Raw genomic sequence first — 50,283 nt, forward strand, 5'->3', positions numbered from 1 at the left:
CCACACCCCACACCCCCTTCTCCCTTTTTCCTTGATAAAATGCCCTATTTTCACCCCGTAACCTCGGTTTATATTCATATTCCCTTTTGTCGTCGGCGCTGTTTTTACTGTGATTTCCCGATTTTTGTCGTCGGTAATCACACCAATCCGGCGACTTTTCCCCCTGTGGTGGAGTATGTGGAAATATTACAGGAAGAAATTAGCCTTAGTCAGGAGACGGGGAAACCCCTAGAAACAATTTTTTTTGGGGGGGGGACTCCTTCCCTGTTACCGGTGGAATTATTAGGGGCAATTCTGGATACTTTAGCCAAAAAGTTTGATTTTGCAGCCGATATAGAGATTTCTATGGAGATTGATCCGGCTACCTTTAGTTTAGAACAATTACAGGGTTATCTTAGTGCGGGAGTCAATCGGGTTAGTTTAGGAGTACAGGCTTTTCAAGAACCATTATTACAGGTTTCTGGTCGATCGCATACCGTTAAGGATATCTATCAGGCAGTGGAATTAATTCGGGGATTGGGAATAGTTAACTATAGTTTGGATTTGATTTCGGGATTGCCACAACAAACCCTGACAGATTGGGAAAATTCCCTAGAAAAAGCGATCAAACTGCAACCGGCCCATCTTTCCTGTTACGATTTGGTCTTAGAAGCGGTTACTCCTTTCGGTAAACAGTATCAACCGGGGAAAAAACCCTTACCCGATGATGAAACCACGGCAAAAATGTATGTTTTAGCCAGTGAAAAACTAGCTTTAGCCGGTTATCAACATTACGAGATTTCTAACTATGCTAAACCGGGTTATCAATGCCGACATAATCGAGTTTACTGGGAAAATCGTCCCTATTATGGCTTTGGTATGGGGGCTGCTAGTTATCTTCATCAACAACGTTTTACCCGTCCGCGCAAAAGTCGCGACTATTTCGCTTGGGTAAAAGAAGGCTGTCAGATTGACGTGGAGAAAAATAGCTTGATTGATGATCTTCTCGAAACCTTGATGCTAGGGTTAAGATTAGGGTCAGGGGTGAGTTTACCCGCCATTGAAGCTAATTTTGGTTCGGAAATCAAAAAAGCAATTTTAGAGGTCTTAGAGCCGCATAAACAGCGTAATCTAGTAATAATTGAGGGGGATACCAGGGTAAGATTAAGCGACCCCGAAGGTTTTTTGTTTTCTAATATCGTTTTAACCGATTTATTTGATCGCTGGCAATAGTTAAGTAGGGTCTGCTGAAAAAGTTTGGCTCTTCGTTACTTGTTATGGTTCGATAGGGGGGCATAAATCAACAAAATCTTTATCTGGTAAGGGATTTAATTGATTAGTTCGCTTTAGATAAAAAACAATTGACAAAAATCGCCCAATGTCTTTCTCTATAAGGGTTCCATCCCTTATAACTCCCGTCTATTGCATAAGACAAACCGAAGAACCAAAAGTTTTTCGTGGGGACAGGGTGTGGGGTATGGGGTGTAGGGTGTGGGGTTTTACCCATTTTCAGGGGGTCAATTACCTAGTTTTCAGGGAAAAAGTCCCAGAATTTTCCCCCCAATCACTCCAATCGCTGGCACTTTTTGATTTCAAAAAAGTCTAAAAGTGTCACCCAACAAGGTTTTCAGATTTATTCAGCAAACCCTAAGTAGAGAGGCACAATTATTTGTGGCGTTGGGTTGGGTTTCATGCTTCAACCCAACCTACGTTCATCTCAACGGATTTAGTATTACTAGCGATAATAGATAGCTAACCAAATACAAGGGGGATTATTGCTAGTAAATTCGACGCGGTGTTTTTGGTGAGGAGGAATCAAGAGATAATCCCCCGCTTGCAGATTAACTTGGCTGCCATCTTCATAACTAATCTCAGCGAATCCCTGTAATAAAATCACCCATTCAAACTCAGATTGATCGTACCATTGACCCCGGGGAGTGGTTTGACCGGTGGAAATAATTCTTTCTAGACGAATAGCTTGACTTTGAGCTAAAATTTCCAGAATTTCTCGGTCAGGAATTAGTTCAGGTAAATCAAAAATTGAAGCTGCTATCATTAGTTATTATTCCTTTCTGGATGAAAATCTTTAATCACCGTCGGTATTGCTGTTAAAATTTTCTCAACGATATCAGCAGGTGTATCTAGGTCAGAAACAAAAATCCGAAGATCTGCTTCTGCATAAAGTCCTCGTCTTTGTTCTAATAATAATTCTAGTTTACTTTCTAAATCAGTGGACTCAAGCAGGGGACGAGAGGTATCTTGTTTTAAACGTTTAACCAAAACTTCTAGGGGAACATCTAACCAAATCATTAAACCGTGACGAAGATAACTCCAATTTATCGGTTTTAAAACCATCCCTCCCCCGGTGGCAATCACAGTTTTAGTCAGAGAGGATAATTCGGCTAAAACTTGGGTTTCTAACTCCCGAAAAGTCGCTTCTCCCTCGTCGGCAAAAATTTCCCTAATTTTCTTTCCTGCGACCCTTTCTATTAATATATCTGTATCAAAAAAACGATATTGTAACCGTCGGGAAAGCAACTCTCCCAGGGTGGATTTGCCAGATCCCATCATTCCTAGCAAAAAAACACTTAATCCCCGTAAGGAGTTAAAATCCGTTGAATTGTCCATAGTTAAAATTTAGCCGAATGTAGTCCTCGCTACTCAGGGACGATGTTTTGATAAGCATTTAGGAGTGAAAACCCGCAGGTGAAATCAGAAAATCTTCTTAGAACCCCCATTGACACCGACATCGTGTCAGAATCTGGATAACCATGATACCATCTTGGTAATTCATCGACAAAATCAGCTTGATTAATTTAATCAAGTGGTGTGGGGAGTGTGAACACAGGAGTCTAAAATTCATGTCCAATCAACCAGCAAACTTTCCGGGTAATAGAAATCAACTCAAACCGATTAAAGTCGGGGTTATCGGGGTCGGTAACATGGGACAACACCATAGTCGCATCCTGAGTTTATTAAAAGACGTGGAATTCGTCGGGGTGGCCGATGTCAACGTCGAAAAGGGTCTGGAAACTGCCAGTAAATACCGAGTCCGTTTTTTTGAAAATTATTTAGACCTCTTACCTAGGGTAGATGCGGTTTGTATCGCTGTCCCCACAAGGTTACACCATCGAGTCGGGATGGACTGTCTGCAAGCGGGAGTACATACCTTGATCGAGAAACCGATCGCCGCTAGTATTAGTGAAGCGGAATCTTTAGTCAACGCAGCAGCCGATCACGATTGTATTCTGCAAGTGGGTCATATCGAGCGTTTTAATCCCGCTTTCCAGGAGTTATCGAAGGTCTTGAAAACCGAGGAGATTCTAGCGATTGAATCCCATCGCATGAGTCCCTATTCCCAGCGAGCTAATGATGTGTCGGTGGTGTTAGATTTAATGATCCACGATATAGATTTAATTTTAGAATTAGTCGCCGCTCCTGTGGTGAAATTAACCGCTAGTGGTAGTCGCGCTGCCACTGATTCCGGTTATCTCGATTATGTCACTGCAACCCTTGGTTTTAGTAATGGAGTGGTGGCTAATTTAACCGCTAGTAAGGTGACTCATCGCAAGATTCGCCGTTTAGCAGCCCACTGTAAAAATTCTCTCACGGAAGCGGATTTTCTCAATAATGAAATCCTCATTCACCGGCAAACCACCGCTAACTATAGCACCGATTACGGTCAAGTTCTCTACCGTCAAGATGGTTTAATTGAAAAGGTTTATACTAGCAATATTGAACCCCTACACGCGGAATTAGAACATTTTGTTCATTGTGTGCGCGGTGGAAACCAACCTTCTGTCGGTGGGGAACAAGCTTTAAAAGCTTTACGATTAGCTAGTTTAATCGAACAAATTGCCCTTGATGGTCGCGTTTGGCAACAATCGGACTGGAATTATCAATATCTTAATTCTCCCGTGATTACTGCTTCTTGATTGTTTTCACCCCGATTCTTTAAGTGAGAGAATTGGGGTGAGGAAACAAAATTAGTTATCTGGAAAACTTTCCCAACATTTTTCTGAGGATTTTTTTCCACACCATTGACTTTCACAGGGAACTCCATCACCGTCTCCATCCATTTTGACATTAGGGCAATTTCTCAAGAAAAAAGTCGCTTCTGCACAGGAGGTCATCTGCGAACAGTGAGTTCTACCATCGCACCGAAATTGTGGAGAAGGACTAGGTTTTTTCTGGGGAGTGGGACGATTATTGTTGTTAGCTACGGCTAAATTATTGAGGGTTTGATTGCCAGAAATTGGTGATTTTATTGATATTTGTTCGCTCAGAAAACCCAGAATTAAAATAACAAGTACTTTTTTCATAAAATGCTTGCCTGATTCTCTGCTCTTATCATAGTACCAGATAGGAGACAGGATAATAAATTAGAGTTGTTCCCTGTTTCCTGATTCCCCTATTTAGAGTAAAAATTCCCTTTGTTGAATTGCTAATTTATGAGCAGGAAAACCCTCGTAATCGGCTAAAGTTTTCGTGGTTTCTTTTAACTTTTCAAAGCCTTCAGGGGTGACATAAGCCAAAGTGGAGCGCTTGAGAAAATCATAAACTGAAACCGCCGAATAGGAACGGGCAAAACTTCCTGTCGGCAGCACAGCATTTACCCCGATGGCGTAGGTAGCCATAGAGGAAGGAGTATGATTGCCCAGGAGAATTTCGCCAGCATTTTTAATCTTGCCCAGAATGGCAAAAGGATTACTAACTAAAAGCTCTAGATGTTCTGGGGCGTACTCATTGACGAAATCGAGGGATTGCTGCAAACTATCGGTTAAAATTATGCCCCCATAGGCGGCTAAACCCGCCTCACAAAATTCCCGTCGCCAATCTGGGAGTTTTTGCAGGTATTCCTGAGCGTATTCCCTAGCAGCGATCGCAACCTGTTCACAATGAGTGACTAATAAAGCCGCCGAATCCGCTCCATGTTCCGCTTCAATTAATAAATCCAAGGCCGCTAAACGGGCATCGGTGGACTCATCGGCCAAAACTATCGACTCACTTGGACCTGCTGGTAAACCCACATCCACAGTGCCGAACAGTAACCGTTTGGCCGCCGCCCCATAGACGCTGCACGGACCGGTAATTTTGTCAACCCTTTTGATATTTTTTGTTCCCAAAGCTAAAGCAGCGATCGCTTGTACGCCCCCTAACTTATAAATTTCTGTGACTCCAGCCATGCGCGCCGCCACCAGAGAAACCGGTTCCACGTTGCCCTGTTTATCGGGGGGAGTGCAAACGACCACTCTTTCCACTCCTGCCACCATTGCCGGTATAGCTAACATTAACATCATCGAGGGGAAAGCACCGCGGCCCCGGGGAACGTATAAACCCACATTGGGGATAGGAGAGATTTTTTCGCCGGCAAAGACACCAGCTTCAATTTCTGCCAGTTGTATTTCTTCCGGCATTTGGCGACGATGTACCTCTTGAATATTCCGGAAAGCCTGTTCAATGGCGGTTTTTACTTCCGGTTCAATTAACTGAAAAGCCTGCTCAAATTCTGCCTCGTTGACTTTGATATTTTCTACCGTCGCACCCTCGTAGTCAAAACGCCGCACATAGTCCACAACGCCGGCATCCCCCCGTTCGCGGATGGTTTCTATCACCGTTTGAGCGACTTTTAGGGCGTTATCAATATCTAACTCGGCTCTTTTCTGAAGTTTTGCCCGTTCCGCATCACTTAATTGCGAAAGTTTTAATATTCTGACCACTATTGCTGCTCCTACTGCCCCCGTCCTCTCAAGAATAGCGGGGAATCTGAATCTTTTTTGATTATAATGCAGATCATGTTTAAGCTCTCTTGCTGTTCTGTAAATGCGATCGCTCTTGGTTTGTTATGGGGAGCGAGTGGTGCTGTGTGGGCAGAAACGGATTTAGACTTAGATCCGAAAATTCGGCAAGAAAGCCCGGTTTTAGAGCGTTGGTTAGAAAAAATACCCGATATCGCCGAAGATATTCGCCGCGATCCTAGTTTTCGCACTCGTATCCGTTTAGGATATGCAGAGTTTCCTTCTAGGGATAATTCCAGTGGCCTGATTTTGGGGGTAGAAGATGTGTTTTTTGGTCAAACCAGTTTAACCCTAAGCGGCGATTATCAGACGGCTTTTAACGGCAAAAGGACGGCAATAGGAGGAAATTTACAATACTATCTCCTCCCTTTGGGTGATTATGTCAATCTGGCTCCGATGGTGGGCTATCGTTACATTCAAACAGGAAATTACAGCACCGATGGGCTTAACTTAGGATTAAAGCTCAAATTAGCCCTTTCTCGCACGGGAGCCGCAGATATCACCGTCAGTCAGAGTTTTATCTCCCCCGGTGGTGATAACGAGGTGGGATTGACTACTCTTTCGGTTGGTTATGCGATTACCCCTAATTTACGTTTAGCTGCCGATATTCAAGCCCAAAATTCCCGCGCTCGTAAAGATAGCTCCCTGGGAATTTTACTGGAATGGCTGCCCTAATTAGGTTCGTGGGGGCAGCGTGTGGGGTGTAGGGTGTAGGGTTTTACCGATTTTGGGGACGTTTGGCAAAGCTCAGTAAAAAAAAGGAATTGGGAGAAAAAATTTTAATTCTGCGTCAAGGATGTTGCAAGGTGACTGGGCAACATTTGGGAATTCTGCTCAAATGCCCCTATCATGAGGTTGACTTTACTACCGATCGAGTTTAAAACTTATATAATCGTGGGTTTGAGGAGTGAAAAAAGTGAAAAAAGTTAATTTTAACGGCCAACCTTTCCATTTTATCGGTATTGGCGGCATTGGGATGTCGGCCCTCGCTTATATCTTAGCCAAGCGCAATTTACCCGTGTCTGGCTCCGATTTACGTCCTACTCATATCACCCAACGGTTACAGGGAGCGGGAGCGCACATTTTCCACCGTCAAGAGGCAAATAATTTAGCTTTATTTTATTCTCCTGGCCTTCAAAACAGTAGCCAAACGGTTCCGCAAGTAATCTGCTCCACGGCGATTAATGACCATAACAAGGAATATCAAGCGGCCAGAGACTTAGGATACCCAATTTTTCACCGTAGCGACGTTTTAGCGGCTTTAATCGCTGATTACGACAGTATCGCCGTTGCTGGAACCCACGGCAAAACCACCACTAGCAGCTTAATCGGTTACGTTTTGTTAGAAGCGGGATTAGACCCCACGATCATTGTCGGTGGTGAGGTGGACGCTTGGGAAGGTAACGCTCGTCTTGGTCAAGGTCGTTTTTTAGTGGCAGAGGCCGATGAGTCCGATGGTTCCCTAACCAAGCACGCCCCGAAAATCGGCGTAATCACTAATATTGAGCTAGATCACCCCGATCATTACCAGAATTTAAGCGAAGTTATCGATACTTTCCATGAATTTGCCCATCAGTGCCAGATTTTAGTCGCTTGTTTAGATTGTGACACGATCGCCGAGCATTTCCGTCCGACAATTAGTTATAGTCTCGATCCCGAAAAAGGTGCCGATTACACCGTCAGCGAGATTATCTATGAACAGGGAATGATGAAAGCTTCCGTCTGGGAAAAAGGCAGTTATCTGGGACAAATGGAAGTGAAAATCCCGGGGCAACATAATATTAGCAATGCTTTGGCAGTGGTGGCCATCGGACGTTATCTCGGTTTAGAATTTGCTGTTATTGCCGATGCGATCGCTACTTTTGCCGGAGCAAAACGCCGTTTTGAACACAAGGGAGAAGCAAACGGCATCACTTTTATCGATGATTATGCCCACCATCCTAGCGAATTGTTGGCCACGTTAGCGGCGGCAAAATTGAAGGTAGAAGGCAAACAGTACCAACGTTCGATCGCTATTTTCCAACCCCATCGTTACAGTCGCACCACTGCCTTTTTAGAGGAATTCGGCTCCGCTTTCAGTTCCGCCGATGTGGTAGTCTTAACGGATATTTATAGTGCCGGGGAAGTGAATATCAATCACGTCACTGGGCAGCAAGTGGCTGAACAGGTGAGAAAACACCATAAAAACGCCTACTATCACCCCGAATTGAGTTCTTTAGGTCAATTCCTGTTAGAAATTCTCCAACCAGGGGATCTGGCTCTGTTCCTCGGCGCTGGCAATCTCAATCAAGTTATCCCCGAAATGCTCTCTCATTACCGCGAACAATTGGCAGTTAGAGCATAGGATTCAGTTATCAGTTATCAGTTATCATTTATCAGTGATCAGATTTGAGTTTTTAAGTGAGCAGTATTAAATAAGTAGGGAGGCACAATTATTTGTAGGATGGGTTAGCGGCATCGTAAGATGATCGTTGGGTTTCATGCTTCAACCCAACCTACGTTCTGCTCCCCATTTCCCCAACCCCCAACTCATAATTCATAATTCATAATTTATAATTTCCACCCCCTAAAACCCTATGATTAAAACCTCTGTTTCTCTAGCTGATTTCACTTCCTACCGGGTGGGGGGAAGAGCGCAATGGTATGCCGAACCAGTTAATCTAGAGGAATTAAGAGAAGTGTTCGCTTGGTGGCGAGCGCAAGATTTACCCTTGACTGTTTTGGGGGCTGGTTCAAATTTACTAATCAGCGATCGAGGTTTACCCGGACTTGTCCTCAATACTCGCCATCTGCGATCGAGTTGTTTTGATGCCGAAACTGCTACGATTACAGCAGCGGCGGGGGAACCCCTGCCAAAAATAGCTTGGAGAGCGGCAAAAAGGGGCTGGAGGGGCCTAGAATGGGCGGTGGGTATCCCCGGGACGGTGGGGGGGGCTGTGGTCATGAATGCGGGCGCACATACCTCCTGTGTGGCGGATCGATTAGTGCGGGCGCTGGTATTAAATCCCGATGGTCAGTTAGAAACTTTAAGCAAAGAAGATTTAAATTATAGTTATCGCAGTTCTTCTCTGCAAGGGGATCAACGTTTAGTTATTGAAGCTACATTTCAGTTAGAAGCTACCGATAATAGCGAGGAAATAATGGCAATTACTAGCCATAATTTACGCCATCGCAAAAGTACCCAACCCTATGATCGTCCCAGTTGTGGTAGTGTTTTCCGCAATCCTAAACCACAATATGCTGGGGCTTTAATTGAGGAAATGGGATTAAAAGGTTATCAAATTGGTGGGGCGCAAGTATCAGAGTTACACGCTAATTTTATCCTGAATATTGGTTCAGCCAAAGCCTCGGATATTCTGCGTTTAATTCGCCATGTGCAGGAACAAGTGTTCGATCGCTGGTCCCTCTGGTTAGAACCAGAGGTGAAAGTTTTAGGGGAATTTGACGGGATTTAACTATTTTTCTCGATAACGGTTGAACTCAGCCGCGATGGGCTGGAGTGCGACGGCAAATATTTTTATAATCCTCTAGCATGGTGCGTTCCCCAAAAATCTATTGGTGGGGCAGTAGGAGCCACATTAGGGAACGCACCCTACGGCTAACGTTCCCAATCACCCGCCGCAGATAACCTTGAACTCTAACCGATAACCTTTCGTCGGTCGGTGTGCATTGGGGTTGTTATGCTGTGTCACCAACAGATATGATGCGCCAATCACCTTATGGAATAAACAACCGACCAGCCCCCATATAGTCTTGGATATCGATTACAATTTCTACAAGCCTTTCAACGCAGCGTTCTCGATAGTCAGATTCATTGACCCTATCCGGATCGCCAATCGTAATGATCGGAAATGAAGTCGGTTGATTTTCTTCACGCATTACTTGTTCCAACGAGTCTTCACCCTTCGCATTCCGGTTTGCCGTAAGTAAGAGCATCCCGTTGGTTTGGGCAAATCTCCAAACTACTCGATCATTGCTGTCTGCGGGTAAGCCAACGTCTTCAAATGTCCTCAACCGAATTAGAGCGAGATCTAATAACCCGCTAACAACAAGACTTCCAGAGATCAGAATTGCCTGCCGATTCAAGTTGTAATCAGCCAGAACAATCATTGCTTCTTCGCTTCCCGCTTTGCTCTGCGTTCCTGAAGTTTAGCTCTAACCACTTCATAGCCTGGACGAGGAGGAGTAGCAGCGATCCGAGCAAAACGTTCGCGATTCCTCTCTTCCCAAAATTGTTTAGTTTCTGCGGCAGTCTTTAAAACCTCCTGATACTCCGCTTCCACTTCTGTTCGATGTGTTTCAATGTAGGAAAGGGCCGCATGAATTTGAGCATCTGTAAGATTGAAGGCATCACGAATAAACTTGGGTGGATACTGAGCTTTGAGATAATCCATTACGTCATACAGAGTAATACGAGTATCCGCAATTGTAAGCCCTCGCTCTGTGCGGATTATAGCTGTTTGTCCATTCGATGCCAGTGCCATAGCAGTCTTAGCTTTTAATCATTTAATTTCATAGTAGCGCACAAAAAAAGCAAGGGGAACCAACGCCCCCTAACGACTGATTCACAAAATCCTTAATCCTCAACCCAGACCTTCAAAATGTATTTCAGCCTCGTTCCTGCATCTAGCCAGTAGTGAACTCCAACATCTGGCAGTTCAGTATTATTTGTGTGAGCGTCACCCCGTCCTATGCCATCATCAAAGGGAGTAATACGGTGTTTGGAAACCTCTTTGTGGAATTCCACCCGTGTTATTCTTGCTCCGGTGCAAGGAAATTTATCGTCTCCTCACTTACCAAGCATACCAGATTCGTAAGTTCTCGAAACATCAACTGCTAGTCATTCAGCCATAATAAACCTCCTTTTTTGCTGTAACTTTTCCGTATATCACGCCCAAAAGCGTGTTAGCCAGATTAGCCTACTGCTAGTGGAGCAGTGGGAGCCACATTAGGGAACGCACCCTACGGCTAACGTTCCCAATCACCCGCCGCAGATAACCTTGAACTCTAACCGATAACCTTTCGTCGGTCGGTGTGCATTGGGGTTGTTAGACCGCGCTGCTACGGCAATGCATTCTTATTAAGAGTTAGAATTGCTGTAAAAACTAACCCTTCTAATTCTAGAATCGTCTAATGGATATTCATTACATTAATCAAGGAAAGCGTGGAAAAGTAGGTCTTTGCAATATTTGTAAACAATCAGCTTCTCTAAGCTGGGATCACGTCCCACCAAAGAGAGGTACTGATTTGAAGTCTGTTGAGCAGATCACGATTGTACAACGTTTGACTGGCCACCCTGAAGAACAGAAACGTCCTATTTCACAGAATGGTGTGAAGTATCGAACCCTTTGCGAACAATGTAATACACGCTTGGGGCGTCGCTACGACCCAGTTCTTAATAGCTTTGCTCTTGGAGTAGGCAGGATTCTTAAATCAATTGTGGAAGTTCCACCAATGATTCATTACAAGACGCAACCAGCAAAATTGATTAGAGCTATTCTTGGTCATTTAGTTGCAGCGAAGGGAGTTATAGACCATAATGTTGTTGATCAGAAAATACGCGAATTTCTGTTTGATGATCAAGCTCAGATCCCTGAAGAAATTAAAATTTTTTACTGGATTTATCCATATGAAGAAATTGTGGTTGTTCGTGATGTCATTATGCCTGCGGTCAGAGGAAACTTAAGTGAATTTAGTGAACTTGGAACCTTTAGCGGCATCCTTAAATATTTTCCAGTAGCTTACGTGGTTTGCAATTTAGAACAATATGAAGGACTCGACGAATTAACAACCTATCGTGATCTCAAGCTAGAAGAGACTGCTGAGATTCCACTTCGCTTAACTGACATAAAACATTCTGAATGGCCAGAGATGATTGATGAGGGAAACTTTATGGCAGGCGGATTGAATCTAAACAGTTCTGTTCACGCTCGCCCAAAAAAACCAAAAGCATGACTTCCCCACAAACAACTTTTGCATACTGTCTCAACCGAGAATTGGCGGTCTAACTATTGATTATACGGAAAATTTCCGTATAACACTCCTAAAAGTAATGATATGGGTCAACTTTCGGCATCTCACCCCATTTAGGCGCGATCGCCAGAACTTTTCCCTATATCACGCCCAAAAGCGTGTTAGCCAGATTAGCCTACTGCTAGTGGAGCGGTAGGAGCCACATTAGGGAACGCACCCTACGGCGATGGCAATCACACTAACTATATACTAGACGGATTTTTTCCATACAACACCCCAAATACGGATTTTCTGGCTCTTCGTTACTTGTTATGGTTCGATAGGGTGGCATAAATCGACTAAATCCTTATCTGGCAAGAGATTTAATTGATTAGTTCGCTCTAGATCAAAAACAATTGACAAAAATCGCTAAACGTCTTTCTCTATAAGGGTTCCGTCCCTTATAACCCCCGTACATTGCATAACACAAACTGAAGAACCCATTTCGTCGCCGTGCCTAGAATTTTATTGTCTAGTACAGGCCAGCTATCGTAGCACGATCGATTTAACTTGACTAGGAATGGATAAAGGCAAATAATCAATTAATTGATCGAGATCAAGACTCAATGTCTGATAACTTGTTATTGGTGGGGTAGGGAATCACCTAAGTCACCCTGTTGAACTATTGATTGTCACTAAAAATGTTTAAGCGATCGCTTTTCTTGCCCCTGTTAATTTTATCCCTTAGTTGTACGCTGCTTTTTAGTGCTTGTCATCAACAAACAGCTAATAATCCCCGGGCAACGACCAATAGTAACACAGAAACTTTAAAACTTTTATATTGGCAAGCGCCGACGATTTTAAATCCCCATCTCTCCACGGGATTTAAAGACTCAGAAGCGAGTCGCATTACCTTAGAACCTTTGGCTAGTTTTAATGAAAAGGGGGAATTAGTTCCTTTTTTAGCGGCGGAAATTCCTACTATTGAAAATGGGGGAGTTGCCCGGGATGGTAAATCGGTGACATGGAAGCTAAAAAAAGATATTAAATGGTCAGATGGTACTCCTTTTACTGCCAAAGATGTCATCGCTACCTATAATTTTATTACCAATCCGAAAACTGGTTCTACTAGCGCTGGCAATTATGAAATAGTTAAAAGTGTGGAAGCGATCGATCCCCATACGGTTAAAATAACTTTTAAGCAAGTTAATCCCGCTTGGTCATTAGTTTTTGTGGGAACCGAAGGGATGATTTTACCTGCTCATCTCTATGAAAAGTATAGCAATGAAACGGCACGCCAGACCCCCGCTAATTTATTACCGGTGGGAACTGGTCCCTATAAAGTGGTAGAATTTAAACCGGGAGATACGGCAGTTTATGAACCAAATTCTTTCTTTCGAGAAGCGGATAAATTAGGTTTTCAAAGAATAGAATTAAAAGGAGGAGGTGATGCAACTTCTGCGGCACGAGCGGTTTTACAGACACAGGAGGCGGATTATGCTTATAATTTGCAAGTAGAGGCCAAGGTTTTAAGTGATTTAGAAAAAGCGGGTCAAGGTCAGTTAATATCTAATTTCGGTTCTTTGATTGAACGAGTGTTATTTAATTTGAGTGATCCTAATCAAGCTACTCCTGAAGGTGAGAGGTCTAGTATTAAGTTTCCCCATCCTTTTTTGAGTGATGTGAAAGTAAGAGAAGCTTTATCTTTAGCCGTTGATAGAGATACTATTGCCACGCAACTTTATGGTATTACTGGGAAAACAACTCCTAATTTTATTGTGATGCCATCGGAATATAATTCTCCCAATACTAGCTATGAATTTAATCTAGAAAAGGCTAAGAAATTACTAGATGATGCGGGATGGAAAGATAGTAATGGTGATGGTACTAGGGATAAAAATGGGGTAGAAATGAAATTAGTTTTTCAAACCACTGTCAATCCTCTTCGTCAGAAAACCCAAGAAATTATCAAACAAAGTTTACAAGCAATCGGGGTAGGAGTAGAATTAAAAACTATTGATGCCAGTATTTTCTTTTCTAGCGATCCTGCTAACGATGACACGGTAGAAAAGTTTTATGCTGACCTACAAATGTACACTACAGGTAATAATAGTCCCGATCCAAAAGCCTATTTTAAAACCTTTACTTGTAGCGAAATTCCCCAAAAAGCTGATGGTTGGTCTGGTGATAATTATGCTCGTTATTGTAATCCTGAATACGATAAATTATGGCAAGCTTTTAGTCAAGAATTAAACCCAGAAAAACGGCGAGAAATAGCGATTAAAATGAATGATATGCTAATTAATGATTTTGTGATTATTCCCCTAGTTCATCGTGCCGATGTGGTGGCAATTAGTAATAGTTTGTCGGGGTTTGAATTAACTCCCTGGGATAGAAATACTTGGAACATCAAAGACTGGAAGCGTAGTAAATAAATGCTCAAATATTTTCTGAGAAGATTATTATTTTCGATTCCCACTCTTTTAGCCATTAGTATGGTGGTTTTTGGCATTTTGGCCCTAGCACCGGGGGATCCGATGGGAGAATTTGCCGCTAATCCCGCTATTACGGAAGCGGTGCGAGAAAATATTCGCAAAAGTCTCGGATTAGATCAACCCATTCCTGTGCGTTATGTCAAGTGGTTGTTAGCATTTCTTCAAGGAGATATGGGCTATTCTTTCACCAGTCGCAGCCCAGTTTTTACCCTCATTTGGCAGCGTTTACCCACAACTCTCTGGATTGTCGGTATTGCCTATATTTTCGGGGTTTTAATCGCTTTTCCTTTGGGCGTAATTTCAGCAGTCAAGCGCTATTCTTGGTTAGACAAAATTATATCTACTTTTTCGATGCTTGGCTTTTCTTTACCCACCTTTGTGACGGGATTGTTATTAATTATTATCTTTAGTGTGCAGTTAAATTGGCTACCATCTTTTTATAACAGTACCCTAGAAATCAGCGATTTTAATAGTTTGATCGAGCAGGTGAAACAGTCAATTATGCCCGTAACCGTATTAAGCTTATATCAAGGGGCGATGTTGATGCGTTTCGTGCGTTCTTCCGTAACCGAAGAAATTCACCAAGAGTACGTTAAAACTGCCTTAGCGAAGGGACTAACTAATTTTTCTATCCTCACTAAGCATATAGTTCGCAACGCTTTAATCCCCGTTGTCACCCTGATTGCTCTCGATATTCCCTCAATTTTTACTGGAGCTTTAGTCACAGAACAAGTGTTTCGTGTGCCGGGTATCGGTGCTTTATTGATCGATTCTATTTCCCGCAGTGATACCCCCGTAGTGATGGCGATTACCTTTATCTATGGGATTTTAATTGTTATCTTTAACTTAATTGCCGATTTAACCTATAGTTGGCTCGATCCGCGAGTCAGATATTAACTATGAACATCACCAAATCCTTACACACGGGGATTTTAGTCACCGATCTAGAAAAAGCTGTTAACTTTTACGAAAATGTTCTAGGATTGAATAGAATCGATCGCCCTTTTGCCTACGATGGGGTTTGGTATCAAGTGGGAGATTATCAAATTCATTTAATTGTCGATAGCAATTACCAAAACTACCGTCCCAATCCCCAAAAATGGGGACGCAATCCTCATCTTGCCTTCGCTATTGATGACGTGACGGCCATGGGTAAGTATCTAGAAAGTCAAGGTTATACAATTCAAATGAGTGCCTCGGGTAGAAAGGCCTTATTTGTCAGTGATCCCGATGGTAATATCCTAGAAATGAGCCAAATTTAGCCTGAAAAATTCCCCAATATGTTAGACCAATTACAGACTAAACTCTATCACCTTGAACAATACGCCGATCGCTTAGTGACTTCCCAACTAACTCACCTTAGTTTTGTCAGTATTGCCGTGATTTTTCTAGCCGGTTTACTCACCAGTCTTACCCCCTGTATGCTGTCGATGTTGCCGATTACCGTCGCTTATATCGGGGGTTACGAAAATAAAGGTCGTTTAGCGGCTTTTTGGCAGTCCACATGGTTTTCCCTGGGATTAGCCACCACCTTAGCGGGATTGGGACTAATTGCCGCTACTTTAGGAAAAGTCTATGGACAGGTGGGGATCGGTTTACCAATTATCGTCAGTGCGATCGCTATTTTGATGGGGTTAAACCTCTTGGAATTATTACCCCTGCGCTTCCCTTCCCTTGGTGCTACGGATTGGATTACCGGCGATTTTCCCCCGATTTTGCGGTCCTATCTTCTCGGTTTAACATTTGGTTTAATCGCCTCTCCCTGTAGTACACCTGTTCTAGCAACGTTATTGGCATGGGTGGCAAATACGGGAGATTTAAGCTTAGGAGGGGGATTATTGTTATCCTACACTGCCGGCTATGTTTTACCCCTAATTATCGTCGGTTCTTTTACTGCTTCGCTGAAAAGCTTTCTTTCCCTACGTCAATGGTCCGGGTGGATTAATCCTGTCAGTGGGGTTTTATTAATCGGTTTTGGAGTTTTTTCTTTATTATCCCGTCTGCTGTGATGGTGGAGAGTTATCATAGATAATTGGCTAGAATTGCAAAACTTTTAACTATGACTATATCGGAAACTTCCTCAAATTTAAAGAATACACCGGCCCGATGGGGACGTAAATTTATCCAGACAATTGCCGATCTGCGATTGGCAATTATTCTTTTACTTTTAATCGCTATTTTTAGCATTTCTGGGACAGTAATCGAACAGGGACAATCCCTATCTTTTTACCAAGCTAATTATCCTGAGAAACCCGCTTTATTTGGCTTTCTGACTTGGAAAGTTTTATTACTATTGGGATTAAATCATGTTTATAGCACTTGGTGGTATCTATCCTTATTAATTCTCTTCGGTTCCAGTTTAACCGCTTGCACCTTCCGACGACAATTACCCGCTTTAAAGGCGGCCAGAAACTGGCAATTTTATCAACAATCTCGCCAATTTCAAAAACTAGCTTTAAGTGCTGAATTAGAAACTGGTTCTCTAGAATCTTTAACCCCCTTATTAGAAAAAAAAGGCTACAAAGTTTTTCTAGAAAATAACAGTCTTTATGCGCGTAAAGGTCTGATTGGTAAAATCGGTCCGATTATCGTTCATGCAGCCATGTTAATTATTTTAGCAGGAGCGATTTGGGGAGCTTTAACCGGGTTTTTCGCTCAAGAAATGGTAGCTAGTGGCGATAGTTTTCAGGTTAAAAATATTATTGAAGCTGGACCCTTATCTAAAAATTCTCTCCCTAAGGATTGGGGGATTAAAGTTAATCGTTTTTGGATTGATTATAGTCCTAAAGGTGACGTAGAACAATTTTATTCTGATTTGTCGGTGATTGATAATCAAGGAGAGGAGATCGATCGCAAAACTATTCAAGTTAATCAACCTTTGCACCATAAAGGTGTGACTTTTTATCAAACCAGTTGGGGAATTGCTGGGGTAAAAGTACAGGTGAATAATAGTCCGATCCTACAGCTACCGATGGCTAGTTTAGACACCAAAGGTAATGGACAAATCTGGGGAACTTGGATTCCGACTAAAACCGATCTTAGTGAGGGAGTTTCTCTTTTAACCAGAGATCTACAAGGTACGGTAATTGTCTATGATGCTAAGGGAGATTTAACCTCTGCTGTACGAGAAGGAATGACGATTCCTATCAATGGAGTTAATCTAAAAATAGTCGAATTAGTGGGCAGTACAGGGTTACAAATTAAGGCAGATCCGGGAGTGCCTATTGTCTATTTAGGTTTTGCTTTATTGATGATGGGAGTGGTAATGAGTTACTTTTCCCATTCCCAAATTTGGGCTTTACAATCGGGCGATCGCTTTTATATTGGTGGTAAAACTAATCGCGCTCAAGTCAGTTTTGAACGGGAAATAATTGATACCATCGAAATGTTAAAGTTAAAGTAGAATTGACGTTAATTTGGTGTCGTTTCCCGATCAGTAGGTAGGTGTTAAAAATTTTCTGATCCCCCCACCTATCGGCACCCCCCTTATCAAGGGGGGCAGGGGGGATCAGAGGCAAAATCTATCTTATATTTAATTAGAATCACTTACTTAAAAAGTTCTGTTTATCTATCTTTTTCCTTTTGCCTACCCTAACCAAGAACTTAATTTTGTTCAATCACTTATATGCCAGAATTGCCAGAAGTAGAAACGGTGCGTCGCGGGTTAAATCAAGTTACCCAGGGCAAAAAAATTATCGGTGGGGAAGTATTATTACAGCGTACCCTAGCCTACCCTAATTGCGAGGCAACTTTTCTGCAAGGAATTACTCAGACTACGATTACCAATTGGCAGCGCCGAGGCAAATATCTCCTCGCCAATTTAGATAATGGTAGCAGTATCGGGGTTCATCTGCGTATGACCGGACAATTGCTCTGGGTAAAAGATACCACTCCCCTGCCAATTCATACGCGCTTACGCTTCTTTTTTGCCAATCAGCAAGAATTGCGCTTCGTCGATACCCGCACTTTCGGGAAAATTTGGTGGATTGCCGCCGATAAAACCCCAGAAAGCGTGATTACCGGTCTCAAAAAACTGGGACTGGAACCCTTCGATCGCAATTTTACCCCCGATTACCTCTATAGTCACTGTCAAAAAAGTCGTCGTCCGATTAAAACTTTTCTCCTCGATCAAAATGTAGTCGCGGGAATTGGCAATATCTACGCGGATGAAGTTCTTTTTAAAAGTGGTATCCATCCCCAAACTGCCGCTAATCTCTTAAAAATTGAGCAAATAGACTTATTGACAAAAAACATTATTTCTGTATTGGAAACAGCGATCGCTGAAGGCGGCACCAGTTTTAGCGATTTTCTCCACGTTACGGGAGTTAATGGCAATTATGGCTCGATGGCCTGGGTTTATGGTCGTACTGGCGAAAATTGTCGCCTTTGCGGTGCAACTATTGCCAGAATTAAATTAAGTGGACGCTCCTCTCATTTTTGTCCCCAATGTCAAGTCTCAACAGTAATCAGTAAACAGTTGTAAGCTGATAGCTAGATGGTCAGGTCACGGAAATCGATGCAAAGTTCACTGAAAAGGATTATCATCGGTGCGAGTTTTTTTCTCGCTACGGTAGTCGGGGCAACTATCGGTTATATGGCCTACGGTTGGAGTTTTCTAGATGCCGTTTATATGGTGATTATCACCATATTTGGGGTAGGTTTCGGGGAAGTTAAACCGATTAACACTCCCAGTCTGAGAGCTTTTACCATGTTAGTTATCATCTGTGGGACTACCTCGGCCGTTTATGTGGTGGGAGGTTTTTTTCAGATGCTCACCGAGGGAGAAATTAACAAAGCTTTTAGCGATCGCCGGATGAATAAAGAGATGGAATGCTTAGAAAATCACGTCATAATCTGCGGTTTTGGGCGCATAGGACGCATTCTAACGACTAAATTGGCAAAAACAGCCCAATCCTTTATTATCGTCGATAATAACCCCGATCGCATTCGATTAGCTCAGGAAAAAGGTTACATAACTCTTAATGGTAACGCCACCGATGAAAGTATTCTCCAAAAAGCCGGTATCGACAAAGCGCGAGTTTTAGCGACGGTGTTGCCCGATGATGCCTTAAATGTCTTTATCACTTTAACCGCAAGAGAACTCAGTCCGCAACTATACATCATCGCCAGGGGAGAATATCCCAGCACCGAGAAAAAATTAAAACTAGCCGGAGCCGATCAAGTGGTTTTACCTGCTACCATTGGAGCAGAGAGAATGGCTCATTTAATCACCCATCCAGCCGCGATTGATTTTTTACAGGAAGATGAAGGTAGGCGCAATCTTAACGAATTATTAGCCGATATCGACCTACAATTTGAAGAATACTCAATTTTAAGCAATTCTCCTTTTTTGGGACAACCCATCAGTCAGATGGAAGTGCGGGGACAGGGTGCTTTTATTATCGTTGCTATCCGTCAATTTGATGGTGGTGTCATCGCCCATCCCGACAATTCCACTATTCTACAGCAAGGCGATACGGTCATTTTATTAGGTCATCGGGGCGATGTTCCTAATTTTGCCCGTCGTTATGCTCTGCGTCGAGAAATGCGCTATCGTGGGTCTTCTTGGTAGGATATTTACCTACAAAAAAGTTGAGCTTTTCTGGAATTAATTTCGCTGCCGATGGAGATAAGACTAACTCACTAATTATCTCTAGGGACAGCTATGAAATTAACCTATCGCGGCATTGTTTACGACAAAAACCCCACTGCCACCGTTGTTTCCAGTCCGATGATTTTAGGCTATCGTGGTGTTCCCTATTTAAAAAACCTTGGTGTCGTTCAAACTATTCAGAAACAGGTAGCCGTTACGTATCGCGGTCAAGCCTATCATATCATGCAATCTCTAGCTTCTTTGCCCACGGAAAGACCCTCTTTAAGTTTTTAACTTCTAGTTCTTTTTTCAATCAATCTCTTTTAAAGATTGTCAATTAATGATTTTATCAATTACCTTAAACGGGTTGTATCTCCCCTCTTGCTCCCTCGCTCCAAGGCGGATTTTTTACTTGTTTTGCCAACAAGAAATAAGTACCTAAGCAAAATTAATTACACATATTTTTCCCTTCCGCAGTTCCGCAGTTCCAGCGTTCCCCCGAAAGGGGGTGTGAATTTAATTTTGTCGAACTGCTGATAGTTATCAGTTTTTTGTAGAATAGGGAGATTGAGAAAACGAATACCTGCCCCTATGACAAGATTCCCTTTGACTGGTCGCTATTCTGGTTTATGCGTCTTGCTCACTTTATTCTGGTTAAGCGGTCAATCTTTACCGGTGCGAGCAGAAAAAATCTATAGTCCCGTCCCCCTCATCCTCAACAAAGAAATTAACGATACTCTCACCGACAAGGATATTCCCACGGGGGAGGGGGGGTTTGCTAGGGATTATACGGTAGATTTGGAAAAGGACGATCAGGTGGCCATCGATCTCAAATCGGAAAACTTTGATGGAGTTTTAATTCTCCTGGCCGACGATGGTTCCACTGTAGCGGAAAATGATGATGGTCCCGATGGTGGCACTAATGCTCTCCTCTTTGCACGGATTACCGAGTCGGGTAAATATATTATTCGGGTGAGAGCTTTCGGAGAAACCGGTGGGGGAAAATTTACCCTGAAATTAACCCGTTTACGGGCCGTGGAGGGCAAAAATTAGCTAATTATTGTCAAAAAAACCAAGAATAGAGCCTCTGTCCACTCCACCACCGCACCGTAGGTATCGCCAGTGTGACCGCGAAGACGACGATATAACCAGTAACCAGTAAGCAGAGCGAGGGCGATTCCAGCACTAATGGCGATTATTCCCCACCTTAGACCACCAAATAGGGCGATTAACCCCCAAATTACTCCCCCACAGTCCCAAGGCAGACAAAAAGCCACTTTATGAAAGGCTCCCTTACCGGTGGGTTTGAGGTAGGGATAAAGAGCGATCGCCATTACTTGCCCCCAACGTCCCCAAATTGGCGCTAAAATTAGAGCTAAGGCTCGATTATCGCTTAAATCCGTCAAAGCGGCGATTTTTAGCAGCAAAACCATGGTCACGGCCATGACTCCAAAGGCCCCGGTAACACTATCGGCCATGACCGCTAAACGACGCTGGGGGTCGGTGACAGCTAAACCATCGGCCGTGTCACTAACTCCATCAAGGTGTAGTCCTCCCGTTAGATAAACCCAAACCCCCACAAGGATAACCGCACGAGTTAGGAGTGGCATTCCCAGACCAGCTAGAGTTATATCGAGCAAAACTAAAATTAAACCCAAAAATAAGCCCACTAAGGGAATCCATCGGGCAATTCTACCAAAATTAGGCCAAGCAATCGGAATGGGAATAATCGTGTAAAAAGCGATCGCACCTAAAAATGAGCGAATTTCTTGACAAATGAAGTTAAATATGGTAGTCAATCCCCCCAAAATTAGATTCCGGTATGGCATCTTTTCTCATAAAGATGAAGTATAACTTAATTTTGTATCGGCCACCCTGTGGGATTTTCAAAACATCTGAGAACGCCTATAATGATTTAATTCGGCATAACACGGTTACTTGTAATTTTATAGGAAAAGTTTCTTGCGATCGCTCTATAGGAGAGTAATATGCGGAAAGATTTCTTAAAAAAATGTGTATTTAGCGTGATATGTCGAAAGTTTCCGTATAATCCATAGTTAGGCCAAACAGTGAAGTCCGTCAAGGTTGCCTGTTTCAATTAGAGATTAGGTGATCGCAAAATGGTTCGCTTCCTTGTTCAGTCCACAGGGGTTATTCGCGATCATGGAAATTAAGAATAGTTAAGTGATCGGGCATAACACACCATTGGAGCGGACAATAATGAACTACCCCGCCGCAAGCGGACGGGGTATCAGAATCAAAATAGACTCAATTGTAGATTTTGGTGTAGCTGCAGGTATTCTTTATCTTGTTCTTTTACATATCTCGCTATCATACCTTCATCCCCATGCTTTCCTACCGTACTTGCGTAATATCCATCACTCCAAAACTCTCCTCCCCACAACTGCTTTTTCACTTGAGGACACTTTTTGAAAATTTCTCTCGCCGTTATACTTTTAATCATTGTCACTATCCTTGTCACACTATAGGTCGGTACTGATTGCACCAGAAAATGCACATGATCTTTATCCACTCCAATTTCTACAAACTTTATCTCGTATCGTTTTTCCATCTCTAGACAGACTTCTTTCAACAAGCTATCTACCTGTTCGTCGAAAACGGCTTTACGATATTTGGCTGGGAACACTAAATGATATAGCAAAACACTTACATTATGGCTCTTATGGATGTATTCACTCATTTTTCTATTGTACGCCGCGAGCGGCGGGGAATTAGACCCGAAGAGATTAATGGGTTTTTGTTGGGGGGGAAATACGATCATTTACCGCTCAATTAAACCTTTGGGTAAACACGAGGTATTCGTTTTTTAGGTAAGTTTCAGCAATTTTAAAGATCACAGAAGGAGTTAAATATGTCAGCAGAGAATATTCCTATTCAAATACAAGATAGAGATAATGTACTTGTGGCTGATGAAGGCATAGAATGGCGTTATGGAAAACGCCCTGATTATTCAGGAACGAATAAAACATTAAGGGCGCAAAGCGAAAAACACCATCCAACTGGCTCATTAGAAGCTATTGCACAAAATTTAGTAAGAACATTTGAAATGGAAGCCACTTATAAGCTAAATCCAAATCAATGGACATCGGTGGATATACATCAATTTAGAATGCGTACTAACCACGGTCCGGAATATACGGTACAAGACATTATAGAACGCGGAACTTATAATTTATTTTTAGGCGAAACACCGGTTTATAGTTCAAAAGCAGAAGATTTTGAATCAGGTGCAGCAAGTTTTATGAATGCTTTTAAAACTGGCTTTGTTTGGGAAGTTATTGAAGCTTATAGCGGTCCGCCAAGAGTTATTTTTAAATGGAGGCATTGGGGAACACATCAAGGAGAATTTAAAGGTCACGCGCCTACCAACAAACTAATTGAGGTATATGGCATTACAATTGCTGATGTAAATGCAGATTTAAAACTGACTTATGTCGAACATTTTTTTGATAATAGCCAATTTTTAGAAAAATTGGTTTCTGGCGGAAAGTGTCCAATGCACGGTTAGGAGAGGATAACTAAGTGCGGTGGCGAAGGCACTACGTGGCAGTACGCTGATCCTGTCGGTTGGGTTGACAGACATTGACATCTGGTAAGTTTAGCGATGGAATTAGATATTTATAACCCTGAACGAGACAGTCACGTACATTACTGTTCATCAGAGCTTTTGTGCGGTGAAGACGCTCCTCCGTGAGATCAGGTCTATTCTTCAAAACATTCCGAATCCACTCATCATGAATTTCATCGAAAATTTGGGTCTGAAACCCCGTCGTTCTACGACGGCTTTACTGTTAAATATGAGCATCGTTTACGAAATATATGCTAAAATGTGAGGTATGGAAAAAGCCTACTCGTTTCGATTTTACCCCACACCAACACAAGAGTCGCTATTGCGGCGCACATTGGGCTGTGTAAGATTGGTTTACAATAAAGCTCTCCATGTCAGAACACAAGCATGGTACGAAAAGCAAGAAAGAGTAGGCTACGCTCAAACTTCTTCAATGTTGACCGACTGGAAAAAGCAAGAAGAATTACACTTTCTCAACGAGGTAAGCTGTGTACCCTTACAACAAGGGTTAAGACACCTACAAACAGCTTTTACTAACTTCTTTGCTGGTCGGACTAAGTATCCTAACTTTAAGAAAAAACATCAAGGAGGAAGTGCCGAATTTACTAAATCTGCTTTTAAGTTCAAAGACAAACAAATCTATTTAGCCAAATGCACAGAACCTTTACCTATTCGATGGTCAAGACAAATACCAGACGGATGCGAACCAAGTACAGTAACAGTCAGATTACATCCTTCTGGACGTTGGCATATCTCAATTAGATTTGATGACCCAACGATTAAGCCTTTACCAGTAACAGATAAAGCCATCGGAATTGACTTAGGAATTAGTAGCCTCGTGATTACCAGCGATGGCGATAAAGTATCTAATCCTAAGCATTTTAAGAAACATTATCGGAGACTGCGAAAGGCCCAAAAAAGCCTTTCTAGAAAACAGAAAGGGTCAAAAAATCGGGGAAAAGCAAGAATCAAAGTAGCCAGGATTCACGTTCAAATTACTGATAGCAGAAAAGACCATTTACATAAGCTAACCACTCAATTAGTTCGTGAAAACCAAACGATTGTGGTTGAGAATTTAGCCGTCAAGAATATGGTCAAAAACCCCAAGTTATCTCAGGCAATATCTGATGTAAGCTGGGGAGAAATCACTCGTCAATTAGCCTATAAATGCCGTTGGTATGGGAGAAACTACATCGAAATAGATAGATGGTTTTCTAGCTCTAAAAGGTGTAGTAATTGTGGGTATATTGCTGAGAAAATGCCGTTAAATATTCGAGAATGGGACTGTCCAGACTGTGGGACTCACCATGACCGAGATATTAACGCCAGTAAAAACATTTTGGCCGCAGGGCTTGCGGTGTCAGTCTGTAGAGCGACCATAAGACCAGAACAGAGTAAATCTGTTAAGGCAGGTGCGAAAAATCCTTCGGGAAAGAAGCAGAAACCTAAATCGTGAGGTTTGGGAATCGCCGTCCGTTTTACGGCGGTGAGGATGTCAAACTGTTGATTGAACTCTTGTCCAGAGTTACTACGGCCTAGTGTACCCCACATACGAAATAAATCCAACAAACGCAACAAACGAAAAATATGTTTTTGTCACAACTTGCTCACCAGTTCGGAATCAAGTGTGATGGCGAAGACACTGGGTACCAGTACGCTGATCTTGTCGGTTGGGTTGGCGGCTGTTACCCAACACCCTCAAAACCAAGATTAAATGCAGTAGGATAGACGTTGGATAGATTTTCTAGATGGCGTTGTCAAATTCAAAGATGATCCGAATCAGCACCGGAACTGAAATTACTTTGACTTGCCCTGGGCCAACTTGCCCTGAGCCGAGTCGAAGGGGTCGAAGGGGTCGAAGGGTAGCAAGGATTGCATTGCATCTTTCCCATTCTGATCTGACAACGCCCACTCTCTTATATTTTAAACACCATTTAGTATCGTATCTTGATTCAGCAAGGACGAAAGTCTTTTCAGGACTCGTAGCGTCGATAAAGCCGCTGCACCTTGTCAGAGAAACGCTTGCGGACTTTTTCCGGGGAGATCAGCAGGCAATCTTCCCCGTAGGGGAGAATCTCGCGGAAAAACCAGAAGCTACTCGTTACCTGTCGGGTAATCTGCCGGACAGGGGGATCGTTCGAGATCAATTCGTTGGCGATATCGATAGCGGTTTTAGTCCGGTAGGATCGAGCTAATCCATCGAACAGGTGAAACTCGGCCGACAGACTATCAAGCTGATTGCGCCATTTGCCCCTAGGGATCGGGGTAATTAAGGAATCGCTGGGGATTCGATCGATCCGTAAACTCCAATTATGGTTTAGTTCGGAAATATCTTGATTTCCCTCGGTTTCCTCGCACCAACAATCGAGATATAAGCGATCCTCGTGACGATTGATAGCGGCATGGTAAAGATGAAATTCCCAGATTCGATCGCCGGCATCCTGATAGGATAACTGAAAGGGTTGTTGTCGGAGAATGCAGCGATCAAGTTCCAGTCGCCATGGTGGGGGAGGATTATCGAGGTGGCGTTCTAGCTCTTTGCGTAAGGGGTCTGACAGTTCGCTCCGTTCTAATAGTAGTTTAGTTAGTTCTAGGGCGATGGGGATTTGTCCAGCATCGATGAGAAAATCGATCGCCTGTTGGAGCATCTGCAAGCGATCGGGCTTCCAGTCGTGATTAGGAGCGATTTTAAGCTTATTACGGGCAATTTCCTTGATTAACTTCGATATATTCGGTTTATCTCCCCATAATAGCCCGAATTCACTGGCAAGGATTTCTAGGGCCTGTTTTTCTTTTTCACTGACCGATAAAGTGATCGATTGTCCTATCCGGCTCATAGTTTATAAATATACGGACACTTTTTCTGTTAAGGTACTTTTTTATCCCTATTATCGTGGTTATTATGGAAGATAGCAAGGAGTTACGGACAGAAATTTATGGTAAATTATCAAGTAACGCTCAGGCCGGTCTATTCCTGTCCCGCAGACGAAATCCCAGACGGGATCAAGGTTCCCCAAGGATGGCGGTTATCGTGGCATCAGGTGGAGACGTGGAAAGCACTAAATGATCCCGAGATCGATGTGATTTTCAATACGGCCATGACGGGGGACGGGAAAAGTCTAGCGGCCTACCTGCGAACTTTACAAGGATATTTCCCGATTATGGGACTCTACCCAACCAACGAACTGGCGCGGGATCAGCGGGGTCAGATCGAGGCATATATTCAACGATTTCAACCAACGGATCAACCTCGGGTCAATCTTTTAACCGGGCCCGAGTTGGAATTGTACGCCGAACGGGATGGGAAAACGAAAGCGATCGCTCTAGAGACTCGATCAAAACAGTCGGAAATTCTCTTAACTAACCCCGATATTTTCCATTATTTGCATCGGGGGGCCTATTTAACCCCCTACGATAATCCCGATCAGCTATGGAACCGGATCGATAAACATTTCGATCTCTTCCTATTCGATGAATTTCACGTTTTCGGCACGCCACAGGTCGCCAGCATAATCAATACCATGCTTCTAATCCGACGGGCCAATCGTGGGAAACGATACCTGTTTCTGTCCGCGACTCCCGACGAGGGTTTACTAAAACGATTGGATAAAGCGGGGTTTCGCTATCGATCGATCGACCCGGTAAGAGAAGGAAAATACCAGTTTCCCGATACCCCAGAAGAGGCCAATTCCCTCGCTCAACGGGGATGGCGACAAGTAACCTCGGAAATCGAGCTATCTTTTATTCCCTTACCGTCGAGTTTTCAAACTTCGGAAAATTGGTTGAAGGAAAATAAAGAGCGAATTTTAGACTATTTTAAGCGATACCCCGGCAGCAAGGGCGCGATTATTCTCAATTCGATCGCTTCGGTTAAACGTCTGCTGCCGATTTTCCGAGAATTATTGGCAACTATCGGTTTAACAGTGGGGGAAAATACGGGTCTTTCGGGAACGCGGGAGAAGTTGGCATCGTTAAATCGTGATCTGGTGATCGGAACGAGTACCATCGATGTGGGGGTGGACTTCAAGATTAATTTCCTCATTTTCGAGTCGTCGGATGCGGGAAATTTTATTCAACGTTTCGGCCGTTTAGGCCGTCACAGCGGTTACGATCGAAAGGGAACGGCGGTAAAATTTGCTAACTTCACCGCGATCGCTCTGGTTCCGAAATTTTTCCTAGAACGGTTATTCGAGAAGAAAGACGCACCGTTACAAGTTGGGGAACGGTATGACCGAATTCAGCTACAGGAGGCGATCAAGAGTAACTACCGTCATATCAATAATTTCGAGGGTTATTACCAACGTTGGGGAGCGGTACAATCATTTCAACTCTGGTGGAATTTAGGGAGTCCGAAGATCAAATCCCAATACGGGGAAAGTCGCCAGAAGTTTCAACAGGAATGCGAGGAGGTTTTCGATACCAGTTTAAAACGGGTCGCCGGTCGGGTGAAAGGATGGGCCGACGAATGGAAGGAGTTATCGGGGAAAAGCGGTAATCCGATTTTCGAGGATGCGTCTAGTTTTCGCGGGTCGAGTCCGTTATTATGCGGGTTATACGATTCGACGGAACTGGAGGAAGGCGATCGCTTTAAAACCTACGATTTACCCAGTATTCTCGGTAATCTAGAGGTGGAGGTGTGGAGAAAAGGCGAGTTTAAGCGTCAGATCGAGGCCACGGAAACACCGATCGCACGCAGACGTTTCGATTATTGTCTCGCGTTTCTGAATTTAAAGGGGTATCGAGAGGAACGGTTAAACTGGCGCTTTACCTACGACGGCGATTTAGGCGAGATCGCCACCGCGTGGAAAGTGCAGGTTTTGACGGGAATCGGTGTTTGGCAACCGGATAATCCTTGGCTCGATCGAATTAGTCGGGAGTTACGGGATCTGGCTCTGGTTAGCTTCGTTCTTGCCTATCCCGTCGCTGCGGTTCGCCAACGCTTACAATTACCGATGCACTTCGGTATTTATCCGATTAGTGACGAGAGTAGTCTTCATTCTCCGGTGTCTCCCTATTCTATAGCGATCGGTCAATCGGCTTTGTTGTTGGATACTCTCGCTCATCGGTTCAAAGGTAAAGGGGGTGAGGTGTGGATCTGTTGAGTGTGCTTGAGGTCACTAAACAACACTTATCGGGAGATCGATAACCATGAATAATCCTAATGCTCGTTCCCAGAAGGAACCGCTAGACTTGATCGCGATCCCTAAAAAACGAACGTATATCAGCAATCTCGACCCAGAAGAGCGCGAATTGCTCGAACTGTACGAACAGGGGGGATAGGTATCCAAGTTGACCCCTGAACGAGTTAAGGAATTGCAGTCTTACGTTGAAGTAACTTGGGAAGAGCGCAAAAGAGACATTAGGCGTGAGGATGAGCTATGAATCCCTAAGTAGGGATTATCGGGACAAAAAAGAAAAGCGCACGCGAATACGACTATAGAACATAGTTTCAATCCCTGATAGGGGTTCGGAATCGACAGTGTGCCTTGTCCCATGATTACTATAACAGATAGTTTATTTACCGTCTATGTTCTATAATCGTAAGGCACTTGACTTTTGGTCGTTCTCAAAGTATCGTAAAGAAGGTGAAATTCTGATCACTATTTAGAAAAGCGTTCGGGAATACGAGTATAGGACTACTTCCTTGCCCTCCTTACATGATAGCTAAGGACTGGTGGGTATTGTTTATCTGTTCTCAAATCTTAAAAGCGTTTTAACTGCGATTTAGTGACAGAGTTTCACTTCCAAAATTCACCAAGGAGGATTAATGTCCCTGAATAAAACTCAACAGCCTCAAGGCAAACAACTTGAGCTACCTTTATTTCAGAATAAGCCTTGCGTTAAGGAGAAAAAGGAAACTCGGACTCCAAAGATAACCGTATCTTCCGATGCTCTCCAAACTAATATTTTACCTTTCATGGACATGAAGAAGAAGCTTCGTAGTCCGAAGGTAAAGGAGGCATTTGAAAAGCTAGAGTGTGATTTCCGAACTATTCAAGGCTTTGCCAAGGCTGAGGTTGTTCAATCATCCGAAGTGCGCTCATATATCAAGTGGCTTGGAAAGCTTCTCGTCATTGAATAAAACTTCAACCGTCTGAGATTGACACAGCGACTAGGGACTTTAACAACAAATCGAAAATAGTTGATGAAGTCCCTTTTTTTAATAAGAGTTAAAAAGAGATGAGGGAGTCAAAGTGTACGGACACTTTTTCTGGGATTTAGTTGCTCTTTGCTTCCTCCGCGTTTGATAATAGACATAGACAGACGCTACGGACATCGATCGATATATCCATCGGATTCTCGCCATTTTTTTGATAGAGGCTAAATATGAATAGGCTAGTAGAAAAAATTACGGCTATTGTCGAAAAACTACCGAATTTAAAACTATTAATTCTCTTCGGTTCTAGAGCGCGTGGAGAGCATAAACCTGATAGCGATTGGGATTTCGCTGTTTTATACGAGGAAAGAAGTGATCGCAAGGATATTTCGAGTCTGTTGAAAATTTATACACTACTCGAACAAGCTTTAGAGATTCCCGATGACAAAATTGATGTGGTTGATTTAAAAGAATGTTCGTCGATCCTCGCTCATTATGTCGCACGGGATGGTCAACTTCTATACGAACGGGAAACGGGACTATTCGAGGGATTTAAAGAAAAATTTCTCATGAATCCTGAAGAATCGAAAGCGTTATACCGTCAATTACGGAATAATCTAGAGATTTCTCTACGAGAAAAAGGAGTGTAAATGCTATTCAACCTCTGATCGCAATAGACGAATTAAACCTCATGAATCAATACCTCTCCGAACTTAGCGAGTACGGTTCGATCACTTTAGAGGATTATCGTACATTGAGAGAACGTCAATTAGCCATAGAAAGGTTAATTCAGCTTATCGTTCAAACTGGCATCGATATCAATTACCAGATTTTAAAATGTTTAGATATCGAATCTCCAAATAATGCTCGCGACGCATTATTTCAAATCGTAGAACTGGGAATCTTAGAAGAACACCTAGCCGTTCAACTGGCCGAGTCTATTAAATTAAGGAACTTACTCGTACACCTGTACAAGAAAATTGATCCTGATATCATTCATTCCTCGATCGCTAATATTTTAAGAGATTATCCCCGCTACCAACGCTCGATCGTTCAATATCTAGATTCTTGGGAGGCAGAAAATGGTTAAAAATACGAAAGAATTGAAAATTATCGATACAGTCAATAGAATAACCACGACTGTGGAAAAAATACCGAATTTAAAACTATTAATTCTCTTCGGTTCCAGAGCGCGTGGAGAGCATAGACTTGATAGCGATTGGGATTTGGCAATTTCATACGATGAAACAAACAGACAAACAGGTATTAAGGAAATCAGTAATGATTACTTAACTTCTCTCTCTATCTTGAGTGAATTGTTTGAGATAAACCGTGATTTGATCGATCTAATTGAACTCGATCGCTGTTCTCCATTAATGAAGTATCAAGTCGCACGAGATGGAAAACTTATTTATGAAAAAAATACGGGAGACTTTTTAAAATTTCGTGTACGCGCTTGGAAAGAGTACGCCGATACCGCTAAATTCCGAAAGATTCAAAAAGACAGTATCGATCTTTGGCTCAAACAATGGGGGGTTTAAACGATGGAAAGAGAGATAGTCACCGTTAGAATTCGTTTAATGATCAAATATCTTAATCGATTACGGGGGAGCGAAATCATCAGGAATGCGAAATCGTTTAGTGCATCAATAGGAGGCGATCGATAATGAACTTGTTTTTAAGGCGATTCCGATCGCTTTATCTCAATTTCCGCTTTATCTCAAACAAATTACCGACTATTTAGACTCTCTAGAGGTGAAAGATGCCTAAAAAACAAAAAAAATTAGAGGAAACGGGACAGTTAAATCTATTCGATAACACTACAGAAATTGACGATGAAGATCTGGATTTTGAGTTCGAGGATATTGATTTAGAATCTCTTGTTTCCGAAGATTTGGGGATTACTGAATCAGTAAGCGATCGCCGAGTCGAAACTGTTCGCCAACTGCTAACCCTAAAACTCCTACGGGAGGCGATTCGAGCGGAAAACCCCGACGATCGAGTTATGGCAGATTTTGCCGAAATGGTATTACCCAATTTACTCCGATTAGCGATCGGTGTCACGGCAAAAGGAGGAAATTTCTTCGAGGAAATCGATCGCCGTCGGGAATTAGAGGGAAAAAGCAGAGTTCGACGGGATAATGCAGGAGATCAATCTCTCAATACTCATTTACTTAATGGATTATTTCCCGCTAATCTCATCGAAAAACGACTAGAAAAACTCAATACTACCGTTCGACGGGTAGTAAAGGAATGCGAGCGCAGGTTGGCGATCGCTGGGTTTATTCTCCACGATTTCGAGAAATTCCGCTACTCGCTTTTTCCCGGGATGCCGGCGAAATATATCGAGATTAACGAGGACTTCGATCGAGATATCCGCAAACTATCACGAGAGGAACATCGAGAGATTTTTCAAGTATTGGTTCCCGAATTAGGATTAGATCGTTTCTTATTTTCCGATCAACCAGAAAAATGGACTGAATATCTTGATGATTTGATATATATCGCTAAAAATGCCCAGCGTCGGAACGATACCGATCGAAATACCTCGGAAGATGGGTTAAATACTCGCTTAAACAATAGCACTCTCGAAAGTTTAACCGATCTTGCCTGTCTAGCCGATCGCCTCGCATCCATTATTAAACACCCCCACGATGCGGAAAAAGCCTCGTTACAAGACCTTTTATACAGTCTCAGCGATGGGGAACTAAAATTCACTTACCACAGCATCGCCGAAAACCGCGGGGTACTGACGAACGTACTTAATAACGCGGTGATGGAAGCACATCAAGAACTAGACTATCAGCCTTTACTTTACTTGCCTACGGGAGTTGTCTATATCGCCCCCAAAAACGCGCCAGAAGTGTCCCTAGAAACCTTACCGAATCGAGTGGTGGACACCATTAAATCCCTCTGTAGCGGTGAATTACAGCGTAAACAAACGGGATTCGGCCGAGATGGCAAGGGGATGAAATACGCAGATTACTACAGCCAATTTTTCGACGATGCCGGGTTAATGCGCGCTGCCCTCAACGCCACCCTTCGCATCCTCGGTGATAATAAAGCGTCCGTGGCCGGAAGTCGCGGCGAAAACCTGATTAAATTTCAACAACAGGGCGTTTTACCGACGGATTACGATTTTCATTGTGAAGATGATATCCGGATTGATCGCCTAGCGGAATTCGGGGACGTGGTGACGCGGAAAATCTGGGGCGATCGCCTGGAAAAAATCGAACAGGCGCGAAAATTGCAGAAAAACTTACCCGCACCGCCGGATTTAGATTTAATTAGCGAGATCGCGCATTATTGGAATCTAGAAAATTATCTGCCACAAATCCGAGCGATCAAGTGTATTAATGAATCTTTAAAAAAACTCAAACTGAAAGGCAATACGGGAGGGGTTCCCTACGAATGGTATTATCTAGCGGCGCGATACCTGAAACAGCATCCCGGAATCGAGGATATTAGACCGGTTGCAGAAGATTTAATCGCTTTTCTCGCCCCAAAAATTGCCGCCATAGTTGCGGGATATAACTTATCCGATGGTTGGGAGGATTTGCGACAGTGGGTTAATCAAATGGTGCAGTTACCCGGTCGGGAATCGGCCAACTCGATCGAAACCTTCCAGAAAGAATTAAACCACTACAACGCCGCTAAAAAACAAGGTCGCGGCCGTCAACTTCTCTGTTCGATCTCCCATTCTCCCTATAGTGTCAGCGAACAGATGGAATCGGCGGTTCTTTTCACTCCCCAAGTCTATACTAATAAACAAATGCTGGCAGGCTCGAACGCCAAACGAAATATTTCCAGTATCGCGGGAACGGAAATGATGTTGCGTCAGATTCTTATGAATCAAACCCAAGCGGTAGGAAAACGTTTCGAGGAGGGCAAATATCGCTATCTGTACTTTTACCCCACCTATTATTTTACTCCCGAAACCAATAGTTTTTTACAAAAAGCCTACGCTAACATTGCTCAAACTCGTTTTGATAGCTCGATAAAGTTGCACTTTGTTGATAAGAATCTGGTCGCTAACTTCGATCAAACCCGTTATCAGAGTGTCGATAGTTTCCTGATCGATGAAAAATTAAGGCAGAAAAAGGAAAGAATTAACGAGGAGGAAGATGGCAAAAAAGACCGCACTTTTAAACTATCCTATCCCGAAGATAAACCCCTAACCTTTTATTTTATGGCCCTACCCCCTGGCCGCAATCCCACCGATACGGAATCCTGGGTTATGCCGGCATGGTTAGGATTAGCTTTCCCGATGATTCTAGATGTCAAAACGGTGGTTTCTGAGTCTCCTATTCCTCCCTATCGCGACGGTGCGGAATTTGAAGAGACGGTATTTCTCGACAGTGCGCCCCAAGCGATCCGGTCCTTAACCCGATGCGATCGATTCCGTCTCGATCGAGTCTTGAACCCATGGCAAGATAATGACGGAAAAAAATATTCCGCCCCCTTAAATACCCTAACCGCAGCCTATTCTATTCATTTAGACGTAAACTCGAAGCAGGGTAAGACGGGTTATGATCCCAATTGGGGCAAATTAACGGAACTCGCTATCAATTTAGAAACCAGTCCTCTCTATGTTTTTCATTACCTTAAACAGTGGAAACGGGGCAAAGATGCCGATATACCGAGCGCTAATCGAATCGCTCTGTATCTCTACGATTTTTATCCTTGTTTCGATCCTTACGTTACAGAAGTTCACCGTTCTAATTTCACAATTAATATGGAAGAGCAATCCCCGTTAAATCACCCGAAAAAGTTGACCGAATTGTATCGTCAATTCTATCGAGCTAATAAACGATATAATCCGAAAGCGAACGCAGTTTTAAAACCGATCGATGTGGCCGCCGATACGATTCTCAAAGGAGGAATGTATCAGGGAGAAGCCCTAGTTTCTGTAGTAGCGGCGGAAGTGGCCAGCTTAATGAATCGGGTTCATGCTTCTACAGCAGAAGGTCGCTGGATTCTATCCGATCGAGAACAGGAAAGACAGAAAATATTGTCTTTTGCTCGTTATTTTGTGATCGATGTGTTCGAGGGTTCTTTTAAGGGCGATCGAGCGCGTCTAGCTGGCAGACAATTAAACCTTATTCGCGATACCTGCGAATTTCTTTACCGTCTCGAACAGGACAGAGAAAATCAAGAGTTAAAAGCCCAGGGTCAAACTGTGGATGAAGATTCTGAAAACAATAATTAATTCAAGGAGTACCTACCATGTCTTTACTGAAAACCCTCGATTCTAAATTCTTTCATAGCGAGATTCCCTACAAACCGATGGGAAAATACGTTCACTTTTTGACGATTCGAGTCACAGAATCTTATCCTTTATTTCAAACAGATGGAGAGCTAAATAAAGCTCGTGTTCGTGCGGGAATTGATAGCAAAAAAACGATTAGTCGTTTATCGATGTTTAAACGAAAACAGTCAACTCCAGAACGTTTAGTCGGACGAGAATTACTCCGTAAATACAACATTGTAACTGCGGAAGAGTGCGAGTACAATGTTTCTTTTGGAATGAATAACCCCGACTGTATTATCTACGGGTTCGCCATCGGTGATTCGGGGTCAGAAAAATCGAAAGTAGTAGTAGATACGGCTTTTTCGATCACACCCTTTGATGAATCCCATGAAAGTTTTACTTTAAACGCTCCCTACGAGAATGGTACTATGGCATCGAAGGGAGAAAATAAAACCAAACCGGGAGAAGTGACTAGCCGAATTAACCAGCAGGATCACATCCGTCCGCAGGTGTTTTTCCCTAGTATTGTCACTTTAAAAGATCCGACAGAAGCGGGTTTTCTCTATGTTTTTAATAACATCCTGCGTACCCGTCACTACGGCGCACAAACTACCCGGACGGGACGGGTGAGAAACGAGCTTATCGGTGTTATTTTTGCCGATGGAGAAATTGTTAGTAATTTGCGCTGGACACAGGCAATATATGATCGCCTTCCCGATGAAGTATTACACTCGATCGATCCCTTAGACGAGGATTTAGTTATGGAAAAAGCCACCGAAGCAATACAAGCATTAATGGCGGAAGAATTTATCGTTCATACCGATTTTATCGGGGAAAATTTTCAACCTTTATTAACTGAGGTGAAAACTCTCACGGGTACGGAAGCAGGAATTTTATCGGTTCTAGATCAAGCAAATAAGGAGTCAAAAAAATACTTTAAACAATATATCGAGAAAAAGAAAGCCGAGAAAAAATAGCTAATTTCGTCGGGTGGGTGTCGCCCACCCTATCATTATGGTACATATTTATTCCTGTCAATTAGAACTGCACGATAGTCTTTATTACGCAACCCGTGAAATCGGCAGACTCTACGAAAGCGAACCCGTAATTCATAATTACGCACTCTGTTATGCTTTGGGATTGGTAAATAGCGATAGTTATCGTTACTTCTGTTCCGAACAGATTCCCCAGTACCAAGAACATTTAAATCCTCTTAACGAAGAGAAAATTTATGTCACTCCCGCACGGGCGATCGCTCATACGGCGGTTCTCAATACTTGGAAATATGCCAATAATAACTATCATGTGGAGATGGAAAAAACCCAGAAAAATATTCCCAGTTTTGGCAGGGCAAAAGAAATCGCTCCCGAAAGTGTTTTTGAATGTTTTATTATTTCCCATCACCCCCTACAACTTCCTAAATGGATTCGTTTGGGAAAATGGATGAGTAAAGCGGAAGTAAAACTGACAGAACTTTCCCTATCAAAACAAAAAGAGGATTTATTTATTTATCCCTATCCTTTAAATCCTCTCGATGTTATGTTTACCCATCAGGTGATTGGCTACGATGTGATTAATATGCCTCCCGTTAGTTTAATCCGTAATGTGAGAATGCGCGGGGAATATTACCAAATAAGCGATCGCCCCGATCTCAAAATTCCCGCTCGATTGTCCTATCGCTTCGGTTGAAAATTGACCATGACTCTTATATCTTCTAAATCCCTCACTTTACCGGAATTTCTCTCACTAACCGCTCCCGAGGGCGATATTACCTATGAATTAGTCGATGGAGAAGCTATCCAGAAAATGTCACCGAAATTCTTTCATTCTCGTTTAACTGGTGCTTTATTTCTCGTACTCGATCGCTGGAATCAAGGACGGGGAGAAGTGGGAATCGAATGGGCAATTATTCTAAGCAAAAACGATCGAGATTGGTGTCCCGTTCCCGATCTTCTCTACATTTCCCTAGAAAGGTTAGGAGATATTCCCCTCACCGATGAAGCTTGTCCCGTTCCCCCGGAATTAGTCATCGAAATTATTTCTCCGGAACAATCCTTCAGCAGCCTGAGCGAAAAAGCCGTGGACTACCTAAAAGCGGGAGTCAGTCGCGTCTGGATCGTCGATCCCCGGGCCAAGCAGATCACGATTTTCTATCCCGACGCACCCCCGGCGATTAAAAAAGGCGATGACGAAATTAGCGATATTCTCCTCCCCGATTTAACCCTAACCCCCAGACAAATTTTTGCCAAGGCCCGATTAAGTTAATGCCCTACAGTCTCGTTATAAGCGATCGCCCCGATCTGAAAATTCCCGCTCGATTGTCCTATCACTTCGGTTGAAAATTGACCATGACTCTTATATCTTCTAAATCCCTCACTTTACCGGAATTTTTCTCACTAACCGCTCCCGAGGGCGATATTACCTATGAATTAGTCGATGGAGAAGCTATCCAGAAAATGTCACCGAAATTCTTTCATTCTCGTTTAACTGGTGCTTTATTTCTCGTACTCGATCGCTGGAATCAAGGACGGGGAGAAGTGGGAATCGAATGGGCAATTATTCTAAGCAAAAACGATCGAGATTGGTGTCCCGTTCCCGATCTTCTCTACATTTCCCTAGAAAGGTTAGGAGATATTCCCCTCACCGATGAAGCTTGTCCCGTTCCCCCGGAATTAGTCATCGAAATTATTTCTCCGGAACAATCCTTCAGCAGCCTGAGCGAAAAAGCCGTGGACTACCTAAAAGCGGGAGTCAGTCGCGTCTGGATCGTCGATCCCCGGGCCAAGCAGATCACGATTTTCTATCCCGACGCACCCCCGGCGATTAAAAAAGGCGATGACGAAATTAGCGATATTCTCCTCCCCGATTTAACCCTAACCCCCAGACAAATTTTTGCCAAGGCCCGATTAAGTTAATGCCCTACAGTCTCGTTCTCAATCTCACACCCCGATCGCCGATCTATCCGAATTTTCTCACCGGACGACACCTTCACGCGCTATTCCTTACCCTTGTCAGTAGTGTTGATCAGGAATTAGGGAAAATTCTACACACAGCCGAGGCAGATAAAGCCTTCACCTTATCGCCACTACAGATTCAATCGCGGGGGAAAATAACAATAAATTCCCCGCAGTGGCGACACGAACGGCCAATCGCCCCCGAAACTCCCTGCTGGTGGCGGATTTCTCTGCTCGATGACCGATTATTCGGTAAATTAACCTCGCTCTGGTTGAATCTCAATCCAAAACACCCCTGGCATCTCGGTTCCGCCGATCTGGTTATCACTAGCGTCCTCGCCACCCCGCAATCGGTTCAACCCTGGGCGAACTCTTGTACTTATCAAGACCTGTATGAAAACGCCTCGGAAACGAATCGGGAATTTGATTTCCTTTTCGCCACCCCCGTCACCTTCCGGCAGGGAAAATTCGATAGTGCCTTACCGACGCGGGAACTGGTGTTTAATAGCCTTCTCAATCGTTGGAATCGCTATAGCGCTATCCCCTTCGATTCTATTGCCCTAGAGTCGATTTTCCCTAGTTTCTTCGATATTCAAACGAAATTAGCCGACGAAGCCTATAAAAACCAGTTGATCGGTTGTGTGGGCGAGATTCACTATCGTCTTTTGGGAGAGGTGGAACCCGCAAAGATTAAAGCGATTAATGTACTGGCGGATTTTGCCCTCTACGCGGGAGTGGGACGGAAAACCACCATGGGGATGGGGATGACTCGCAGAATTGCTAAGGAGAAAAGATAGCCATGGATGAATCTGATTACATACCGATCGCCGCTCTCAACCATTACGCCTACTGTCCCCACCGTTGTTGGAGAATGTTCGTCGCCGGGGAATTTCTCGATAATAGCTACACGATCGAGGGAACAAATTTACACGAGCGAGTTCACACCGTCGGGGCGGCAAACCGCGAGGAAATATGGCAAATTCGGGCGATCTGGCTTAAATCAGATAATTACCGTCTCATCGGTAAAGCCGATCTGATCGAGTCCCACGACGGCGAATTTATCCCCGTGGAATACAAACGGGGCAGTAAGGGCGAATGGGATAACGACGAGTTGCAGGTGTGCGCTCAAGCCCTATGTTTGGAAGAAATGACGGGAAAAAGGCTAGATACTGGCTATATCTACTATGCCAGTTCTCACCAGCGTCAACCGGTGGCGATCGATCTTGCTCTACGGCAACGGGCGATCGCTACGATCCGAGCAGTTGAAACCCTGATCCAGACGGGAAAAATGCCCCCGGCGGTCTATTCACCCCGCTGCAAGGGATGCAGTTTGTTCGATCGCTGTTTGCCCCGATTAACCGAAAAAGTCCAACGATATCGAGAGGAAGAATAAAAAATATGGGAACGGTATATGTGACAAGAGAAGACGCATTTCTCGGCAAAAATGACGAGCGTTTAACGGTCAAAGCATCCAAGGAAACGATACTCGATGTACCTCTATTGAACGTGGAAGGAGTGGTGATTTTCGGACGGGGTTCAGTTTCTCCCGCATTGGTGATCGAATTGTTGGAACGTCATATTCCCCTGAGTTTCGTCACATCCACCGGACGCTATCTCGGTAGATTGGAACCGGAGATGACCAAAAATATTTTCGTTCGTCGAGCGCAATGGCAGGCCACCGGCGATTCCCCGAAAGCCATTCATTTAGTGCGGGGATTCGTCCGCGGCAAGCTGAAGAATTACCGCAACATTCTACTCCGTCGTCAACGCGATCGAAAGGAGTTGGATTTACAAACGGCGATCGCTTGTTTGGAAGCAGCGATCGGCTCGATCGAAACAACCTCGGCGATCGATTCTCTCCGGGGGTTAGAAGGAGCCGGAAGCGCAGCCTATTTCAGTTGTTTTGATTCCTTAATTCTCGGCGATACTTTTACCTTTGCCTCCCGTAACCGTCGCCCCCCGCGAGATCCGGTCAATTCTCTTTTGAGTCTGGGTTATGCGTTATTGCGCCATGACGTGCAGAGTGCGATCAATTTGGTCGGTTTTGACCCCTATCTCGGTTATCTTCACTATCAACGCTACGGTCGCCCCTCGCTGGCACTGGATCTGATGGAAGAATTTAGAGCGATCGTCGTTGATGCCGTGGTTCTCAATGGGGTCAATCATCCTTATCTTACCCCCGAACATTTCACCACCGAACCCTTAAGCGGTGCGGTTTCCTTGACGAGAGAAGGTTTACAGATTTTCCTGCGCTTGTACGAACAGAAGAAACAATCGAAGTTTAAACATCCAGTAATGGGTAAACAGTGTACTTATCAAGAAGCTTTCGAGATTCAGGCCCGACTAATGGCGAAATATCTCATGGACGAGACGGATAAGTATCCACCCTTGATTTTAAAGTAGGTAGAGGCGGTCATGTATTTTGTTGTCAGTTACGATATTTCCGACGATAAGCGACGAACCAAAATTCACAATACGTTAAAGTCCTACGGCCAACGGGTGCAGTATAGTGTTTTTGAGTGCGATCTAACCGATACCCAGTACGCTAAGCTGCGCGGGCGCTTGAGTAAGTTGATCAAACCCGATACCGATAGCATCCGCTTTTATTTTCTCTGCGCCTGTTGTCGGGGTAAAGTGGAACGTATCGGTGGTGAGTTACCCCGGGATAATACAATTTTTTTTGTTTAGCTCGGTTGCGCTTCCGGGTAGCTGTAAAAATCCTTAACTATTTTCTGGTGGCTGGAAAGCTTATGCAATATAGATTCGAGATGATTTTCCTTTCCAACGTGAGGCGCACCTTATCCCGTAAGGTTTTGCGGGGTCTTGAAGAACTGGGTCACTTGCTGTACAATAGGTTTATTGCGGGTGCGGCGCAAATGAACCTTGAAAACCCCATAGCGTATGGCTTTTACCACTGGGCATTCCAATTAATCTTAAGCCCTATTAGGGATTGAAACCATTGAATTAACGACATGGGAGATGAGAGTATAAAATTCCAATTAATCTTAAGCCCTATTAGGGATTGAAACAACAGCCCCGTCAACAATCCCTAACTGCTTTCTTATTCCAATTAATCTTAAGCCCTATTAGGGATTGAAACTCGGCGCTGAAATCTGATTATATAGCCTTAAAAATATTCCAATTAATCTTAAGCCCTATTAGGGATTGAAACAACAGCTTCCTTATAAGCATATCTTTTCATTATCTCATTCCAATTAATCTTAAGCCCTATTAGGGATTGAAACACCTCGCAATTTGAGATACCATTTACCGATACCGAATTCCAATTAATCTTAAGCCCTATTAGGGATTGAAACACCGAGATTCAGCCTGAGAGAATGGAAAAATCTATTCCAATTAATCTTAAGCCCTATTAGGGATTGAAACTTAGCTTGGGAATTCGAGGATGGGAAAGGCATTGATTCCAATTAATCTTAAGCCCTATTAGGGATTGAAACCTGGAATTTTTGCCTTGAAAGTAGAGGGGAAAGCATTCCAATTAATCTTAAGCCCTATTAGGGATTGAAACGGGTAATTTCCTCCTGAAATAGGTAATAAATCAATATTCCAATTAATCTTAAGCCCTATTAGGGATTGAAACGGCTATCAGATCACAACAACTTTATACACTAACGAATTCCAATTAATCTTAAGCCCTATTAGGGATTGAAACGTGTAAACAATACCATCATCAGGAGTGTCAACATTATTCCAATTAATCTTAAGCCCTATTAGGGATTGAAACCCGATCGCTTTATGGTGAGCATTGCAGTAGTATTTCTGAAATTCCCATTCCAATTAATCTTAAGCCCTATTAGGGATTGAAACACACTGCGATCTACTTGATTTCTTGCTACGAAAATATTCCAATTAATCTTAAGCCCTATTAGGGATTGAAACCGTGCATTCTTTATAAATTTGTATGGGTAAAGGAATAATCGCGAATTCCAATTAATCTTAAGCCCTATTAGGGATTGAAACCAATCGATATGGAGCGGATCATCATATCTGGGTAAATTCCAATTAATCTTAAGCCCTATTAGGGATTGAAACCAGGATATGGCTAAGTTATACGGCTTCTGCTTACAATTCCAATTAATCTTAAGCCCTATTAGGGATTGAAACTCTCCCGGCACCCAAAGAGAAGCTATCTTTGCCTCATTCCAATTAATCTTAAGCCCTATTAGGGATTGAAACCGCTATCTCCTGTTTAAGTGCGTCGCCCTTGAGGGGCTTTCCTATTCCAATTAATCTTAAGCCCTATTAGGGATTGAAACAGTGGGGAATTCCCCACCAAGATTATCTGGGTAAATTCCAATTAATCTTAAGCCCTATTAGGGATTGAAACAGAATTTCGAGCATTTCTCCTGACTTAGGCACAATTCCCATTCCAATTAATCTTAAGCCCTATTAGGGATTGAAACGCACGCCTACTACTGAATAATCAACCTGATTTATGATTCCAATTAATCTTAAGCCCTATTAGGGATTGAAACCAAAATCGAGCTAGGCCGCCTCAGTGAGGCACAAATTCCAATTAATCTTAAGCCCTATTAGGGATTGAAACAAAATCGGTAATATATGAAGTTTTGTGGGAATTAAATTCCAATTAATCTTAAGCCCTATTAGGGATTGAAACCGGGAACATTCCCGATAAACCGTGCCTTGTCGGTAGATTCCAATTAATCTTAAGCCCTATTAGGGATTGAAACGATTTCCTACGGTGCAAATCACCTATTACAGATATTCCAATTAATCTTAAGCCCTATTAGGGATTGAAACTTGAAAATCGACAATCTCAGCGCCAATAAGCGATCTTCCAATTAATCTTAAGCCCTATTAGGGATTGAAACTTCTGCGGGTTTAATCCAGTTAATTGATTTAGCCTATTCCAATTAATCTTAAGCCCTATTAGGGATTGAAACGAAAATTTATTCAATCGTATCGATAAAAGCGTTGACATTCCAATTAATCTTAAGCCCTATTAGGGATTGAAACTTTACGTTTTCTTGGTCGTCTGAGTATCCCGTAGAATTCCAATTAATCTTAAGCCCTATTAGGGATTGAAACGGAACTCCCCGCAATCTTGGCATTTTCCGCCTCATATTCCAATTAATCTTAAGCCCTATTAGGGATTGAAACAACAAGTAAATTTACCGCAAGCAAAAAAGAGATCATTATTCCAATTAATCTTAAGCCCTATTAGGGATTGAAACTAATTCAAGTTGTATCATCAATCGGAGTAAATCCGCATTCCAATTAATCTTAAGCCCTATTAGGGATTGAAACGTTTTTTTTTGCGTGTGAAAAAAAAGTTTTTCATTCCAATTAATCTTAAGCCCTATTAGGGATTGAAACGCCTAAGCCTCTACGATCAAGAGCTTAGGGAAATGATTCCAATTAATCTTAAGCCCTATTAGGGATTGAAACAGTTATTTTTACTTCTTGCTTCCCCGATTCTACAGATTCCAATTAATCTTAAGCCCTATTAGGGATTGAAACTTTCTGCGTGCCAATTCTCCGAAACCTGCCCGGGTCAACAAATTCCAATTAATCTTAAGCCCTATTAGGGATTGAAACAAAGCAGAAGGAAAACAAGCTTCTTAAAAAAGGATTCCAATTAATCTTAAGCCCTATTAGGGATTGAAACATAATAAATATATGAAGCGTAAGAACTAATACAATGATTCCAATTAATCTTAAGCCCTATTAGGGATTGAAACGGCCGGTGGGGGGGCGAGCGAGCCGCAGACTGCCCGCGTTCCAATTAATCTTAAACCCTATTAGGGATTGAAACAACTATTTCTAATTCTTTCCCCAATGTTAAACTGGGTTCCAATTAATCTTAAACCCTATTAGGGATTGAAACAAGTATGTGGGAGAATCATCTTTGAACGTTTGTAGTTCCAATTAATCTTAAACCCTATTAGGGATTGAAACATGTAGGCATCTATTTGGGAGACGGTGAGTATATTCGTTCCAATTAATCTTAAACCCTATTAGGGATTGAAACAGTTGCTCAAAGTATTCTTCTTCAACATTCTGGGGAGTTCCAATTAATCTTAAACCCTATTAGGGATTGAAACGAATCAAAATCAAAGATGCCAAAACTTTCCCAAAAGTTCCAATTAATCTTAAACCCTATTAGGGATTGAAACGTGATTGAGGTGTAGGCAGTTCCCGCCCATCTAACGTTCCAATTAATCTTAAACCCTATTAGGGATTGAAACAATCTTTGCCGCTCAACCCCCTAATAAGCTCCCTGTTCCAATTAATCTTAAACCCTATTAGGGATTGAAACATGGCTTCGGCTCAAACCGGAAAGACAGAAGCGGCGCTGAATACGGTTCCAATTAATCTTAAACCCTATTAGGGATTGAAACAGGAGCAATATAGGCAATATTACCCCTGATATCATGTTCCAATTAATCTTAAACCCTATTAGGGATTGAAACAGAGCATATTCGCTATTTTCGCTAGGGAATGTTAGGGTTCCAATTAATCTTAAACCCTATTAGGGATTGAAACTTGATTTGATAAATGGCGATTTCAATTTTCTCGAGTTCCAATTAATCTTAAACCCTATTAGGGATTGAAACTCGCCGGTAAAGCCTTCCTCTACTTTTTCAATAAAGTTCCAATTAATCTTAAACCCTATTAGGGATTGAAACGCGTCCCGGTTTCCCTTCTTTCCCGTCGCGTCCCGTTCCAATTAATCTTAAACCCTATTAGGGATTGAAACTCTCCTTGTTCCGCCAATTCCTGGCAGATTTCTTGTTCCAATTAATCTTAAACCCTATTAGGGATTGAAACATGTAAACTCCGAGCAACTGATTAACAAATCAAGCACGTTCCAATTAATCTTAAACCCTATTAGGGATTGAAACTAGTTAAGTGGATTGTTACGGGAGGTAACATAATTGTTCCAATTAATCTTAAACCCTATTAGGGATTGAAACCCTTCCGGCCCGGAGACAAATCTGGAACCTATTTCGGAAGTTCCAATTAATCTTAAACCCTATTAGGGATTGAAACTAGCGGGGAAACTGGGATTACAATAAATTAAAGACATAGTTCCAATTAATCTTAAACCCTATTAGGGATTGAAACAACGGCTTTGTAGCTGGCTAGACAAGATTGATTGTTCCAATTAATCTTAAACCCTATTAGGGATTGAAACCACTTAATAGCCAATCAACAAGTTCAATCTGTCTTGTTCCAATTAATCTTAAACCCTATTAGGGATTGAAACAACGCTTGATTAGGGTTCCAGCCAGCGAAATTATTCACCGTTCCAATTAATCTTAAACCCTATTAGGGATTGAAACATAGCTAACCTGTTCTACTGGATTTTGAGGTTTATTTATGGTTCCAATTAATCTTAAACCCTATTAGGGATTGAAACGTCTGTTTACCATTCTTAAGATTTGGGAAGTTATCGTTCCAATTAATCTTAAACCCTATTAGGGATTGAAACTGGAACTTGAAACCTTCTAGTCTATTAATTTCAAAATGAGAATTGCTGTCAGTGAGTTTATCGAACTGCTTGCGTCCAAAATATCCTATAAATTAGAGGAAGTATAAGCTAATTTGTATTGATAGTAAATCTGTTTTTAATAGTATGAGCAACTCTCAATCGCACGCTAAAAACCTTCTCCCTTGTTCCTTCTCCCCACTTCTCCATACCTATTACCTAGAATTATTAGTATTCTATAATACCAATGCTTAGGAAACTATAAAGAAAATCCCAAGATTAGGCGATTCCCTTGGCGAAAAAGGCTATAGTAGCATAAAATCCGTAATTTTATCCACAAAATTGTTATGACAGTTACCAATAGACAAGAGCTAGAAGAACTGATTCAACAGGTGAAAAAAGCTCAACAACAATTTGCCAACTATAGCCAAGAACAAGTAGATCTTATCTTCAAAAAAGCGGCATTAGCAGCCAACAACGCTCGCATTCCCCTGGCTAAAATGGCCGTACAAGAGACAGAGATGGGAGTAATAGAGGATAAAGTGATTAAAAACCATTTTGCCTCAGAAATCATCTACAACAAATATAAACACAGCAAAACCTGCGGCATTATCGAAGAAGATAAATCCTTTGGATTGCAAAAAATCGCCGAACCCGTGGGCATTTTAGCGGGGATCGTACCCACCACAAATCCCACCTCCACAGCCATTTTTAAAGCCCTAATTGCCCTGAAAACCCGCAACGGCATCATTTTTTCCCCCCATCCGCGAGCCAAAGACTGCACGATCGCGGCGGCCAAAATAGTCTTAGAAGCAGCCGTGAAAGCGGGCGCACCGGCCGGTATTATTGGTTGGATCGATCAGCCATCGGTGGAACTTTCCCAAGCATTAATGCAACATCCCAGCATTAATTTAATCCTTGCCACCGGCGGTCCCGGTATGGTAAAAGCGGCCTATTCTTCGGGAAGACCTTCCCTAGGAGTTGGTGCCGGCAATACCCCCGCTTTAATTGACGAAACCGCGCACATAAAAATGGCTGTTTCCTCGATTATTCTCAGTAAAACCTTCGATAACGGCATGATTTGCGCCTCCGAACAATCGGTAATCGTTGTCGATAGCATCTATGAAGAAGTTCGACAGGAATTTATTGATCGCGGGGCCTATCTTCTTTCCCCCGCAGAAAAGGAAAAAGTCGTCGGGATTCTCCTAAAAGATGGTCATATCAACCCCGATATCGTCGGGCAACCGGTGGAAAAATTAGCCAACATGGCCGGAATTTCTGTTCCTGAAGATACCAGGTTAATAATCGCAGAAGTGGAAAATATTGGCTTAGAGGAACCATTTTCCTACGAAAAACTCTCGCCAATTTTAGCCATGTACCGAGCGAAAGACTTTGAAAATGGGGTAAAAAAAGCCGAAAAACTGGTCTTATTTGCCGGTCGAGGTCATACGGCCGTGCTTTATACCGCACCCTCTAATCGGGAACATATTAAGCGCTTTGAAGACAACGTACAAACGGCCCGGGTATTAATTAATACCCCTTCCTCCCAGGGTGCGATCGGTGATATCTATAACTTCCGTCTCGATCCTAGTTTAACCCTCGGTTGTGGCACTTGGGGCGGTAATTCCATCAGCGAAAACGTCGAACCTACCCACCTATTAAATATTAAAACCGTAGCCGAGCGCCGGGAAAATATGCTTTGGTTCCGAGTACCACCAAAAGTATATTTTAAATACGGGTCATTACCGATCGCTATTCGGGAATTAGCCGGCAAAAAACGGGCCTTTATTGTCACCGATAAACCTCTTTTCGACCTAGGAGTTACCGCACCTTTACAGGAAATTTTAGAAGAAATCGGCATCACGGTTAATATCTTTTATGATGTGGAACCCGATCCTTCCCTGGAAACCGTCGAACGGGGTTTAAATGTCATTAATACCTTCAATCCCGATGTAATTATCGCTATCGGTGGTGGTTCCCCCATGGATGCCGCTAAAATCATGTGGCTACTCTACGAGCATCCAGAGATAGAATTCGAGAGCTTGGCCATGCGTTTTATGGATATCCGCAAACGAGTCTATGAATTGCCCCCTTTAGGCGAAAAAGCTCTGATGGTGTGTATTCCCACCACTTCGGGAACAGGATCGGAAGTGACTCCCTTCGCCGTCGTCACTGATCGCCGTAATAATATTAAGTATCCTCTGGCAGATTATGCCCTAACTCCCAGCATGGCCATCGTTGATCCGGAATTAGTGCTGAATATGCCGAAAAAATTAACAGCCTACGGCGGAATTGACGCTTTAACTCACGCTCTTGAGGCCTACGTCTCGGTTTTAGCCTCAGAATATACTAACGCTCTTGCTCAAGATGCCATCCGACTGCTGTTTAAATACTTGCCCAGTTCCTATCATAACGGAGCTAAAGACCCGAAAGCGCGGGAAAAAGTCCATTATGCGGCGACAATGGCAGGAATGGCCTTCGCTAATGGCTTTTTAGGCATCTGTCACTCCATGGCTCACCAATTGGGGGCAATTTTCCACATTCCCCACGGTCTGGCCAATGCCTTGATGATTTCCCACGTCATCCTCTATAATGCCACCGATGCCCCCTTTAAACAGGCAACCTTCTCTCAGTACAAATATCCTAACGTGAAGTGGCGCTATGCCAGGATCGCTCATTCCCTGGGATTAGGAGGAGAAAGCGAGACCGAAAGTGTGGAAAGATTGGTATTAGCGATCGAATGTTTAAAACGGGAAATCGGTATTCCGGCCAGTATTAAAGAGGTAATTCCCGAAAGTGAAGCCGAATTTATGGCCAAATTAGACCATTTAGCTGAACAAGCTTTCGATGATCAGTGTACCGGAGCCAATCCCCGTTATCCCCTGATTGAGGACTTAAAAACCCTGTTAATCCAAGCTTATCACGGCAATTTGCCCCTAGAGGTGGCGGTAAATGGTCACGGTGAGGTCAGTCTTGCCGATTTGAAGTTAGATCCGCAACCCTTGAGCTTGTAGAGATAGATTTTGCCTTTGATCCCCCCTACCCCCTAGTAGGGTTGATTCATGAATCAACCCTACCATGAATCAACCCTACCCCTTGCCTCTTGCCTGTCTTCATCAGTAGCCTATACTCAACGGATTTAGTATGACAGGTCTTTTGCCGCGGGTCTAATATTGATTTTTATCAACGATTAATCTAAGTTGCTCGACAAGAAGCTATATTAAGTAATAATACCTACAGCCTCATCCTGAGGAGGGAACATGGTAGTTAATCCGCTTCCCGATTTCTCGTTACCGTCAGAATTAACAGATATTCTGCAATCATGCCCGAATTTCACCGTGGCTGCGGATGTCGAACAACTAATTGAATTAGCCGTTAAAGATGCCAAAAACAGCTATCATGAGGTTGCCTATGACATCCCCAACCGAGGTAAAGTGGTAGAAGCCTTAGTGTGTCGGGTTCGCAATGGCATTAGTGCTAATTATACGGAACCGTATATGCGGCGGCGCGATCCCGATTGTATGGTCATTGGCGACGAGTTGCCAACTAATAAACCGACTTTTAAGTCTCGTTTTGGTTTTGAGTTTGAAGAACTAAGACAACAGACCTTCGCGTGGTTAAAAACTCAAGAATTAGCACTTTTTACCTTTGTAGCTGGAGTCAAGGGAAAAGGCCCCGATGTTGTGGTTGTCGCCCCCGCTAACGCCGGTTTCTTCGCTTTAGGGCTTTCTCTGCTCCAAGGCATCGACGATCCTAGTGAAATCGGTTCTGACTTTTTACCCGGGGCGGTTCTCTATGTGGCGCCGCCGTTTCGCCATCAGGTGTTTCAAGGCAAGCAAGTGGTTGTCCATAACCGCCGTCCGGGGTTGCATGAGCTATTCAGCTACAATCTTTATCCGGGTCCTTCGGCTAAAAAAGGAATCTATGGCGTATTGTTAGCCATGGGAGAGCAGGAAAACTGGGTGACAGCCCATGCTTCTACCGTTCAAGTGATTACCCCCTACGATCACAAAGTCACCTTTATGCACGAAGGGGCAAGTGGTGGGGGAAAAAGTGAAATGCTAGAACCGGCTCATCGCCGCCCCGATGGGAGTCTCCTATTGGGAAAAAATCTGGTCACGGGGGATGAACGCCACCTAATCTTACCCAAAGCTTGCGATTTGCGTCCTGTAACCGATGATATGGCCCTCTGCCACCCCAGTCTGCGCCAGCCCAAAAATCAAGACAAACTGGCTTTAATGGATGCAGAAAACGCTTGGTTTGTGCGTCTCAATCACATCACCCATTACGGCACCGATCCCTATTTAGAAGAACTGACCATTCATCCACCCCATCCGCTTTTATTTCTCAATATCGAGGCACGGCCGGAAAGTACCGCTCTGATTTGGCAACATATCGAGGATGAGCCAGGAAAGCCCTGCCCCAATCCTCGCGTGGTCATTCCCAGAGATATCATCCCTAACGTAGTTAACGGGGCAGTTAGCGTCGATATTCGCAGTTTTGGGGTGCGGACTCCTCCCTGCACCAAGGAAAGACCGAGTTACGGCATCATCGGGCTGCTGCATCTTCTCCCCCCCGCCTTGGCTTAGGGCTGTTTCATTTAAATTAAGTATAGCTGATTTTGAGTCAATAAATTTGATCGAAGATTCTCAAGTTTATCTTTTTCTAATCAAAAGAGTTAGTCATAATAACTAATCTTTAATCTTCTGCCAATATTTATTATGAATAGATTGATAAAGCTTGTTCCTAAGCCACGAAAAGCCTATCTCTCTTGAAATTGTCTGAGAGTACATCCTGTTAATTTACCTAATTTTTCTGCTTCTTACGTCGATAAAACTATCAGTTTTTCCCAACGTTCAGCTAACCACATCTGTCCCTCTGTTATTGAGAGAAAACCCAAACCTCTGAAAAGATTCAATCCTATGGTTGTGAGAATTGACCAATTGCTTGCCGCTTGAAAATCACTTATCTCGCTTTTATCTTCCTCAAAAATTACATCTTTTACCCAATGTAACTGATTTTCTATTTTCCAGTGTCCTCGAATAATTTTAGCAAATACTTGGGCGGATTCAGTTAGGCTACTAATATAGTAAGCTGTTTC

The 50,283-nt window shown here is 43.1% G+C and carries 43 protein-coding genes and 1 CRISPR repeat array; of the genes, 33 read left to right on the forward strand and 10 right to left on the reverse strand.

Features of this window, described 5'->3' with window-relative positions:
• Positions 1-39 precede the first annotated feature (39 nt).
• Positions 40-1,212: a radical SAM family heme chaperone HemW gene (hemW, locus tag IQ224_RS02905; protein ID WP_194032513.1), complete on the forward strand. Its 1,173-nt coding sequence runs from the start codon at positions 40-42 to the stop codon at positions 1,210-1,212.
• Between the two features lie 502 nt (positions 1,213-1,714).
• Here hemW and IQ224_RS02910 read toward each other — a convergent pair.
• Positions 1,715-2,035 (reverse strand): cupin domain-containing protein, encoded by a 321-nt coding sequence (locus IQ224_RS02910; RefSeq protein WP_002803274.1) that lies wholly within the window; start codon positions 2,033-2,035, stop codon positions 1,715-1,717.
• Positions 2,035-2,607, reverse strand: coding sequence for a shikimate kinase (locus IQ224_RS02915; RefSeq protein WP_002742931.1), 573 nt, complete (start codon positions 2,605-2,607; stop codon positions 2,035-2,037). Before IQ224_RS02915 ends, IQ224_RS02910 begins: the two co-directional genes overlap by 1 nt.
• A 233-nt stretch (positions 2,608-2,840) precedes the next feature.
• Between IQ224_RS02915 and IQ224_RS02920 the strand changes: the two genes are divergently transcribed.
• Positions 2,841-3,914: a Gfo/Idh/MocA family protein gene (locus IQ224_RS02920; RefSeq protein ID WP_002742929.1), complete on the forward strand. Its 1,074-nt coding sequence runs from the start codon at positions 2,841-2,843 to the stop codon at positions 3,912-3,914.
• Between the two features lie 51 nt (positions 3,915-3,965).
• Here the strand turns inward: IQ224_RS02920 and IQ224_RS02925 are convergent, their stop codons facing one another.
• A complete protein-coding gene (locus IQ224_RS02925) occupies positions 3,966-4,301 on the reverse strand; it encodes an excalibur calcium-binding domain-containing protein (protein WP_002742928.1) in 336 nt (111 codons plus the stop codon).
• 93 nt (positions 4,302-4,394) lie between these two features.
• Positions 4,395-5,699 (reverse strand): histidinol dehydrogenase, encoded by a 1,305-nt coding sequence (gene hisD, locus IQ224_RS02930; RefSeq protein WP_002742927.1) that lies wholly within the window; start codon positions 5,697-5,699, stop codon positions 4,395-4,397.
• Positions 5,700-5,765: 66 nt separating this feature from the next.
• On the opposite strand from hisD, the gene IQ224_RS02935 reads away from it, so the two are divergent.
• From IQ224_RS02935 to murB, 3 genes are all read left to right on the forward strand, one after another.
• On the forward strand, positions 5,766-6,452 hold the full coding sequence (locus IQ224_RS02935) for a hypothetical protein (RefSeq protein ID WP_036400393.1): 687 nt from the start codon (positions 5,766-5,768) through the stop codon (positions 6,450-6,452).
• A 241-nt stretch (positions 6,453-6,693) separates the two neighbouring features.
• Positions 6,694-8,121 (forward strand): UDP-N-acetylmuramate--L-alanine ligase, encoded by a 1,428-nt coding sequence (gene murC, locus IQ224_RS02940; RefSeq protein ID WP_002742925.1) that lies wholly within the window; start codon positions 6,694-6,696, stop codon positions 8,119-8,121.
• A 232-nt stretch (positions 8,122-8,353) separates the two neighbouring features.
• Positions 8,354-9,232 carry a UDP-N-acetylmuramate dehydrogenase gene (gene murB, locus IQ224_RS02945; RefSeq protein WP_002742924.1) on the forward strand — a complete coding sequence of 293 codons (879 nt, stop codon included), beginning with the start codon at positions 8,354-8,356 and terminating at the stop codon, positions 9,230-9,232.
• 262 nt (positions 9,233-9,494) lie between these two features.
• On the opposite strand, the gene IQ224_RS02950 is transcribed toward murB, so the two are convergent.
• Positions 9,495-9,887 carry a hypothetical protein gene (locus IQ224_RS02950; protein ID WP_002791850.1) on the reverse strand — a complete coding sequence of 131 codons (393 nt, stop codon included), beginning with the start codon at positions 9,885-9,887 and terminating at the stop codon, positions 9,495-9,497.
• Positions 9,884-10,261, reverse strand: a complete 378-nt coding sequence (locus tag IQ224_RS02955) for a DUF433 domain-containing protein (RefSeq protein ID WP_036400389.1) — start codon at positions 10,259-10,261, stop codon at positions 9,884-9,886. Before IQ224_RS02955 ends, IQ224_RS02950 begins: the two co-directional genes overlap by 4 nt.
• A 649-nt stretch (positions 10,262-10,910) precedes the next feature.
• Here IQ224_RS02955 and IQ224_RS02960 point away from each other — a divergent pair.
• From IQ224_RS02960 to IQ224_RS03005, 10 genes are all read left to right on the forward strand, one after another.
• Positions 10,911-11,732 (forward strand): hypothetical protein, encoded by an 822-nt coding sequence (locus IQ224_RS02960; RefSeq protein ID WP_002742920.1) that lies wholly within the window; start codon positions 10,911-10,913, stop codon positions 11,730-11,732.
• Between the two features lie 698 nt (positions 11,733-12,430).
• The gene (locus IQ224_RS02965; protein WP_194032514.1) at positions 12,431-14,164 is read left to right on the forward strand and encodes a peptide ABC transporter substrate-binding protein; all 1,734 of its coding nucleotides are present in this window, start codon (positions 12,431-12,433) and stop codon (positions 14,162-14,164) included.
• Positions 14,165-15,121 carry an ABC transporter permease gene (locus IQ224_RS02970; RefSeq protein WP_194032515.1) on the forward strand — a complete coding sequence of 319 codons (957 nt, stop codon included), beginning with the start codon at positions 14,165-14,167 and terminating at the stop codon, positions 15,119-15,121.
• A 2-nt stretch (positions 15,122-15,123) separates the two neighbouring features.
• Entirely contained in the window at positions 15,124-15,486 is a 363-nt protein-coding gene (locus tag IQ224_RS02975; protein ID WP_002742914.1) for a VOC family protein, read from the forward strand.
• 18 nt (positions 15,487-15,504) lie between these two features.
• A complete protein-coding gene (locus tag IQ224_RS02980; protein WP_002742912.1) occupies positions 15,505-16,233 on the forward strand; it encodes a cytochrome c biogenesis protein CcdA in 729 nt (242 codons plus the stop codon).
• Between the two features lie 50 nt (positions 16,234-16,283).
• A complete protein-coding gene (locus IQ224_RS02985) occupies positions 16,284-17,627 on the forward strand; it encodes a cytochrome c biogenesis protein (RefSeq protein ID WP_194032516.1) in 1,344 nt (447 codons plus the stop codon).
• Between the two features lie 222 nt (positions 17,628-17,849).
• Complete coding sequence (locus IQ224_RS02990; RefSeq protein ID WP_002742910.1) at positions 17,850-18,707, forward strand: DNA-formamidopyrimidine glycosylase; 858 nt, start codon at positions 17,850-17,852, stop codon at positions 18,705-18,707.
• A gap of 33 nt (positions 18,708-18,740) precedes the next feature.
• Positions 18,741-19,796: a TrkA family potassium uptake protein gene (locus IQ224_RS02995; RefSeq protein WP_036400386.1), complete on the forward strand. Its 1,056-nt coding sequence runs from the start codon at positions 18,741-18,743 to the stop codon at positions 19,794-19,796.
• A 93-nt stretch (positions 19,797-19,889) separates the two neighbouring features.
• A complete protein-coding gene (locus IQ224_RS03000; protein WP_002742908.1) occupies positions 19,890-20,111 on the forward strand; it encodes a DUF4278 domain-containing protein in 222 nt (73 codons plus the stop codon).
• A 297-nt stretch (positions 20,112-20,408) separates the two neighbouring features.
• A complete protein-coding gene (locus IQ224_RS03005) occupies positions 20,409-20,870 on the forward strand; it encodes a PPC domain-containing protein (RefSeq protein ID WP_002742906.1) in 462 nt (153 codons plus the stop codon).
• On the opposite strand, the gene cobS is transcribed toward IQ224_RS03005, so the two are convergent.
• Positions 20,867-21,625 (reverse strand): adenosylcobinamide-GDP ribazoletransferase, encoded by a 759-nt coding sequence (gene cobS, locus IQ224_RS03010; protein WP_002742905.1) that lies wholly within the window; start codon positions 21,623-21,625, stop codon positions 20,867-20,869. The two genes, IQ224_RS03005 and cobS, sit on opposite strands and share 4 nt — an antisense overlap.
• A 449-nt stretch (positions 21,626-22,074) precedes the next feature.
• A complete protein-coding gene (gene tnpA / locus IQ224_RS03015) occupies positions 22,075-22,518 on the reverse strand; it encodes an IS200/IS605 family transposase (protein WP_002740761.1) in 444 nt (147 codons plus the stop codon).
• A 171-nt stretch (positions 22,519-22,689) separates the two neighbouring features.
• Between tnpA and IQ224_RS03020 the strand changes: the two genes are divergently transcribed.
• Both IQ224_RS03020 and IQ224_RS03030 read left to right on the forward strand, forming a co-directional pair.
• Positions 22,690-23,346 (forward strand): hypothetical protein, encoded by a 657-nt coding sequence (locus IQ224_RS03020; protein WP_002742903.1) that lies wholly within the window; start codon positions 22,690-22,692, stop codon positions 23,344-23,346.
• Positions 23,347-23,674: 328 nt separating this feature from the next.
• Positions 23,675-24,862, forward strand: a complete 1,188-nt coding sequence (locus IQ224_RS03030; protein ID WP_194032517.1) for an RNA-guided endonuclease TnpB family protein — start codon at positions 23,675-23,677, stop codon at positions 24,860-24,862.
• Positions 24,863-25,379: 517 nt separating this feature from the next.
• Here the strand turns inward: IQ224_RS03030 and IQ224_RS03035 are convergent.
• A complete protein-coding gene (locus IQ224_RS03035) occupies positions 25,380-26,243 on the reverse strand; it encodes a YafY family protein (RefSeq protein ID WP_194032518.1) in 864 nt (287 codons plus the stop codon).
• 99 nt (positions 26,244-26,342) lie between these two features.
• Here IQ224_RS03035 and cas3 point away from each other — a divergent pair, with 99 nt between their 5' ends.
• The 16 genes from cas3 (at position 26,343) to IQ224_RS03115 (ending at position 49,771) form a co-directional block, all read left to right on the forward strand.
• Positions 26,343-28,508, forward strand: coding sequence for a type I-D CRISPR-associated helicase Cas3' (gene cas3 / locus IQ224_RS03040; protein ID WP_194032519.1), 2,166 nt, complete (start codon positions 26,343-26,345; stop codon positions 28,506-28,508).
• 665 nt (positions 28,509-29,173) lie between these two features.
• Positions 29,174-29,488, forward strand: coding sequence for a hypothetical protein (locus tag IQ224_RS03045; RefSeq protein WP_194032520.1), 315 nt, complete (start codon positions 29,174-29,176; stop codon positions 29,486-29,488).
• Positions 29,489-29,733: 245 nt separating this feature from the next.
• Positions 29,734-30,153 (forward strand): nucleotidyltransferase domain-containing protein, encoded by a 420-nt coding sequence (locus IQ224_RS03050; protein WP_194032521.1) that lies wholly within the window; start codon positions 29,734-29,736, stop codon positions 30,151-30,153.
• Positions 30,154-30,194: 41 nt separating this feature from the next.
• Entirely contained in the window at positions 30,195-30,593 is a 399-nt protein-coding gene (locus tag IQ224_RS03055; RefSeq protein WP_194032522.1) for a DUF86 domain-containing protein, read from the forward strand.
• Positions 30,586-31,044 (forward strand): nucleotidyltransferase domain-containing protein, encoded by a 459-nt coding sequence (locus IQ224_RS03060; RefSeq protein ID WP_194032523.1) that lies wholly within the window; start codon positions 30,586-30,588, stop codon positions 31,042-31,044. Before IQ224_RS03055 ends, IQ224_RS03060 begins: the two co-directional genes overlap by 8 nt.
• 221 nt (positions 31,045-31,265) lie before the next feature.
• Positions 31,266-34,712, forward strand: a complete 3,447-nt coding sequence (cas10d, locus tag IQ224_RS03065) for a type I-D CRISPR-associated protein Cas10d/Csc3 (protein WP_194032524.1) — start codon at positions 31,266-31,268, stop codon at positions 34,710-34,712.
• A 17-nt stretch (positions 34,713-34,729) separates the two neighbouring features.
• The gene (gene cas7d / locus IQ224_RS03070; RefSeq protein ID WP_194032525.1) at positions 34,730-35,731 is read left to right on the forward strand and encodes a type I-D CRISPR-associated protein Cas7/Csc2; all 1,002 of its coding nucleotides are present in this window, start codon (positions 34,730-34,732) and stop codon (positions 35,729-35,731) included.
• Positions 35,732-35,768: 37 nt separating this feature from the next.
• The gene (gene cas5d, locus IQ224_RS03075; RefSeq protein WP_052277822.1) at positions 35,769-36,443 is read left to right on the forward strand and encodes a type I-D CRISPR-associated protein Cas5/Csc1; all 675 of its coding nucleotides are present in this window, start codon (positions 35,769-35,771) and stop codon (positions 36,441-36,443) included.
• A 9-nt stretch (positions 36,444-36,452) separates the two neighbouring features.
• Complete coding sequence (locus IQ224_RS03080; RefSeq protein WP_194032526.1) at positions 36,453-37,019, forward strand: Uma2 family endonuclease; 567 nt, start codon at positions 36,453-36,455, stop codon at positions 37,017-37,019.
• A gap of 83 nt (positions 37,020-37,102) precedes the next feature.
• Complete coding sequence (locus IQ224_RS03085) at positions 37,103-37,669, forward strand: Uma2 family endonuclease (protein ID WP_194032527.1); 567 nt, start codon at positions 37,103-37,105, stop codon at positions 37,667-37,669.
• Positions 37,669-38,505 (forward strand): CRISPR-associated endoribonuclease Cas6, encoded by an 837-nt coding sequence (cas6, locus tag IQ224_RS03090; RefSeq protein WP_194032528.1) that lies wholly within the window; start codon positions 37,669-37,671, stop codon positions 38,503-38,505. The genes IQ224_RS03085 and cas6 overlap by 1 nt, the downstream gene beginning before the upstream one ends.
• A gap of 2 nt (positions 38,506-38,507) precedes the next feature.
• Entirely contained in the window at positions 38,508-39,101 is a 594-nt protein-coding gene (cas4, locus tag IQ224_RS03095) for a CRISPR-associated protein Cas4 (protein ID WP_194032529.1), read from the forward strand.
• A 5-nt stretch (positions 39,102-39,106) separates the two neighbouring features.
• Positions 39,107-40,111, forward strand: coding sequence for a type I-D CRISPR-associated endonuclease Cas1d (gene cas1d, locus IQ224_RS03100; protein ID WP_194032530.1), 1,005 nt, complete (start codon positions 39,107-39,109; stop codon positions 40,109-40,111).
• A 12-nt stretch (positions 40,112-40,123) separates the two neighbouring features.
• Positions 40,124-40,396, forward strand: coding sequence for a CRISPR-associated endonuclease Cas2 (gene cas2, locus IQ224_RS03105; RefSeq protein WP_002742874.1), 273 nt, complete (start codon positions 40,124-40,126; stop codon positions 40,394-40,396).
• 233 nt (positions 40,397-40,629) lie between these two features.
• Positions 40,630-45,185: a CRISPR direct-repeat array (repeat unit 36 nt; unit sequence TTCCAATTAATCTTAAGCCCTATTAGGGATTGAAAC).
• A 344-nt stretch (positions 45,186-45,529) separates the two neighbouring features.
• A complete protein-coding gene (adhE, locus tag IQ224_RS03110) occupies positions 45,530-48,196 on the forward strand; it encodes a bifunctional acetaldehyde-CoA/alcohol dehydrogenase (protein ID WP_194032531.1) in 2,667 nt (888 codons plus the stop codon).
• Positions 48,197-48,442: 246 nt separating this feature from the next.
• A complete protein-coding gene (locus IQ224_RS03115; protein ID WP_002742855.1) occupies positions 48,443-49,771 on the forward strand; it encodes a DUF4914 family protein in 1,329 nt (442 codons plus the stop codon).
• A 233-nt stretch (positions 49,772-50,004) separates the two neighbouring features.
• Here IQ224_RS03115 and IQ224_RS03120 read toward each other — a convergent pair.
• On the reverse strand, positions 50,005-50,283 hold a 279-nt coding region (locus tag IQ224_RS03120; RefSeq protein WP_194032532.1), incomplete at its 5' end, for an ISAs1 family transposase.

Origin of the sequence: Microcystis sp. LEGE 00066, from assembly GCF_015207925.1 — a bacterium.
In the GTDB taxonomy this organism is placed as follows: Bacteria; Cyanobacteriota; Cyanobacteriia; order Cyanobacteriales; family Microcystaceae; genus Microcystis; species Microcystis ichthyoblabe_A.

Bases quoted from the DNA above. Each gene is read 5' to 3' on its own strand.
- murB (WP_002742924.1), top strand. From the start codon at position 8,354: ATGATTAAAACCTCTGTTTCTCTAGCTGATTTCACTTCCTACCGGGTG.
- cas7d (WP_194032525.1), top strand. From the start codon at position 34,730: ATGTCTTTACTGAAAACCCTCGATTCTAAATTCTTTCATAGCGAGATT.
- IQ224_RS03020 (WP_002742903.1), top strand. From the start codon at position 22,690: ATGTCAGCAGAGAATATTCCTATTCAAATACAAGATAGAGATAATGTA.
- cas4 (WP_194032529.1), top strand. From the start codon at position 38,508: ATGGATGAATCTGATTACATACCGATCGCCGCTCTCAACCATTACGCC.
- IQ224_RS02995 (WP_036400386.1), top strand. From the start codon at position 18,741: ATGCAAAGTTCACTGAAAAGGATTATCATCGGTGCGAGTTTTTTTCTC.
- IQ224_RS03080 (WP_194032526.1), top strand. From the start codon at position 36,453: ATGACTCTTATATCTTCTAAATCCCTCACTTTACCGGAATTTCTCTCA.
- IQ224_RS02915 (WP_002742931.1), bottom strand. From the start codon at position 2,607: ATGGACAATTCAACGGATTTTAACTCCTTACGGGGATTAAGTGTTTTT.
- IQ224_RS03035 (WP_194032518.1), bottom strand. From the start codon at position 26,243: ATGAGCCGGATAGGACAATCGATCACTTTATCGGTCAGTGAAAAAGAA.
- IQ224_RS02990 (WP_002742910.1), top strand. From the start codon at position 17,850: ATGCCAGAATTGCCAGAAGTAGAAACGGTGCGTCGCGGGTTAAATCAA.
- cas3 (WP_194032519.1), top strand. From the start codon at position 26,343: ATGGTAAATTATCAAGTAACGCTCAGGCCGGTCTATTCCTGTCCCGCA.
- cas10d (WP_194032524.1), top strand. From the start codon at position 31,266: ATGCCTAAAAAACAAAAAAAATTAGAGGAAACGGGACAGTTAAATCTA.
- hemW (WP_194032513.1), top strand. From the start codon at position 40: ATGCCCTATTTTCACCCCGTAACCTCGGTTTATATTCATATTCCCTTT.
- cas1d (WP_194032530.1), top strand. From the start codon at position 39,107: ATGGGAACGGTATATGTGACAAGAGAAGACGCATTTCTCGGCAAAAAT.
- cas2 (WP_002742874.1), top strand. From the start codon at position 40,124: ATGTATTTTGTTGTCAGTTACGATATTTCCGACGATAAGCGACGAACC.
- IQ224_RS02925 (WP_002742928.1), bottom strand. From the start codon at position 4,301: ATGAAAAAAGTACTTGTTATTTTAATTCTGGGTTTTCTGAGCGAACAA.
- IQ224_RS02965 (WP_194032514.1), top strand. From the start codon at position 12,431: ATGTTTAAGCGATCGCTTTTCTTGCCCCTGTTAATTTTATCCCTTAGT.
- IQ224_RS02950 (WP_002791850.1), bottom strand. From the start codon at position 9,887: ATGATTGTTCTGGCTGATTACAACTTGAATCGGCAGGCAATTCTGATC.
- IQ224_RS02955 (WP_036400389.1), bottom strand. From the start codon at position 10,261: ATGGCACTGGCATCGAATGGACAAACAGCTATAATCCGCACAGAGCGA.
- IQ224_RS02935 (WP_036400393.1), top strand. From the start codon at position 5,766: ATGCAGATCATGTTTAAGCTCTCTTGCTGTTCTGTAAATGCGATCGCT.
- IQ224_RS03115 (WP_002742855.1), top strand. From the start codon at position 48,443: ATGGTAGTTAATCCGCTTCCCGATTTCTCGTTACCGTCAGAATTAACA.
- cas5d (WP_052277822.1), top strand. From the start codon at position 35,769: ATGGTACATATTTATTCCTGTCAATTAGAACTGCACGATAGTCTTTAT.
- tnpA (WP_002740761.1), bottom strand. From the start codon at position 22,518: ATGAGTGAATACATCCATAAGAGCCATAATGTAAGTGTTTTGCTATAT.
- IQ224_RS02920 (WP_002742929.1), top strand. From the start codon at position 2,841: ATGTCCAATCAACCAGCAAACTTTCCGGGTAATAGAAATCAACTCAAA.
- IQ224_RS02970 (WP_194032515.1), top strand. From the start codon at position 14,165: ATGCTCAAATATTTTCTGAGAAGATTATTATTTTCGATTCCCACTCTT.
- IQ224_RS03050 (WP_194032521.1), top strand. From the start codon at position 29,734: ATGAATAGGCTAGTAGAAAAAATTACGGCTATTGTCGAAAAACTACCG.
- IQ224_RS03055 (WP_194032522.1), top strand. From the start codon at position 30,195: ATGAATCAATACCTCTCCGAACTTAGCGAGTACGGTTCGATCACTTTA.
- IQ224_RS02985 (WP_194032516.1), top strand. From the start codon at position 16,284: ATGACTATATCGGAAACTTCCTCAAATTTAAAGAATACACCGGCCCGA.
- IQ224_RS03030 (WP_194032517.1), top strand. From the start codon at position 23,675: ATGGAAAAAGCCTACTCGTTTCGATTTTACCCCACACCAACACAAGAG.
- IQ224_RS03045 (WP_194032520.1), top strand. From the start codon at position 29,174: ATGTCCCTGAATAAAACTCAACAGCCTCAAGGCAAACAACTTGAGCTA.
- IQ224_RS03000 (WP_002742908.1), top strand. From the start codon at position 19,890: ATGAAATTAACCTATCGCGGCATTGTTTACGACAAAAACCCCACTGCC.
- IQ224_RS02975 (WP_002742914.1), top strand. From the start codon at position 15,124: ATGAACATCACCAAATCCTTACACACGGGGATTTTAGTCACCGATCTA.
- cas6 (WP_194032528.1), top strand. From the start codon at position 37,669: ATGCCCTACAGTCTCGTTCTCAATCTCACACCCCGATCGCCGATCTAT.
- IQ224_RS03060 (WP_194032523.1), top strand. From the start codon at position 30,586: ATGGTTAAAAATACGAAAGAATTGAAAATTATCGATACAGTCAATAGA.
- adhE (WP_194032531.1), top strand. From the start codon at position 45,530: ATGACAGTTACCAATAGACAAGAGCTAGAAGAACTGATTCAACAGGTG.
- IQ224_RS02910 (WP_002803274.1), bottom strand. From the start codon at position 2,035: ATGATAGCAGCTTCAATTTTTGATTTACCTGAACTAATTCCTGACCGA.
- IQ224_RS03085 (WP_194032527.1), top strand. From the start codon at position 37,103: ATGACTCTTATATCTTCTAAATCCCTCACTTTACCGGAATTTTTCTCA.
- IQ224_RS02960 (WP_002742920.1), top strand. From the start codon at position 10,911: ATGGATATTCATTACATTAATCAAGGAAAGCGTGGAAAAGTAGGTCTT.
- IQ224_RS02980 (WP_002742912.1), top strand. From the start codon at position 15,505: ATGTTAGACCAATTACAGACTAAACTCTATCACCTTGAACAATACGCC.
- IQ224_RS03005 (WP_002742906.1), top strand. From the start codon at position 20,409: ATGACAAGATTCCCTTTGACTGGTCGCTATTCTGGTTTATGCGTCTTG.